This window comes from Fibrobacter sp. UWT2 (genome assembly GCF_900142545.1).
In the GTDB taxonomy this organism is placed as follows: Bacteria; Fibrobacterota; Fibrobacteria; order Fibrobacterales; family Fibrobacteraceae; genus Fibrobacter.
The window spans coordinates 1-57,671 of the sequence record NZ_FRBF01000001.1 but is presented as its reverse complement, the minus strand read 5'-3'; the positions used below and the strand labels follow the sequence as shown (position 1 = coordinate 57,671).

The window sequence follows — 57,671 nt, the reverse complement described above, 5'->3', positions numbered from 1 at the left end:
CGAAACTCTCGACTGGGGCAAGACCTATCCGGGTCCGGAAATTCCGCCTGAAGTCGTGAAGAACACGCTCGCCAAGTACGAAGAAATCTTCGTGCGCCTCACCGGCAAGCAGCCTGAATTGTAATTTCTATAGCGCGATGGTTTTAAGCCATTCACGCATTTCATAGACATCAACATTCGCCCGCAAAGACTTGTGGGCGATTCTTGCACCCGGAGCTGTCGCCATCTTTTTCGGATTAAGCGACATTCCCACACGGCCGAGATCTAGGCGGTCGGCGTCGTAGCAGGTGTTGATGGTCGGATCATCAGTCTGATGTTCCTTGGTGTGGTAAAAGCAGGCGTGATACAGTTTGTCGAACTGTTCCTGCGTAATATCGAGAAGCCCTTTTTCGAAGCATTCTTTAGCGAAGGCGGCACTGCGTTCACCATGTTCGCCATCGTAGCCGTCATCTTCGCGCTTGCAGTCGTGAAAGAGAGCGAACAGTCGCACGACAGTCACGTCGGCACCTGTAATGGGCGCGAGAAGCAAGCCGTTGAATTCCACCTGCCGCCAATGAGCAAGTCCATGAATCGTCGAATCTACGATTCGATTACTATAGACAAACTCTTGTAAGGCGGCAAAGTCGATCATTTCCCGTAATGCTCCTTTAGGTCCATCAGGCATTGGAGCGCCTGGATCGGAGTCATTTCTTCGGGTTTCAAGCGGCGGATTTCTTCTTTAAGGAGCTGCGTGGATTCGTCGGGAGGTGCGAACAAGTCGACCTGCGGCTTTTCCATGAGTTTCTTGTGAGTAGCACCATCGCTCGGGTCAATCTTCTGCTTTTCGAGGCGCAAGAGAATCTTGCGGGCACGGCGAAGCACATTGTTCGGGAGGCCCGCCATTTCAGCCACGTGAATACCGTAGCTGGAGTCGCAGGCTCCTTCGAGAATTTTGTGCAAGAAGATGAGCTTGTCGCCCTTTTCCTGAACGCCCACCTGGAAGTTTCCGGCGTGTTCAAGGCTTTCTACAAGGCCCGTGAGTTCGTGGTAGTGCGTTGCAAACAGCGTGATGGCGGCGCGGGCCGGTTCATCATGCAGAGTTTCCACAATCGCCCACGCAATCGAGAGGCCGTCAAAGGTACTGGTCCCACGACCGATTTCGTCAAGAAGCACCAAGCTGTGCGAAGTCGCATTGCGCAAGATGTTCGCGGTCTCGATCATTTCGACCATGAACGTCGAAAGACCACGGCTCAGGCGGTCGCTTGCACCCACGCGTGTAAAGATGCGGTCCACCACGCCGATGCGGGCACTTTCCGCCGGCACGAAGCAGCCGATTTGCGCCATGAGCACAATGAGTCCCGTCTGGCGCAGGTAAGTTGATTTACCGGCCATGTTCGGGCCCGTAATGAGCATGAGGCGCGTGGCTTCGGGCGAAAGATTCACATCGTTCGGGATAAAGTCCAAGTCAGAATTGACTGCGACAATCACCGGATGGAAACCGCCCTTGATTTCGATGCCCGAGCCTTCAAAGACTTCGGGGCAAACGTAATTGTACTTGCGTGCGGCACGGGCAAAGCTGTAGAGCGTATCTACATGGGCAATCGCATTCGCGATTTCCTGAAGTTCGGCACGCCAGCTGTTCACGCGTTCGCGAAGTTCGCAGAAAATCTTGTATTCCAGCGCGTGAATGTTGACTTCGGCATTACTGATGATGGATTCGCATTCCTTCATCTCGGGCGTAATGTAGCGTTCGCCATTTACCGTCGTCTGCTTGCGGATATATTCATCGGGAATCGGGCTCGTGGCTTTGGCCATCTGCGCCTTGGTAATTTCGATGTAGTAACCGAAAACGCGGTTGTAGCCAACTTTCAAGCTCGGGATTCCGAGGCGTTCACGTTCACGGACTTCGAGCGAGGCAATCCATTCGCGGCGTTCCTTGATGTCTTCGTTCATGGCATCAAGTTCCGCGTTTGCACCCGCGCGAATCATGCCGCCCTCGCGAACGGTCAGCGGCAAGTCATCGTTAAATTGCGAAAGGAGCTCTTCGCCACGGCCACGGGCGGCAATGAGGGCCGCTCGCATCGGTTCAAAAATCGGCGAATTCAATCCTTCAAGCACGTCAGCTACCTTAGAAGCCTGCGAAAGCGATCGGCCCATGCCCGCCAAATCGCGGGCATTCGCGCGGCCAGAGCCTACACGGCCCATCAGGCGTTCCATATCGAGAATCGAAGTCAGCGATTCCTTCAGTTCGTCGAGAGCGACCGGGTTGTTGACGAGTTCCTCGACAGCTTCTTCGCGTTCCTTGATGCGTTCCACCGAAATCAGCGGGTGGCTCACCCACTCCTTCAGATTGCGCCCGCCCATCGCGGTCACCGTAAAGTCGAGCACGTAGCAAAGCGTGCTGCTGATGTCGTCGGCATTCAACGGACGCACCAGTTCCAGGTTACGCAGCGTGCTCGGGTCAAGCGTCATGTAGTCGTCGAGATTCAGAATCTCGAGCGTCGTAAAGTGCGAAAGTTCGGACTTCTTCTGGTCCATCAGGTACTGGAGAAGCGCTCCCGTCACCTGCGTTTCAACCACTCGCCCATCCAAGCCAAGACCATCCAAAGCCTCAACCTTAAAGTGCGTAAACAGCACATCCTTCGCGGAATCTTCACCGAACAGGAATGCAGGAAGTTCTGTCACCAGAATGTTTTCGGAGCGGATCAAGTCCATCACTCCGCTTGGAATCGAAGTTCCTTCGGGCACCACGACTTCCTTGGGCATACGGCGGCAGAATTCACATTCGAAAGCCTGCACCGAGCTCTTGCACGCGGCCAAGTAACCGGTCGTCACGTCGGCAATCGCAAACGAGACCGAATCCTTTTCGGGAATGAACGCGCAAAGGTAATTCGCCTCTTTCGCATTCAGGTTCGACTCGTCCATCGCGGTGCCGGCACTGATGATTTCCACAATGTCGCGCTTGACGATACCCTTTGCAAGTTTCGGGTCTTCCACCTGTTCGCAAATGGCGATGCGGTAGCCCGCCGCCACCATCTTGGGCACGTAACGGTCTGCGGCATGGTGCGGGAACCCGCACAGGGGCGTTGCTCCCGAGGCGCCGTTATTGCGGCTCGTGAGCGTGAGTCCTAAAATCTTCGAGGCAATTACGGCATCGTCTTCGAATAGTTCGAAGAAGTCGCCCATTCTAAAAAACAAGATGCAGCCGGGATTCTGTTTCTTGATCTCGTAATACTGCTGCATTAACGGGGTTACAGCCATTAGGCATCTCCCATCGACAATTCAACCTGGTCCGGATTTTCTTCGGGCTGCACCGGTTCTTCGGGGCTCACCGATTCGGGTTTCGCATACTGCGGCACCAAGGCGCCCGCTTCCAGAAGTTCACTGAATTCGCGGAGTCGCGGCAAGTCTTCGGGAATGCGATTGATGCCGAAATACTTCATGAATTCCTGCGTGGTCACGTAGGTATAGGGGTTACCCACCGTATCGGCACGGGAACCGAGTGCAATAAAGCCCTTGTCGAGCAGGTTACGGATCGGGCCATCCACCGACGACACGCCACGCACCTGTTCAATCGCCGCCTTGGTAATCGGCTGCTGGTAAGCAATCACCGCCAAGGTTTCAAGCGCAGCCTGGCTCAAACGGCGAGCATTTGCTTCGGGGAACAGCTTGCGCACCCAAGGGTAATACTTGGCGCGGGTCCTAAAGCGGTAACCGCCCGCCTGTTCCACAATTTCGAACGGGGAATTAATCTTGTTCAGCGAATCGTTCGCCGCAATCAAAGCATCGGACACCAAGCGCGCATCCAAAAAATCGCCCAGAATTTCACGCAGTTTCTTAAGCGTCACAATGTCAGGAGACGCAAACACGAGCGCCTGGATAATGCGGGCCAAATCCTCTTGGCTCTCGACTTTCGGGAGTTCCGCCGATTCTTCGGCCAAATCGTCCAAATTCTGATTTTCTTCCATACGCTTACCAAGATACAAATTTTAGACTAGAACACGACCAAGTCGTTCTTGTGAATCAGTTCGTCGGGAACGTTCTTGCCCAAGAGTTCATGAACCTGGGCGGTCTTCTTGCGGAGAACAAGCTTTAACGTTTCGCTGTCGAACTTTGCGACACCGCGTGCCACGGCTTCGCCGTCTTGACTCAAGACTTCAATCAGGTCGCCCTTGTCAAAGTGTTTCTTGACGGCGCACACGCCCACGGGGAGCAGGCTGGAATGCTTTTCGCGCAGAGCCTTCACGCCGCCTTCGTCGACCACCACGGCACCGCGCGGAGTCGTTACGAAGCTGAGCCAGCGCTGACGGCTATTGAGCTTTTTCTTGGAGCCCACAAAGAGCGTGCCTTCGGCATTTTCAAAAATCACCTGGTGCGGCAACACCTTCATGCCGCTCGCGAGGAATGCGTTGCAACCACTCTTGGTCACGTTGCGAATCGCTTCGAGCTTACTACGCATTCCGCCGGTACTCACGGCGGAGCCCGTTTCACCGGGCTTACCCGCGAGCGCAAGCACTGCAGGCGTAATTTCAGGCACAAAGCGGAGGAGTCGCGCATTCGGATTCTTCTTCGGATTGTCATCGAAAAGTCCGTCTTCGTCCGTGAAAATCAAAAGCAAGTCGGCATCAAGGAAGAGTGCCACGTCGCTCGAAAGCTTGTCGTTATCGCCCACCTTGATTTCGGCAACGGCAAGCGAGTCATTTTCGTTGATAATCGGAACAATCTTACGGGCAAGCATCGCCTTGATGGTGTTCTGCAAATTCTTGTAGCGGTTGCGGTCGCGAAAGTCTTCGGCAGACAAAAGAATCTGGCCCACGGAAAGCTGCATCCAGCGGAACATTTCGCGGTAGGCGTACATGAGGTCAATCTGGCCCACGGCAGCACAAGCCTGCTTTTCGGCAAGCACCGTCGGCTTTTCCTTGTAACCGAGCTGGCTCATGCCTGTTCCCACGGCACCGCTAGTCACAATCACAACTTCCTTACCGGCTTCCATCAGGCGAGCCACGGAATCGGCAAGCTTCTGGATGTAGCGAGTACGAACACCGCCCTTTTCGGAGTCGACCAAAATACGCGAGCCGATCTTTACGACAATGCGACGGGATTCATCGAGAATATTCTTTCTTAATTCACTCATAGATTACCTACACACCAAAAGCCTGATAGCATCGAGGCGGAGTTGCGGGTTCGAAATTACTTTTTTCCATTCCTGGGCATTCTTGCGGAGCTGTTGCAGCTGGGTATTGTTACCCGCCTTGCCACGCATGCTAAGCAAATGGTTCATACGCTGGTATTCCTGCTCGGCGCGGGCTTCGACTGCGGCAGCGGCCACTTCGGCAATTTCTTTTGCCTTGGCAGACACAATGCGGCGAGCGATGGCGAGGCCTTCTTTACCGAAATACTTGAGCGTCATGTTCACAGCGGCATTGCCCTGCGGAACAGGCACATCCTTGAAGCTTGCGGCCTTCAGTTCCGGAACCTTTTCGGTCAAGTCTTCGCCAGTCGGGTTCACGAGCACGCTAATGTAGCGCGGGCCCGCAAGGTCAGACACGCCCCATTCTTCGGCCACCGAGAAGTCCACCGCGAAATTGTACTGCATCACTAGGCCGCGCATTCCGGAATTCTGCCAGATGTTACAAGCCACGGCGCCGTTATCAAGCGAAGTTTCAAAGTCTATCACGCCCTGAGAAAGCGGGTGTTCCAAGCTCACAAAGTCCACTTCGTCGTGCACCATGGCCACGTTGCGGTCAAAGGTCACGGTCAAGCTAGAGGTATCGCAGAAGCGAGCATCTTCGTCACCACCGCCCGAGCTTTCTTCGAAGTTTCCGACAGCCTGCGTCACGCGGCCACCGCCACCGGCGCCCGCCATGCCAACGCTTTCGGGCATGCCAGGAATCGAGCCCGATTCCACCTGTGTGCCTTGGCTGATAATGTAGCAGCCCTTGATCTTGCTCTTTTCGATTTCAAGACCACGGTCCATCAACGACGAGAACACGAGCGTTTCCAAATCCTTGTCGGCGTCAATCTTCAAGATAGCGTCGGTGATTTCTTTTGCCTTCGCCGGGTTGCGGGAGTTGAATTCCAGCAAGCGGTCGCGGCCCTTTTCAATATTCTTGCGCATGGTGTCGCAGTCTTTCTTGACCTTCGGAATCACCGTGTCTACAAAGTTCTGGAGCAATGCCTGCGGTTCAGCCAAAGCGGCAATCAATTCGTCGGTGTACTTGAGGAACAGTTCGCCACCGCTCATCATCGGAGTACCGAAGGCGTTCAAGCCGTTGTGGTACCAGCGGAACATGACTTCCTGACCAGAGCCCATCACATACGGCACGTGAATAATGATGTTTTCGGTCTGACCGATACGGTCCAAGCGGCCAATACGCTGTTCCACCAAGGCGGCATCGAGCGGCAGGTCGAACAGAATCAAATGATGAGCAAACTGGAAGTTGCGGCCTTCGGAACCGATTTCAGAGGCAATCAACAAGTTCGCACCGTTTTCTCTGCTGAAGTTTGCGGCGGCCTTGTCGCGGGCCATAATCGTCATGTTCTCATGGAACATCGAGAACGCGCCCTCGCCCATGTATTCATTCAAGAGCGTTTCAAGCGCCTGCACCACCTGAATCGATTCGCAAATCAGGAGCACCTTGTCGTTAGCATGTTCCTTCAAGAATCCCTTGAGCCACACGTAGCGTTCGTCGAGTGCCCAGGCGTCGGAATAGCTCGTGCAAAGCAAGCCGTTTTCCTGAATGTCGGTGGACATGTCCAAATCGTTTTCGGCAGCCACGTTCACCATGTCGCGGTAATTCTTGTTCGGTTCGAGCGGAATTTCATCGAGCACGCGCTTCGGGAATCCGCCCACGCCCTTTCGGGTATTGCGGAACACCACCGAGCCTGTACCCACGGCATCTACAATGCGGCGGATCCATTCGTCGGCAGGCATACTCTTTGCGCTTTCCTGTTCAAGCCACGGGCGGATAATCGACTTCTTCGGTACGCATTCGTTCAAGTCGTCCCAGCTCATGGTCTGGCCGGGGTCCGTCGGCAACTTCGAAAGTTCGTTCACCAGCTTGCGGTAAGCGTCCTGGTCCTTGATAAAGCTGTTGTAGTCCGCAAAGCGCACGGGGTCGAGCATCTTGAGGCGGTTGAACTGCGATTCCGGATGGAACTGCAGCGGCGTACCCGTCAAAAGGAGCACACCCTTCGAGCGCTGAATCACGGCGTTAGCGAGCAAGTACTCGTGGCTCGTGAATCCGTCTTCGCAAACTAGGTGGTGCGCTTCGTCGATAATCACCATGTCCCAAGTCGTCTTGAGCAAGTCTTCAATCAATGCAGGCTGCTTGATCAAGAAGTCAATCGAGCAGATAATATCGTTTGCAATCGTGAACGGATTCGGGCGGTCATCGTCATCGTTCACGAACAGGCCCTTGATGTAACCTTCGTCCACCAGCGTGAACAAGTGGTTAAAGCGGCGCTTCATTTCCACAAGCCACTGGTGCTTCAGCGTTTCGGGCACAATAATCAGAGTACGGGTCAGGCGACCGCGGGCCTTGAGTGCATGCCAAATCATGCCAGCTTCAATCGTCTTACCGAGACCCACTTCGTCGGACAGCATCAAGCGCGGGAGCGTCGAACTGTCGCAAGCGCGCTGGCACAAATAATACTGGTGCGGAATCATCGAGGTACGCGGGCCAATCATGCCACGCACCGGCGAAGAAATCCACTTGCAAGAAAGTTCCATGGCCGATTCACGGCGACCGAACTGCACGCTATTCGACACGCGGTTTTCCATGAGGGCCTTGAACAAGTCCGCAGGACGCGCAATCGAAATCTTGCCGCTCAGTTCAGATTCCTTCATCTGTCTGCCGGCGCGGCCCGTATACACTAACAAGCCGTCCACCTCTTTCACCGATTCCACGGTAAAAGACATACCCTTTTCGCTCTTGGCGGTATCACCCACCGAAAGTTCAAAGCGGTCCACAGGGGCACCCATGGAACGGTAGCAACGGACATCACTTACAGCGGGGAAAGAAATCTTAACAATACGGTCTTGCACCTCGGTGACTATACCAAGCCCGAGAGTAGGTTCCGATTGACTTACATAGCGTTGGCCAATCTTGAAATTCATCATACCTCCAAAATGTAGCTTTTTTTCTAAATTATGGCTCATCATGATTTGGTACTACATAGATGAAACCGTAACAGACGGTGAACGACGCAAAGGTCCCTTTAATATCGACGAAATCAGGGACTTTGTAAAAGACGGCGTCATCAAAGACGAAACTTTAGTGTGGCATTCGGGCATGGAAGCCTGGGTCGCCTGGAAAGATACCGAAGAATCCAAGGAAGTCCCGCTTTCCGAAGAAGAACAGATCAAGGCTGCCCTCGAAGCAATCATCGCCGAACACAACAAGGGCAAGCATTACGCCGGATTCTTTGTCCGTGCCATAGCCTACTTTATCGACAACGTTATTTTGTCTGCAACAGGCGTCTTGATTCTGATGATCATGAGCGCCGTTCAGGCAATAGACTTGAACGTCCTTGGCGATGCCATGAACGCCTACATTAGCGATCCCACCTCCGAAGAGGCCTTGAACAATGTGATTGACGTTCCCGGCACACACCTGTTCCTGATTATCTGGGGCATCGTGCAAGCCATTTACTTTATCGCGTTTACCGCCATCAAGTCGGCGACGCCCGGCAAAATGCTCGTGAAGATTCATGTCGAAGTCGCCCACGGTGAACCCATGAGCTGGGTAAGTGCCGCGCTCCGCTTTATCGCAAGCCTGATTACGCAATGCACGCTCATGTTCTACGGCCTTGGCTACCTGATTGTCTTTATCGACCCCAAGCGCCGCGCCCTCCACGACCACATCGCCCGCACACGAGTTGTGCACGATATGATTAGACGAGAGACGAAAGAAAAAGAATAATTAAAACCCGGTACTTTTACTATCTTATAAATGCAAAAAATTTAAGTCTAATTTTACTATGTACCAGTTTATTGTACCTCAGGTTAAAAAGCCGCTCGACGGCGAAGTTGAAATTTCCGGCGCCAAGAACGCAGTCCTTGCCGTAATGGCAGCAGCCCTCTTGGCCGACGGCGTCTCCGAAATCACGAACGTTCCGCACCTCAAAGACATGAAGACTATGTCCGATGTGCTGCGCGTGATCGGTTGCCACATCGGTGGCGAAGCCCACACCTTAAGAATCGACACCCGTGGTGCCGACCATCTGGAAGCCCCTTACGAACTCGTGAAGACCATGCGCGCAAGCTTCTATGTGCTCGGTCCTCTGGTAGCTCGCTTTGGCCGCTGCCGCGTGTCTCTCCCGGGCGGTTGCGCATGGGGTCCGCGCCCTGTGGACTTGCACCTGAAAGGCCTCGAAGCCTTGGGCGCCAAGATTACCGTGACTCACGGCTACGTAGAAGCCACTTGCGACGGACGCCTCCCCGGCGGTACATTCCATTTTCCGATTTCGAGCGTGGGCGCCACGGTGAACGTGCTCATGGCCGCAACGCTTGCCAAGGGCACGAGCGTGTTGCAGAATGCTGCCCTCGAACCTGAAATCGATAACCTCGTCGATTACCTCATCGGCATGGGCGCCAAGATTCAAGGACGCGGCACGCGCACCCTTACGGTGCAGGGCGTAGAAGCTCTACGCCCGGGTAATGGCGTCACCATTCCCGACCGTATCGAAGCAGGCACCTACCTTTGTGGTGCCGCCATTACGCGTGGCCGCGTCAAGGTCACCAAGATTATTCCCGAACACATCGCATCGACGCTCGATGCCTTCCGCGACATGAACTGCAAGGTATCTGTCGGCCCCGACTGGGCCGAAGTCGATGCCCGCAATGTGGAACTCAAGCCGATTACGATTCAGACGCTCCCGTTCCCGGGCTACCCCACCGACATGCAGGCGCCCCTCATGGCAACGCTCCTCTCGGTTCCGGGCAACAGCGTGATTCAAGACACCGTCTATAACGACCGCTTTAAGCATGTGGCCGAAATGGAACGCTTGGGTGCAAACATTACGCTCAGCGGCAACACCGCCACCATCAAGGGCGGGCTCCCGCTCGAAGGTGCCGACGTCATGGGCTCCGACCTGCGTGCAAGCGCAGCCCTCGTGCTCGCCGCGTTAATCGCCGAAGGCGAAACCAAGATCAGCCGCATTTACCACCTCGACCGCGGTTACGAAGACTTCGAAGCTAAAATGGCAAAGCTCGGCGCCGAAGTCAAGCGAGTCATCATTGACGCGGACGAACCATAGAAGAAGTAGACGGTAGACAGTAGGAAGTAGACAGTTATAAAGAAAACTCCGGCGAAGCAATCGTCGGAGTTTTCTTTTTAAAGATTTTTCGAACTATTACAGTGCGGCTTCCGTAGATTCAGCGGTTGCGCTGGCAGTCGGTTCCGCGGGTTTCTCTTCCGCAGGCTTTACGCGAGAAGTCGGGGCAACCGGTTCACGCACCACAGGCACGCAACGTTCTACAGGTTCACCTGCAGACTTCTTGTCTTCTTTTTCCAAGATTTCCTGCAACATTTCGGCAGCCTGTTCAAATTCGGCAGACTTTTCGCAAGACTTGGTCGAAAGAATCTTCTGCAGGTACTGCTTCTGCATGTTGATGTCGCATTCTTCGCCATAAAGGCCAGAAAGCTTGAACAATGCGGGGCAGGTCTTCTGGCCGTCGGGGAAGGCTTCCGACATGCGGGCAAAGACCTTTTTCGCCTTGTCAATCTGGTTGACATCAATCAAGCAAAGAGCCATCCAGTAAAGCGAATTCTCGGCGAGTTCGCCTTCTTTCATCTGTTCATAAACCTGTTTGAAGCCGCTGTAGGCCAGCTTGAATTCACCGCGATGGTAATCGGAGCGGGCCGTATTGAACATCGCTTCGGCTTCCACGAGCTTTTCAGCTTCGCGTTCCAGGCTATCCATGGAGACCGGTGCAGCAGGCGCACCGCTCACGACCACCTTCTTCGCCAAGATCTTGTCGGACTTGCCGAGCAACATATCCAAGCGGTAGATGATTTCTTCTTGCCTAGAATCGTTACGTTCGGATTCGTCGGCCACGCGACGCGAAAGCATAGTGATTTCGGCTTGCATGCGCTTTTGCGCAAGCGCAGCCGCATCCAGCTCGGCACGCAGAGAATCGTTTTGAGCCTGAAGCTGAGCCGACACAGAATCAAGGTTTGCCTGAACTTCGGCGCCGACAGCCTTCATTTCCTGTGTACGGAGCACCGTCATCTGGCTGCAACCCGTCAGGGCTGCGACCATAAGCAAGGGAAATACGATGTTCAATTTTTTGTTTTTCATATAACAAGTTCTTTTTTGTTATCCGCAAAATTCCTTGCCTGCAGTATCAGGCAAGACGATGACGAAATTTAAAGAATCTTATTCCTTGATGTTCACGCGGAAGTTGGCGCGACGGTTCTGGGAGTAGGCTTCTTCGGTTGCACCTTCAACCTTCGGAGCTTCCTTACCGTAGCTGACCGATTCCATGCGCTTGGCGTCAATGCCGTAAGCAACGAGGAATTCCTTCACCTTCATGGCACGCTTTGCACCGAGAGTGAAGTTGTAATCTTCAGTACCGCGAGCATCGGTGTGACCTTCGATCGTGATCGTGAAGCGTTCTTCCTTAATCAGGAGTTCACCCACCTGAGCCAAGAGTTCCTTAGCCTTTTCGGTGAGTTCAGAACGGTCAAAGTCAAAGTACACGTCTTCGCTCATGATCTGGTTGATCAAGGCTTCGAGACGAGCGCGTTCGGCTTCGAGGCGGGCACGTTCGGCAGCCAGGCGTTCAGCTTCGAGGCGAGCCTGTTCAGCAGCCAGGGAATCTGCATTGGGTTCAGCAGCCGGAGCGACAGCGGCAGGAGCCGGTTCTGCTTCCGGTTCGGTCTGGGGCTGCTGCTTCTTGGCGCAAGCGACAAGGCAGAGGGCTGCGGCAGATGCCACTACAGCGAGTTTAACGAAGTTCTTCATTTTTTACCTTCCTTTTTTGGTTGTTTAAAATCGTCATAGAAGAACGACCACGTCGGCGAAGTGTTTTCACCAGAGTTGGTGATTCGCGTAACGTTGGAACCGTCCTTTCTCATAATGTAAATCTGGTACGAACCGCTACGGTTGCTCGCAAAGGCAATCAGTTTGCCATCGGGCGACCAAGTCGGGTGTTCGTTGTTACCGGCGTTGCTCGTGAGCTGCACGATGTCAGAGCCATCAAGTGCGCAGGTGTAAATGTTCATGTGGCCAGCATCCATCGAGGTGTAGGCAATGCGATCTCCTTCAGGAGACCAGGCAGCGCGTTCATTGTAGCGGCCCATAAAGGTCACGCGGCGCAAATCGGAACCATCCTTGCCCATCGCAAAAATCTGCGGGCCACCGCCACGGTCACTCGTAAAGAGCACTTCAGAAGCATACGGGCTCCAAGCCGGGCTCGTCTGGTTAGACTTCAGGTAAGCAAACTTCTTAGCCTTGCCCGTAGAAGGATCACCGATATACAAATCCGTCTTGCCGTCCACCGTGCTCGAGAACAGGAGTTCTCCGGTCTTCGGGTTCACAGCAGGGCTATAAGTCTGTTCCAACTGCGGGAACACCGACTTTTCCACGCCACCAAAAGTCTTGGAATAGAGCTTCGGACGGTGCGTCTTGAAATTCACATAATAAAGACCTGCATTACCCTTCATCCACACAGGCATCATGCTAATAGTCGTATCACGGGTAATCTGGCTGCGATGGAAACCATCATAGTCAGACACCACCACCTGCTTGACGCCATCCATCTTGGACACATAAGCAAGCTTGGTAGAAGCGACACCGCGTTCACCCCACAGGCGGTAAATCACCTGGTCAAAGAACTGATGCAAGGCACGGCGCATATCCTTCTGTTCCACCGTGTAAGCTTCACCGAGCAACACATCCTTGGTCTGCGATGCATACAAGAAACATTCCACCTTCAGCATCTTGCCGACAGGCGTTACCTTGCCCGTAATATAGTGCTTGGCATGGGCCTTACTGAATTTCGGCAAGTCAAACTTGTCCGAGGAAATCACGTCAAAGCGACCCGAAAGGTTGGCATCGCGAGTCACAATCAAATGCGGCTTTTCTTCGATCCAGTCAATGGACTTCTTTTCTGCAAAGGGAACAACGCCAATGGGCATCGTCTTGAAGACAGAAATACCCACGTCTACGGCAATCGTATCGATGGTCGCATGCGATGTCACCGGCAGCAAGGCCAGCGCAAAGGCCGCAACGCTTACAAGAAATCTCATTTTTTCCATTCTAATCCACTCGTTTATTCAATATAATACAATTTTTCGCTACCCCAGACCACAGCACCGTTAATTTGGCGTGAAATTGAAGTGCAACACCAGCGACGGAGCTCTAAAGTTAGGCGGGAGCTCAGGCACCTTCGAAATTTGCACCGCACGCACAGACAAGTGGTCCCAGGTCTTGTTGCCGGAACTGCGCTTGAGGGTAATCGCCGTAATGCCGCCAAAACGGTCCACCGTAAACTGCACTGTCGTCTTTACGTCGCGACGCACGTTCAGGTTCGAGGGCGGATTAAAATTGCTCATAATAATTTGTTTTAAACGTTCCAGATAAACTTGCATCAGCGGGTCCATATCCACGGAACCCACCGGGTTCAAGCTGGGCGCTTCAACAGCAGTCGGCAAATCCAAATCGTCAACTTCAAAGTCATCCTGCGGTTCCGGCTCAGGTTCCGGTTCCGGCTTCGGTTCTTCCACCGGCTCCGGTTCGGGCGGTTTATCCTCCACCTTGGGCTCAGGCGGCAACTGCTGGTCAACCTTCGGTTTAGGTTCCGGCTTGGGCTTGGGTTCCAGCGGTTTCGGTTCGGGCGGTTTGGGTTCCATCGGCTTGGGGCGCGGCGGCTGCGGACGCGGCTGAACAGCCTGTTGGACCTGCACCATTTCGAACACAGGAATGGGTTCGGGTTCGTGCTTGAAATTCACAAAATGGAACGCAATGCAAATGCCCGCAATGAGCAAATGGAAAACCACCGCACACACGATGATTTTCACCATCATTCCGTCATCGTTAGACGAAAAATATTGGATGTTTCTCTCTGCGCTCACCTATTTCTTCCCTGGTCTTTCCTTGGGATTCATCGTCAAGAAACCGAGTTTTGTCACTCCGAGCTTTTGCACCTGAGTCACCACCTTCATCACCAGGCCGTAGTTCACAGACTCGTCGGCATTGATGACCACCGCCATCTCGCCATTCCAGAGCGACTTGAACACGTTGTTGAAACTCGCGAAATCCACCATCATGTCGGCGATATAGAGTTCCTCGTTTTTAGTGATCGAGACCTTCAAAAGCTTTTCTTGTTCCATGGTCGGTGCTTCTGCCTTAGGCAGGTCCACCTTGACACCCTGGCTCATGAGAGGCGCAGAAATGATGAACACGATAAGGATGGCGAACACGATATCGATCATGTTCGTCAGGTTCATCTCCTGCTTAAGTTCTTTTCCGCGACTGCGCTTCACTATGCCTCCTAGCCGGCCACTTCTTCAAGGGCGAGCAAGTCACCGCGCTTAAAGAGACTGAGCACCTGGGAGCCAAAGTTGAAGTACGAAATTTCGTTCTGACCGTTGCGGGCAGTGAAGTAGTTATAGCCGGCAGATGCGGGAATTGCAACCACAAGGCCTGCAACCGTAGTAATCAAAGCCATAGCGATACCCGGAGCAACCACAGTCAGGTCTGCCGAACCATGCTGACCGATCTGGAAGAAGGCCACCATGATTCCCCACACCGTACCCAAAAGTCCGAAGAACGGAGAGAGGTTGGAGCATGTGGCCAAGAAGCCCAAGTAGCGGTCTTCGGTCAGGCGCAGGCCTTCGATCGAACGCTGGATGGTATCTTCCAGAAGCGATGCACGGTGCTGGATAGAGTCGTAACTCACAAAGTTACTGAACTTGGAAGCTTCCTTCAGCACTTCAGAAGTGAGGCTCTTCAGTGCGCTGTCGTCTTCGTTTTCGCAAAGGCTCTGCAGTTCCACGAACTGACGTACATTCACGAACTTGCGGAAGAACACCACGTTCGCACGCTGATTCTTCATGTTCACGATGTACTTTACGATGATAATGCCCCACGAACCGAGCGACATGACCGCCAAAATGCCCAAAATTACAATCGTCGCAATGTCGGACTGCGTAAGCATCTGGAGTAAAGGTACCGAATTGTTCAAAATCACCTCCCGTTAGCCGGAAAAAGACTCGTATCTTGTTGTTTGACAACAATATAGCAAACACCGGCCACAAAATTTTTGTGACTTTGGTAAAATTTGCAACAATATCGTAAGAAATAAAAGTTTACAAAATTGAGGCTTTTGCAGAAAAGCCCCAAAACATACGTTAAGGGGCAATTAGGCTTACTTCAGCGACACGATCTTGCTCATGCCATTCATGCGGACAATGTAGCTACCAGGGGTCTGTAAGGTAATGCTTGTCGTTGCATCGGCTAGCGACTTAGCCGTAACTAGGTGACCAAGGCTATCAAATATGCGAACAACGCCACCCTGCGCGTTTGTCAACGTGAGAGTCATACCGTTTACCGCGAGGTTGAACGTAGGCCGTACAGCATTCCAGACAACATCCGTTCCCTTCGAAGACGAAGACGCATCCTGTTTTGCAGAGGAACTACTATTCTCCTTCGACGAGGAAGATGATTCAGACTTTGCAGAAGACGAAGTCTCGGCCTTGCTCGAAGAGGACTCATCAGAAGAACTAGATGCAATCACAGAACTGCTACTCGGCATCTGTGACGAACTCGATGCAACGCTTGAGGAACTTTCAACGACAATACTTGCAAAATGCGCATAGTAGTTTATATCTGAAGAAACTGCCGCAACAAGAGGTGTCCATCCATCAAAGACATAATCGGCATTGCCACTAGACGGTTTCTGTCCCCTGTATTCAGGTATTTTCCCGTAAGCGAGATTTTCCATCTGTAAAACTTCCGATCCGTTCATAAAAGATATCTTGTATAAAATCGGCTCATATTTTGCATTTAGTACGGACAAACCATTTGGAATAATTTTTGTACCTGTAGTACCCACAAACTGGTCACCATTGTACCATCCAATAAACTCGTAGCCTGTTTTAGAAAGCGCACTCGGCAACGAAATTTCTGTAGTCTTGTCATAAATAGCATAACTTGTGCGAATATCGCCATCTTGATTGAATACCAAAATTTCGGGAGGCGATTTTTTTGACACGTAGAAGGCATACACAGAGAACTCATTAAGGATTACAGTATTTTCATCTATAATATCATTTCCCACAGCCCAATAGCCGAATTTCAAGTCTTCATCGGCATCGCTTGGATTCGGCGATTCAGGCATATGGATAATTTTTCCAGTATAATCCGTAAAGCTTTCACCGACTATGTAATCTTTGACATTTATCACCTTGGACGAATCCCTGAATGTAATTTTTCGTATTGCACGATTATCCAAATCTGCGTGAATCGGATAATTTTCACCACGCTGACTCCAATAACCATTATTCTTGATTTTGCCGTTACATGTATTCAAACGCCACGCAAATTCCTCAGTTTGCATTTCAGCTGCCGATACGCCAAATCCAAGCGAATCATCCTCTACCAATAAAGCATCTTTATCAAAGAAAGAACACATCGCGACGGTGTCCTTGTCAGCACGCCGTGTAGAGCCTGCTGTCAGTCGACCGTTATTGACAATGGAATCAGACAACGAAATACTACCTGCCATGGCTCTTGCCGAAGTCGTAGTCCCAAACAAAGGATAAACATGTCCTACACCGCCATCCACCGCGACAGTTCCTTTATTGATGTTTCCTCCCATTTTAAAACGTGATGACGAAATCACACTTACCGTTATGCCGGCAACATAACACTTTGCAGCAGTTGAACTCGTTGCATGCGCGACCACACGTCCTTCATTCAACGAAAGCAGCGTACTTGCAGTCCCACCAATTCCGCCAGCGCAAATCTGACCACCTTTAGCATTTGCCGTAATTGTTCCTTTATTAATACACCTTTCTGCATGACCGCCATAACCAGCAATACCGCCTACATGCGGAGAAGCAATCGATGTGGTTATGTTTCCATAATTTCTACAATTTTTTGCTGTTCCATAATTACCTATTATGCCCCCAACATTTGCTATTGAAGAAGAATCCGTAGACTCAACTAAAATTTCTCCATAGTTTTCACAATTTGTAGCAACGGCATTAGAACCACCTGTTGCACCAAGAATACCGCCAACGTCAGATTCGTCGCCCGCAGTAATTTTCCCTCTATTGGCGGAATTTTTAACATTAACTGTAGGAGCATTCTTATTTATGCAAGAGATAAAACCCGCCGTATAGCTCCCGAGTCCAGAAATATTGCCATCATTTATGCTATGGTCAATAGTAACTTTTCCGTATGTAACCCCAACAAAACCGCCTACTTTGGGGCCAACAATGTTTCCCGTATTTCGGCTATAATCAATGTAAGTTAAATGGCTCGATACATAACCAACAAAGCCCCCTACATATTCCTTCCCGCTCACTTTACCTGCATTTTCAGAAGCAGTAATGCTCTGCTTTGTGTAAAAGGCGCCTCCCACAAATCCACCGGAACTGTGAGGCGAATAAACATAACCTTTATTTATGCAATACTCAAAAGAAACCTCAATCGTATCAGAATCCTTATCTAAACGGGACTGGCCGACAAATCCCCCCGCATAAGCCAACGATGACGCAGTCATCTTAACAGTTCCTTCGTTCGTAGATTTTGAAAACGACAGGTTTCCTTCATTTTTGCCCACAAAACCAGCAACATTATTAGATGCTCCCAAAATATTCCCCCGATTTAGACACCCAACAAAATCAGCAGCGGCCCTAACAGTCACTCGTGTCACATACCCACCCAAGATATAAGGATAACTGCCCAACTTCATATTAATATCGTTGGTATCGTTTTCAAAATAGGCATACGCGGAGTCGATTCCGATAAATCCCCCCACATACCCCCTTACGTCAGTGCTATCCACACTTCCTGAAACACGACTATTCAAAATCCTTACGGAATCCAACACCAGCGCAGCGACACCACCAGCAACTTGTTTTGTAGAATATACAATATATTCGTTATATTTTTTTGCTTTTCCTACAAAGTAAACATCGCCCCTAAAGCCGTCAATATAAGCCTTGCTCTTGATAATGGCGGCAAGACCTCCTGCATATGTGGTATCCGAAACAGTTCCCGCAACAGAAACATTAATAACGGAATCTCCAGAGAACATACTAGACAGTAGGCCTGCTCTAGATGTTACTCCAAAATAACTTTGAACCAATGCATTTTGAAGATTTAGATTTTTAATAACCGCGCCAGGTCCAATAAACCCGAAGAAACCTGCATACTTTGCATTTGAATAAACTCCCGAAATCGTATGCCCATCACCGTCAAACACACCCTTGTAACTAACACTATCTGCATCTCCAATCGGCGTCCATTTGACTGAATTCGCCCCCACAGCAGTGTCCACAATGGCAATATCTCTTTTCAAGACTGCGTTATAACCGGTATTACCCTTATTTATCTGCGTCGCAAACCACGCTAGGTTTTCGGCTGACTCGATTTCATAGAATGTCTTGCCATCTTTTTCGATAATCGAGGGCTTTTTTACACCACCATCCCAATCTGCATATAGCATGGTTGGTAAAGAAAGCCCTGCCAGCAGGCAGAGGATGATTGCCTTGAAAGTCGAGAAACGACTCGGACGGGAGGGGCAGATCTGGGCGGTCATAGGCGGCTCCTTGGAAAGATTATTCCTAAATATATATTATCGCAGTCGGCTTTGCAAAGAAAACGATACATTTTACGAGTTTTAGCGTGTTTCCAGCCAGAAATCCCCATCTATTGACAGCATCCCACTTTTTGCGTATATTTATAGTGAACAAATGTATAAACAGGGTGTTTTATGCAGAACGAAAACGTGATTTTGCCGTTACAGTCCGATTTTGACCAAATCAAAAGAACTGATGCCGACGGGCGCATTTTCTGGAGCGCGAGGGAACTATCTTCCGCCCTGGGCTATAGCACCTACCAAAAATTCAGCCGTATTCTGGATAAATCGACGACGTCGGCACAGGCAAAAGGCATGAACTTGGAAAACCATTTTAACCGGGTGGTTGAAATGGTCAAGCTCGGGTCTGGGGCTTTCCGCGAGGTGGAAAACGTCCATCTTTCCCGCGAAGCATGTCTTTTAGTCGCTGGAAATGCCGACCGCAAAAAGCCTCAAGTGCAAGTTGCCTTGGCCTATTTTTCTCAGGGCGAAAAACCGCTCCCAACCGCCGCAAACGCCGATTTTTCAAGCATTCTGCTATATAAGACGAGTCAAGGGGAATCGCGTATCGAGGTGATTTTCAACAGCGACACATTCTGGATGCCTCAAAAACGCATGGCGGAATTGTATGGGGTTGATGTAAGAACCGTAAACTACCATCTTAAAGAAATTTATGAATCGGGAGAACTTACCGAAACGGCAACTATCCGAAAAATTGGGATAGTTCAAAACGAAGGTGAACGTGAGGTAACCCGCCCGCAAATGCTGTATAATCTCGACGCCATTATCGCCGTCGGCTACCGAGTGAACAGTTACCAGGCGACCCAGTTCCGCATCTGGGCAACAACGGTGCTGAAAGAAATGATCGTGAAGGGGTTCGTGCTTGACGACGAACGCCTCAAGCAGGGGACGCACTTTGGTAAGGATTACTTCGACGACTTGCTGGAACGGATTCGTGAAATCCGGGCGTCGGAACGCAGGTACTACCAAAAGATTACCGACATCTATGCGGAATGCAGCGCCGACTACGACCCCAAAGCCGAAACGACGCAGCAGTTCTTCAAGATTGTCCAGAACATGATGCACTGGGCGGTCACACACCAGACTGCCGCCGAAATCATCTACTCCAGGGCAGATGCCGAAAGGCCGCACATGGGTTTAACCACGTGGAAAAGGGCGCCCGACGGACGCGTGCAAAGATCCGATACGATTGTCGCAAAGAACTATCTCTCCGACAAGGAGGTCACTGCTCTGAATCGAATCTCGACCGCATTCCTGGACTTAGCCGAAAGCCAGGCAGAACGCCACATCATCATGAGCATGAGTGACTGGCGGCAGCAACTGGAGGAATTTCTCGGACTTTACAAGTACGACATTCTCCAGAACGCCGGAACCGTATCCGCAGAAGACGCAAAGCAAAAAGCCTTTGCGGAATATGACAAGTTCAAACTTGTTCAGGATCGCGAATTTCTTTCTGATTTCGACAAAGTGGTCAAGAAACTTGAAATAGAAAAGCCCCAAAACAAACGTTAAGGGGCAATTAGGCTTACTTCAGCGTCACACTCTTGCTTATCCCGTTCACTCGGACAATGTAACTGCCGGGAGTCTGCAAGGTAATGCTTGTCGTTGCATCGGCTAGCGACCTAGCCGTAACCAGGTGACCAAGGCTATCGAATATGCGAACAACGCCACCCTGCGTGTTTGTCAGCGTGAGAGTCATACCGTTTACCGCGAGGTTGAACGTAGGCCGTACAGCATTCCTGACAAAACCCGTTCCCTTCGAGGACGAGGACGAACCTTGCTTTGCAGAAGAACTGCTCGATTTCGCCTGAGAACTGCTGGACTGAGCCACAGACGAGCTGGACTTCACTGAAGAGCTAGAAGGAGCGACAGAGCTGCTCGACTTCACCTGAGAACTACTGGACTGAGCCACAGACGAGCTGGACTTCACTGAAGAACTAGAAGGTGCGACAGAGCTGCTCGATTTCGCCTGAGAACTGCTGGACGGAGCCACAGACGACGAAGACTTCGCTTGGCTCGAAGACGACACAACCGAGCTGCTTGAAGAACTTCCCGTGTAAACAGGGATTTCAGCAAATGTTGGAGTTTCACCTGTTGCAAGCGCTTCCAAAGCACCCACAAGGTAAGCAAGAGGAGCATTCCAGTTGATAGCCACTTCATTAGTCGCATAGCTACAGCTATTGTCATAATAAGCCGTCGCCGGATAAGTCCTGGAATAACTACAGCTAGAGCCAACATCGCTATTGTCCTTATTCTGCGGACCACCCACCAGCATACCGGGCACAGGAGCCTTGATTCTGTCAGCCTGGGAAATTCTGTGGTGCGGATTTTGTGGAGAATTAGAACCGAATCCGGTGACAAAGCTCATACCAAGCGGGTTTTCGCCCAATAGATAGTCCACCACATTAACAGCAGCATTGTAATACCTTTCATCTTCTGTCATATAGTATGCATGAAGCAGCCACACGCCCTGATTGGCAGCGACGGCGTTCGAGCCCCACACATAATCATCCGAAGTCATAGGAACCATAAAGCCCTTACTTGCATTTTCAACAAGTTTGTCCGCTGTAGCAATCAATTTTTCGTAAGCACTTGCACCATACTTGTCCTTATAAACGGACTTGTCGTAATTGGCGAGACCATAGACATTCTGCCATGAAGGAACATCTCCCGAAACCCCAACCGTTTTGTAATCAGGATTTCCTGTCACAACATAAAGTTCCGTCGAAGCAAATTGATATTCGTCAGAAGCGTCCGCATCTTCGTAAGCACCCGTTTCCACTCCTATGGGATTCGCATAATAAAGCGCTTCCGGGTTGAATCCGGCCCAAGCATACGCCCTTTCCGCAGCAGACAGACATTTTTCTGCAAACACTGCATCAAACTTTTTGTAAACGCGATAAGCCTTCGCCATGACCGCTGCAAAATCGTAAGTAGCAGTTACACTCTTACCTATTGCATACCGCTTACCCGTATCATCAACCGGCATAACCGTCTTGGGGAACGCAAGTCCCGAAACCTTATGATAAACGCCTCCATCAGGAGCCTGCATCGTGAGCATCCAATCCAAATTGTACTTTATTTCAGCAAGCAAATCGGGCAGATTTCCTTCTTCCGGAATATTCCACTTGAGAGACTTGAAGTAGTTGGGATAATGTTCGTACAAAGCGAGCAACGTGTAAGTGGTTATACCCGAATTGACGATATACTTTCCATAATCGCCGGCATCGTACCATCCCTTGCCACTGTTAAACACGCGATCATCCCCTGTAGAAGTATGCGCACGGACAGCCGTATCCAAGTGGCCCGCACTACGCTTGTAGACTCCCGCATACACCGAATCCAAATCCATGGACGCTCGTTGATAGTAGAAGAATTTGAGAGACGCCTTTAATATATCCTCATAAGGGGCATCAGTCACAACAAGATCCTTATAGATGGTATCCGCGCCCTGCCGCACAATATAAGAACCAACCTTGTCTAAACCAGTAAATTCTACGGGACGCACTCGAACACCACCCGCCGCAAAGAAGGAAGATTCACCAGGAATAGCGGAATAAGCAACCTTGCCATCCTGATCTAAAAACTGAACCACATTATCGTTTCCAAATCGCAGGAGGAATTCCTTGAAGCCATTTTTCCTATAAGCAACCTGGTTCGCATAAACCTCTCCCGGGCACTGAATTTCACGTTCTTCAACCTTGACATTTCGAATGGCAAATCCGCCATAACGCGCACCACCATTGATATAGAAGGTGGCCGAAGTGGTGGAGCCGCAATAATCATAAGTATCCGATTCAAAATCTCCATCCAAAGAGAAAAGGTGTTCAAAGTATACCGTATTCGGCGTCGTTGACTGCATAACGCCCACATAGACAGAGTCCCATGTTGCATCATCAAAAAGATACCCGTTCCCGACAATCTTATAGGAATGTCCCTTCGTCAAGGTTATTGTATGACGAGCTTGCAATGCATAGGCCTTATTGCTTTCATAAGAAGACCAGAACTTGAGCACCTCATAGCCGTCGTCATCTATTTCAAACTCCACTGCACCCGCCGTTCCCGCATTAACGGTCCAGCAGTTGCTTAAATAATTATATGTATGTCCGCCATCAGAAAAGTTTCCACAACCTTCCAACGCATCCCCCACCCAGTCAGGGTCATGAATTACTTCCGCATAATTAAAGCTAGAGGAGCTACTCTTTGCACTAGAACTGGAAACAGCTGAAACAGAACTGGAACTTACGTAATAGGCGAAGCTATAAGGTTCTGCGTTCGGATCTGTAAAGTAAGCCATATAGCGAACATCTCGTGTTGCAGGGGCAACAACCGGATTCCAGCCAGCAAACTCGTAATCCTTGCTTACGGGAGTTTCTCCCTTATATACGGGAAGTTCACCATAGGAAACGGAATCGTTCTGCAAAACATCCAATCCGTTCATAAAATCGATGGCATAGCGACTGTACTCAAATTTTGCAACAAGAACCACCGGAGTCGAAAACGAGCGACTTTTCCCTATCGTTCCCACAGCGGTTTCACCATCATACCAACCTAAAAGCTTGCGTCCCGGAGCATCGTCCGAGGGCATTGTGATCGAGGTACTCTTGCCCGAAAGAACATACCTTAAAACCGTATCGCCTTCTACAACGAATTGGACTAGCCCAGGTTCTGAGGATATCTCCGAGAACACAGCGTAAAGCGAATCATCGCCCGTCATGACGTCATCCGTCTTAAAGGCTTTCCCTTTAGATACCCAATAATCAAATTTCAATTCGTCATCAACAACGGTCGGATCCGGTTCACTTATGGGACTTGCCAAATGGCCTGTATAATCCGTGTAGGATGTACCGATATAATAAGTCTTTACGCGAATAGTTTTCGAGGAATCCAGAAAAGACACCTTATATATGGGACGATTCTTGTCATCTGCAAAGACCGGGTAGCCGGAACCATTCCAGCTCCAAAATTTCTGATTCAAAGTTTTTCCGTTACAGGTATTCAAAAGCCATGCAAAATCCAAGTTTTGCATTTCCGATGTGGTTTTGGTGTTTGTGCCCATGGAATCAATTCCAAGGCGACTTCTATCCATGTACGAGCATGTATTGACCGACGCTCCCGCCACATTCTTGCCACTAGCCATGATGGAATCCGCAGTGCTGTACGCTCCCGCAAAATATGCATTTTTTCTTGAATCACGATACAAGGCAGCAACATTAGAATCGTTACTGGCCCAACGAACAATCACATTGCCCCTATTGATGTTAGCGCCCGCCACCAACGTGTATTGAGATATTCCCGCCGCAAGGGCACTGTACGACTCTTTTCCAACAATTTCTATACGTCCCTCGTTGATGCAGTAATCAACGGTATCCGGAAAATAGCCAACAATGCCACTAGCAAAATAATGTTTTCCGGAGGTATCTGCCGAAGGCTGGACGTAAATATTTCCGTAATTATTGCTTCGATTCACGCTCCAAGTCCTGTAGCCAACTAAACCGCCAAAATAACCCGTCTTAGTCGCCAAGCCGGACTCGTCAATATAGTCGATATTGCCATGGTTTTCCGAATCAAGAATTTTCGTATAATACCCATAACCAACAATACCGCCATAATAGCCATTCCCGCTACAATAAGCGCCCGCTGGCGACGTATAGATAAAAATGTCGCCATAATTTTTCACATTGGTCATAACCGTAGACGAATCGGAATTATACGACAGGATTCCACCGATGTCGCATCCCCCCTTTGTCACAAGTGACAAATGCCCGCGATTCACCACATTCGTCAATTGATGGACATAGTTACCATGATCGGACTCGCTTATGTTAAATATTTTGCCAACAATACCGCCCACATTTGTCATACCCGTAAGATTGCCTTCGTTTACCGCATTCTTCAGGTTCAAAACAGAGGTATAACTATTGCTATAGGAATAGCTTCCTCCCCTAAACACACCAACGATTCCTGCGACTAAGCCACCAACAATATCTACCTTGTTGACAACACCATCAATAGTGAATCTTCCTGTGGCATTTGTTACAAACCCACTATTGGTCTGAATAGACGAAAGAATGCCGGAACCAATTTGCCCTTCGTTTACGCAATCCTTAATAAGATAAACTCCCACAGAATCCGTCTTTCCAATAAAGCCCGCACTACGTCCTGCATAGACATTCCCCTTATTCACACTCCTCGTTATAGAAACATTATTTCTGCCCCAGCCAACAAAGCCTCCGCCAACCCCCGAATTTTTTTTATTTTTAGACACTTTGCCTTCGTTTACGCAATTGTCTATTTCCAGAACACCCTCGTTCACGGCAACAAAGCCGCCCACAACAAGTCCTTCTTTGGACTCATACCCCGAAACCACATATCCCCTATTTACAGAATTCTTTATGGAGGTCAAGGAACTATTCTTCGCTATACCATAAATAAATCCTCCAGACGACCCTGCGGAATCAGTCAACACATCGCCATTGTTCACGCAACTATCAATGGATACCTTACCATAAACCATTCCAATAAAGCCACCATTGTCGCGTCCACTCACGCTACCGTCGTTTACAGAGTTCTTAATTGTCGTTGATGAACCCTGTGCGGCAATTCCTATAAGACCGCCAGCAGAGTAAGCTCCCTCAATGGTGCCATTGTTACGCACATTGCCAATATAAGATGTACCAAGAATAGCACCAGCGATACCCGCCGCATAATTAGTATCTCTTACAAAGCCGTTGAATTCACAATTCAAAAGAGAATCACCTGCAAAGCGGGCCACAATTCCACCAGAAAAGGAGGTACTGCTGCCCATAGTGGAGCTTGTGATGGAAACATTTTCCAGGGTCAAATTTTTGATGACACTCCCCTTTGCCACCGCACCGAAAAGCCCTGCATAGAGTTGGCTTTCAGCAATGTATATGCCAGAAATCTTGTGACCATCGCCGTCAAAAACACCTGCATATTTGGAATCCGCTGTTCCTATGGGAATCCACTCCGTAGTCAAAGCAGAAACAGGAGTTTCCCAAATGACAATATCGTCCTTGAGGATTGCGTTGTATTCCACGTTGCCCTTGTTCACCTGCATCGCAAACCAGGCTAAATGCTCCGGAGAAGAAAGCTCGTAAAAAGTCTTGCCGTCTATATCGCGAGACGTAGGCTTAAGCAAGTCGCCTTCCCAGTTGGCAAAAACCAGGGGGCATACGAATAAAAGGGCTGCAATTAGTTTTTTGAGCATAGAGTCCTCGTTGTGCTATCGAGATAAATATAGCTTAAAACGGCTAGAAAGTAAAGAAAAAAAAACAATTACGTAAGGAATGTGAGCTAGAGCAAATAATCAAGGTAGTTTACGGTTCTACAGCAATCAGTCACCAAAAGTAGCGGACTTTATACAACGAACAGACATTCCGCCGGAATTCTTGCCACCGGCAAAAAATCCTTCATCCTTGACGTAGTTAATGTTAATCTTGATGGATTCCGTGGTAGAGCCTCCGTTGGACGAGCCCGTCCAAAAGCTAGCCTCCATTTGGATACCACCAAATTTTCCATCATCAGTCATAAAACCTCCAGGAAGGGCCTTGAAACCAAAGGAATCCAAGCCATTTCCCCTGTAATATTCCGAAGAAAACCAACCGGAACTGGACTTCAGATGCAGACCGGCGTTTTTGACGCTCGGGAAAGTTCCGCTTTTATCCAAGGTGTTCCCAGAAACATTTTGCATCAAATTAACCCATTCAAAATAAATTGGCAGATGCCAGCCCGTGGGGCATGCCTTCATTGCATTTTCCCATGTATACAGGCGACCATACCTCGTACAATTTTCAGGATCCCTGTCATAGCACACACCCTTGATTTCGTCACCTGAATAATTCAGGTTTTCGGCCATCCACACATCGCCGCCAATTTTCACAGTCTTATAGAATTTGCCATCACGAGTATCAATGAGGTCGTCCTTTCCCGGCTGATCGAAAAAGGAGTCGGAACTGTCGGAACCTGTTTCGTTGCTTGAGGAGCTTTTTACAACCTCGCTACTGGAGGAAATAGTAACAGATTCGCTACAGGAAGAAATCACCGCAGGCTCGCTGCTGGAGGAAACTATCTCAGATTCGCTACTGGAGGAAACAGTAACAGATTCACTACTGGAAGAAATTACCACAGGCTCGCTGCTGGAGGAAACTATCTCAGATTCGCTACTGGAAGAAATAGAAACCAGATTACTGCTTGAGGAGAGTTTTTCCACTGTTTTGGAAGAACTGGATATCGATTCGTCGCTAGAGGAGATTGCGATTGCAGCGCTACTACTGGAAGCTATTACTCCATCTAGATCATCCTCGGCAATCCACCTGTCAGAAACGCAAATGAAATCCTTGCCTTCATCCACGACAAAAATCACTTCCCCCTTACGGTCTTTGACGCATTTGCCCAATTCAAAGATGGAGCCAACCTCTTCCAGTTTTTTTGACGAAGGCCCCGGTTCGCTGGAATTAGCAGAAGAATCATCGCCACAAGCCCAAAAAGCCGATGCAACAAGTAGAGCAGGGAAAATAAAGTGTTTCTTCATCTTTAGTCCTTTACGCAACGAACAGAGAAGCCGCGTTTCTTTTCGTTATAGCTGTCCGTTTCCAGAATCATGTTTCTTGAACGGAAGTCGAATGCGACGTAGCTTGCGGTAGTCGCGGGCTTCAGATCGCCTTCGTCGGCGGTCCAGAAGTTGGCAAAATAACTAACATCATCAAAAGTATGAGTACTAAAGGCAGCTACACTTGAGCTTGCATACACGCCATAGTAGGCCCCCGCAGGAATCACAGAGAAACCATACTCGTCAGTAGATCCGCCAGTCACAGCATCCGAAGAAGTGGTATTCCAGCCATAAGCAGACTTCAACACCTGGAGAGCATAGGCAGGAGACGTCGCGGTGGACATTTCCTTCACATAGTCAGCGAGAACGCCCCATTCAGCAAGGGTTGGAATGTGCCAGCCATCAGGACAAGCGCCACGATGCTTCTTGTCGACAACACCTGCGTCAGCAACAGAACTAGTGTGATACTTGGTATCAATATTCAATGCGGCAGCCCAAGTGTACAGACGGCCTGCAACATCGCAGTTCTCATCTTTACGCTCATAACAGTAGGTGTAAAGTTCTGCAAGGTCCGGATTGGAACGATCATAAAAGTTCAGGTTTTCGGCCATCCAAGTTTGATTGCCGATAGTCGTGGTCTTGTATTCCTTGCCATCACGATCGTCCTTTAAGGTGCCATACTTGTAATCGGCGTTGAAGTAATGGCTCTTGGGATAATCATAAACCCCAGCTAGAGTCCAATTTCCACTGTGGCAAATGTAATCTGTAGTTGTATAGGGTTTCGCACGGATTTCGCCTTCACGCGACTTTGTGCAGGCGTATTGCATAGAAATTTCACTAGCATGGATTTTTCTGTATATTGAACCATCGCAAGTAAGAGTATCTCCCAGGAACTTGCTGCTGGGAGCGGTATTGCGTTCAATGTATCCATCGCTCTTTTCCAAGCAAGAAGACATGCCGTATGCCTTAGCCATAAAGTGATAGACATACTTTTCAAAATCAGGAACATCCCCAATTTTTTCAAGATTTTCGCGAATCTTGGCTAAATCTGCACTATAAGCCCAGTCGGCCATGCCAATAATCACGGCCTTGTAGTTTTCGTCATCGCCCTCATCCCACTTGCCATCAGCTTCAAGACCGTTGGCGACATTAGCGATCAACTTGGAAACATCGGCGTCTGTGTTGTTTGCCAGCACAAGGAGCGAAACAGCAAGTAGCTTGGCGTCATCTTCGCCAGAACCAAAGACGGTCAAGTCTTCAAAGGAATGATTTACCTTGGGCATAAAGAAGGCTTCCATCACTTCCTGCTCAGCCTTGGCCTTGGCTGCAATCACGTTCTTGTACTGTCCAGACTGGGTAAAAAGATTGATGGTGCGACGCACCGCCAAATGGGTCAGCACATTGATGTTAGCCCCATCCTTTTCGCCAAGATCAACCAAAGCGCGAAGAGCTAGCTGACTGTCCGAAGACTTGTTGGTCACTTCATTCAGATAGAATCCGGATGCTTGCAAAAGTGCATATCTGGATTTCAAAGAAACCTTTGCCGAAGTATAGGCGCCCTTGTCATTGATGACCTCCCACTCAAAAGAAGTTCCCGTAGCATCCAGTTCGTCATCCAATTCAGAAACTTTGACTGCAGTTCCACTTGCATAGGGTCCCTTTTCGACAACACCGGTAAAAACCTTTTTGGAAATAGCAATGTTCTCAATTTCTTCATTGTCCCTAGGAACACTGGAGCTGGACTCCGCAACAGAAGAGGAGGACTTGCCCGACGAAGAAGATTCGGTTTTGCCTCCGGAATCGTCCTTGGGATTGGAATTCCCCCCCTTCGAAGAAGAAGATCCTTCGCTCTTTGAGTTCGAGGATTCATCCTTGGAACCACCATTCACAGACGAAGAAGATTCTACCTTCTGGAAACTAGAAGAAGATTCTACCTTCTGGGAACTGGAAGAAGGTTCTTCCGTCTCATGCCACTTGGAATTTTCACAAACATAGTAAACATCGTCGTCTTCAACGAAAACCACATGACCATCGCGCTTGCTATCGCACTTGCCAAGATCGTAAATGGATTCTACAGCCTCCACCCAGGAAGTTGAAGAATCTCCCTTGTCGTCAGAAGGATTTGAACTAGTCAAATCGCTGGAAGATTCATCGCCACAGGCAACAAACATCAAGGAGGCAAAGCCCAAAGCCAATAGAGACTTTTTCTTTAAAATCATAAAATAATCCAGATTATCAAGGATGTTGCCGGTACGCAGCTGGATGCCGAACTCGTCAAGTATTTCTTGACAATCCCCAAAGAAAGACTCTTTCAGTGCACTCCCGAACAGGTGAAATACTGAGAGCCGCAACTTTGGGAACGGTAAAAGGCATCTAGTTCGAGCAGGCGCCGTACTTGCCGATCTTGTGAATTTTGATGCTATTGACGGACGTAGTAACGCAGTTCCCTTCCAACGAAACAGGACACGAAACGCCAGCCTCGTCGTTGGAATACTTGAAGTGGATGGCCAGAACACTAGACAGCGCTCCATTAAAAGTCGGATAACTGATTTTTTGATCAATAGCCCAACTGGGTTGATGGAAAGTTTTCGTGTTAAATGCAAGATCCACCGTTTTGACGGTACCACTCGGCAAGGTCGCATACCAGGAGCTTCTTCCGTCACCAAAGCTCTTCAAAGTAAACGCAACCTTCTTCGTTGCAGAATAGGTGACACACATTCCTTCCCAATCGGACATATTTACGGAGGTTCCCGACGGGGACATATTGAAACCGATGGCGGCATAGGGATACGGAACGGCTTCCATATATTCCCCATTATACTCCCAGTCGTATACGAGGTCGATTTCTGCCGTGTACGCGCCCATCTCGGATCCCGTGTATACGGTGGAATATCCTCTATCAGCACTATCATCAAAACTGAACCACCAGCCCGAACTATCCTTCGTTTCCTTGTTGTCGTCAAAGAAGGTATATTCGTCAACGGTGTTGAAGAAGGTTCGAACGCGGTCACCGTAGGTGGATGTGTACATGATACCGTCTTCGAAGGTTACAACCTTTTCCTTTGGTCCGGAGCTGCTAGAAGACTCTGGCGTGGAGGTTTCCGAAGGATCTGCCTTGGTAGAGCTGGAAGAACCGAGGTTATCGACTTCATCGCCATCTTCTTCGTCATCATCGGCAATATCAAGCGCGGCCCCCAAAGCCGACCATTTCCAAGTCAAGGATTCAGGATCCATGGAACACGTATAAATCTGTTTTTTGGACTTGTCATAGGCATAGGTCTTTTGGGGATTTGCGATGGCCCAGCTTTGCGAGCATTCGTCCATATCCTCTATTTTGCTAACGGCAGGCGCCCACGTGTATGTCGTCATTCCCATACCCAAATCAATAGAAGCGCAAATATAATCGGATTTTTCTCCGGTCACTTTGACCGTTTCGCCAGAATTAGATTCAGCACAGGGGGACTGGAAAAGTTCAACCAGGCTTTTCACGGATTTAGAAGAGCTTTCGCTGGAGCCACTGCTGCTTGCAGGCTTGGCGACTTCGTTAGTTGCTTCACAAACTGCATTTTGAGCATCGTAAATTTCATCCAAAGTGCCTACCAAGCCAACGGTCTGATTAACCGTGCACTTACCGGCTTCGTAGGTCGCACTAAATCCCTCTACCGTTCCCGAGGCTTCGCAAACAGCCTTAGCAGTAACGTCATCCCCCATTTGAGAATAATCGGTAATTGTGGATTGCGAAACCATATTTCCATCCGCGCCAAACACATAGACGGTAGTCGTCGCAGTTCCATTTGCAGCCGTTTTTACAGTAACGGAGTTTCCCGTCTTGGTAACGGAGCACAAATCGTTCGTCGCGTCAGGGCCACTGCTGCTGGAATCACTCCCGCAGCCAAAAAGCCCTATACTAGCGGCACAAATTAAAGAAAAGACGCCGCTTTGTTTTTTTGTTTACAAAAGTTTGCAATATTATTCATGGGATTCCCCTATATTGATTAGCCCAAAAATAATTCCTGCAATCCTAAAAGTCAAGCAAAATGTTTGACGATATGCGTTTCATCACAATTGTACCTTAAAAAAGATCCAGCTCTGTCTGTAAGCTCTTGGGGTGAAAGCTTTTACGATGTTCAGGGGTCATGCCGAGACGGCGGATTGCGTCAAGGTGAGCCTTGGTTCCGTAACCGGCATGCTTGTCAAAACCGTAGCCGGGGAATTTCTTTTCCAGGTCGTCCATGTAGCGGTCACGGAAGACTTTCGCCAAAATCGAGGCCGCCGAGATACTTGCGATACGGCCATCACCCTTGACTACCGGAATTTGCAATTCTTCGGGGATTCCGTGAATCTTGAGGTTGCCGTCGACAGCAATTAAAGTGGTTAGTGGTTGGTGGCTAGTGGTTAGGGACGCAAAGGAGCCTTTCTGGAAAATCGGAATTTGGGGGACAGATTCGTGCAAACCGGGCATACCGAGAGCCTGCAAGGCTCGGCGCATCGCCAAAAAGTCCGCTTCCAGAATGTTCATGCGGTCAATTTCTTCGACCGAGGCGCTTGCCACGGCAAAGCAGGCGCAAGCATCTTGCACGTCCTGGTACATGGCTTCGCGCTTCGGGCGCGTGAGCTTTTTGGAATCGTTGAGTGTCAGGAGTGCGTCGGGCGCCTTAAGGACAGCGGCACACGCCACCACAGGGCCTGCCAAAGGGCCGCGACCCACTTCGTCAATGCCCACGACCACGGCATTCTCCCCCATCTGGGATGCAGCGAATTTGCGCATGGCAACTTCGCCATCGACAGGGAATTCAATTCCTTCGAGAAATGCCGGGACTTTGAATTTCATGAGTTACACGCCTATTTGAGCGGCATATTCCTTAATCGTCTTCCAGTAAAGGGCGTGTTCCTGCACCAGCACACGAGCAGCGAGCGTTTCAGGCGTATCGCCATCTTCAACTGGCACGCGGGTCTGCGCCAAGATTCGACCCTGGTCGATTTCTTCGCTCACCAGGTGAACCGTCGGGCCCGACTCCTTTTCGTTGGCGGCGATTACGGCCTCATGCACGTGAATTCCCCAGAAGCCCTTGCCACCGTACTTGGGCAAAAGCGACGGGTGAATGTTCAAGATGCGGTCCGGGAGCCTTTTAATGAGGCTTACCGGCAAGGCCTTCATGTAGCCAGCCAAAATCAGCAAATCGATATCGTAACGATCGATCACTTCTAAAAGTGCGGCTTCATAGGCAGCCGTATCGGGGTGGGTCTTACCAGAAATGTGGTAAACAGGAATCCCGTAAGATTCAGCATGACCGACAGCCCCGCAACCACCATTGTTAGTAATCAGGAATTTGCACTGGGCTTCGAGGTCGCCCTCGCCTATACGGTCAATTATTGCTTTAAAGTTGCTTCCACCACCGGAAGCCATGACGCCGATTTTAAACATGGCGCCAAAGATAGAAAAATAATCAAGGATTGTTTGAGACTAGCAGATATTCATCAGGACCAATCCAACTGCCCAGAAGGCAAGCAGATAGTTCACGATGAAGTGCCAAAAGATGTGCGTCCTTTCAGAACTCGTCAAAGCATGTCTCTTAACCATGCCCCTAATTTAGATATAACATAACTAAAATTAAAGAGACGGAAATCACACTGCGATTCCCGTCACACTTACAGACCGCTCGCGCCCAATCTTACTAAGTACGTACCCAAAGCGCTCGCTCTCGCAACCACGCCTCGTTAATACGAGGCGTTTGTCGCTCACAAACTTAAGAAAACCTTACAAAGATTACTTTGTTTTTTCTTCGATTTTCACGACCGGTTCGTCGAGCATTTTTTCGGCGATAACTTCCGGCGTTTCTTCGGCCACGGCAGCGTTCGATTCTTCGGGCATCCACGGCTTATCGAGGCTCTTTTCCCAAGAAACGGTAGGCGCCTGCGGCATTTCGTGCGAGGTATCCACAATCGGAAGGCCCAAGAGTTCGCGGGCACGATTAAGGGCAGCATCAATGTTTCCGAGGGCGTTTTCTTCGCCGAGCTGCTTGAGCACGCCGGCGCGAGTCAAGGCCACCACCGGCTGGGCATGCACGCCCGAGAGCAACAGCTGAGTGCCTTCGCGGTTGCAACGGTTGAGCAAGTCTTCGATCATCTGGATACCGGCGGCATCGATGCTAGACACGCTACGCATGCGCAGAATAAGAATCTTCGGCTTGTCGGAGATGCGGGCCATGGTATCCTTAAACTTGTCGACCGCACCAAAGAAGAGCGAACCGGCAAGTTCGTACACGGCAACGCCCTTCGGCACCTGGCGGCTAAGCTCGTTATGAGCAGCTTCTTCGTCGTCTTCTTTAAGGGCTTCAGTCACCGTTTCCACTTCGGCAACATCGCTCATGCGCTTAATGAAGAGCACTGCGGCCAAAAGCACGCCCACTTCGATTGCAACCGTCAGGTCGATAATCACGGTCAAGAAAAAGGCCACAAGCATCACAGCAACATCGCTCTTCGGGGCCTTGAACATCTTGATAAAGCTGCGATAGCCGCACATATTGAATGCCACCTGGAAAAGCACGGCGGCAAGCGCTGCCATCGGGATCATTTCGGCGTACTTACCGAGCACAAGCATAATGAGGAGCAAAACAACCGCGTGTACCAAGCCAGAAATCGGGCTCACGGCACCGTTACGGATGTTGGTTGCCGTACGGGCAATGGCACCGGTCGCCGGAATACCACCAAACATCGGGGAAAGCACGTTAGCGACACCCTGGCCGAAAAGTTCGGTATTCGAACGGTGCTTGGTCGAGGTCATACCGTCGGCCACCACGGCAGACAAAAGGGATTCAATAGCACCCAAAATGGCAATGGTCAAAGCCGGCTGGAACACCTTCTGCATCATTTCAAGGCTAATGTTTGGCAAATGCGGAACCGGGAAACCGCTCGGAATGTGGTTTTTCATGCCAATGGTCACCACGCCGTGGCCCGTAATCGGGTCATCCCAGCCCAAAACCTTCACCATGACGGTCGCCACAATAATGGCAATCAGGGAACCCGGAACTTTCGTCGTAATCTTCGGCCACAGAATGCAAACGGCCAAAGCCACAAGGCCCACAATCACGGCATAAATATTAACAGTATCAAGCGAAGAGGCGTAAAGCTTGATTTTGCCCACGGCATCGGCCGGGTCTTTGGAAAGGAAACGCAGGCCAAAGAAGTTCGGCACCTGGCCAAGAGCAATAATAATAGCGATACCGGCGGTAAAGCCTACGGTCACCGGATACGGGATAAACTTGATAATCGCGCCAAATTTGGCCAAGCCAAAGATAATCAGCAAGATACCGGCCAAAAGGGTGGCCGAAGCAAGACCGTCGTAACCGTACTGGCTCACGATGCCGTAGACAATCACAATGAATGCACCCGTCGGGCCGCCAATCTGGAAGCGGGAACCGCCCAAGAGCGAAATGGTAAAGCCCGCGATAATGGCCGTGTAAAGGCCCTGTTCCGGACCCACACCCGAAGCGATAGCAAACGCAATGGCAAGCGGCAAGGCCAAAATGCCCACAATCAGGCCCGACATGAGGTCGCTTACGAAGTTCTTCTTGTCGTAGCCCCTGCGGATCGTGCGAAACAGTTCGGGAGTAACGGTCGTCTTGACTCCAGCAAGGAAATTCTTGACGGAATCTTTGGCGTTTATATTGGACATGGGGGTTCTCCAATCTTAGGAACGCGGCCAAATTTAGGAAAATTTACACCCTTTGTTAAGGGTAAAAAAAAGCAACCAAATAATTTTCTATCTTTACGCCCGAAAATTCAACCTAAACCCCCAAGAGACTATGCTTTTCAATTTCGACATGATCCAGGGCGTCTACGCCCGCATTCCTGCCCGCGTTGAAGCTGCACGCAAGCAGCTGGGCCGTCCGCTCACCCTCGCCGAAAAGATTATCTACAGCCACCTGATCGATGGCGCCGAGAACAGGACTTATGAACGCGGCAAGGATTTTGCCGAATTCCACCCCGACCGCGTGGCCATGCAGGACGCAACCGCCCAGATGGCCCTTTTGCAGTTCACCACCGCCGGTAAGGCCCGCGTGGCAGTGCCGAGCTCCGTGCACTGCGACCACCTGATTATCGCCCGCGAAGGTGTCGAAAAGGACTTGCCCCGCGCCAAAGAAGAAAGCAAGGAAGTTTACGATTTCCTCCAGTCCGTGTCTGCCAAATACGGCATTGACTGCTGGCTCCCGGGCGCAGGCATCATCCACCAGGTGGTGCTCGAAAACTACGCCTTCCCGGGCGGAATGATGATCGGTACTGACTCCCACACCGTGAACGCTGGCGGTCTCGGCATGCTCGCGATTGGCGTGGGCGGTGCAGACGCCGTGGACGCCATGGTCGGCCTCCCGTGGGAACTCAAGTACCCGAAGATGATCGGCGTGAAGCTCACCGGCAAGCTCCAAGGTTTCGCTACCGCGAAGGACATCATCCTTAAGCTCGCAGGCATCTTGACCGTGAAGGGCGGCACCAATGCCATTATCGAATACTTCGGCGAAGGCGCACGCAGCCTCTCCGCAACAGGCAAGGCAACGATTGCGAACATGGGTGCCGAAGTGGGCGCAACATGCTCCACCTTCAGCTACGACGACTCCATGAGCCGTTACCTCAAGGTGACCGGCCGCGCCGACGTTGCCGCCGCCGCCGACAAGATTGCAGAACACCTCAAGGCCGACCCCGAAGTCGAAGCAAATCCGGAAAAGTATTTTGACCGCGTCGTGGAAATCAACCTGAGCGAACTCGTGCCGCACTTCAACGGCCCGTTCAGCCCGGACCGAGCTTTCGCCGTGACCGATATGGCAGAAAGCCTCAAGGCCACCGAAACCAAGCCGGAATCTACGCCGGTCGTAAGCGCCGCCCTCATCGGTAGCTGCACGAACTCCAGCTACGAAGATTTGTTCATGGCAGCCAACATGATCAAGCAGGCCCTCGCGAAGGGTCTCAGCCCGAAGTGCCCGCTCCTCATCAACCCGGGTTCTGAACAAGTGCGTTACACCGCCGAACGCGACGGCCTCATCGACTTGTTCAAGCAGTTCGGCGCCACCATCATGACTAACGCCTGCGGTCCTTGCATTGGCCGTTGGGACCGTGCCGGTGCCGACAAGAAGGAACTCAACACCATCGTCCACAGCTTCAACCGCAACTTCGCCAAGCGCGCCGACGGCAACCCGAACACGCACGCATTCGTGGCTAGCCCGCTCATGGCCGTGATTGCAGCGCTCAGCGGCGACATCCGCTTCAACCCGATGACCGACACTCTCGTGAACAATGAGGGTAAGGCCGTAAAGCTCGACCCGCCGGAACAGTGCGAACTCCCGCCGAAGGGCTTCGAAGTCAAGGACGCAGGCTACCAGGCTCCGGCAGAAGACGGTTCCAAGATTACCGTTTCCATCAACCCCGAAAGCAAGCGCCTCCAGGCTCTCGCTCCGTTCGCGGCTTGGGACGGCAAGGACATCGCCGGTGCCCCGCTCCTCATCAAGGCCAAGGGCAAGTGCACCACCGACCACATCTCCATGGCCGGTCCGTGGCTCAACTACCGCGGTCACCTCGAAAACATTTCGAACAACATGCTCATCGGCGCCGTGAACGCCTTCAACGGCGAAACGAACAAGGTTCTCTGCCAGTGCGGCAGCTACAAGGAAGTCCCCGAACTTGCCAAGATTTACAAGGCCAAGGGTACGGGCTCCATCGTGATCGGAGACGAAAACTACGGCGAAGGCTCCAGCCGCGAACATGCCGCCATGGAACCGCGCTTCCTCGGTGTGAAGGCCGTGATCGTGAAGAGCTTCGCCCGCATCCACGAAACGAACCTCAAGAAGCAGGGCATGCTCGCCCTCACCTTCAAGAACGCTGCCGACTACGACAAGATCCAGGAACAGGACGTATTCGACATCGTGGGCCTCACCAAGTTCGCTCCGGGTTCCGAGTTCACCCTCGTTGCTCACCACAAGGATGGCTCTGTCGACAACATCGCCCTGAGCCACACCTACAACGAACAGCAGTGGGCATGGTTCAAGGCTGGTTCCGCCCTCAACCTGATTCGTGCGAACAACAAATAAGAGCTTTATTCCGGCACCTAGCTCAAAAAACAACAAAAAAAGCTCACTTTTTGGATATTTGACAAAAACGTGACACTTTTACAAGATTTGTTTATATATATTGAGACTATGGTGCCGGTGTAGCACCCCAAAGTTTTTAAAAAGGATAATTATGCTTTCTTACGCTGAAGCCTACAAAATTGCAGCCGACGTCCACAAGAACCAGATGGACAAGGCCGGCGGCCCCTACATTGATTTTCTGCAGAATGTCGCAGATTACCTCAAAAACAAGGGTGAATCCGAAGAGGTTCAGACACTCGCCATTTTGCAGGACCTGATTACCGATACGACCAAGAAAACCCCTGAAGAAGTGATCGCCATGGGCGTTCCGGCCGACATGGTCGAAAAGATCCAGAAGATGACTTACCACAAGAACCAGGGCTGGATCGACGAATACAGCTGCAAGCTTATGGCCGAAGGTGTCCCCGCCGAAGAAGCAAACTACGAAGCCCGCGAAAAGGAATTCGTGAAGTTCATGGGCACCCTCAAGAACGACCCGCTGATGGCCAAGGCCAAAAGCGCCATTTTGAACGTGCTTCTGGAAGACAAGTACATCAAGCGTCAAGAACGCCGCGAACTCAAGACTAAGTTCCGCCTCAAGAAGTACCAGGCTGCAATCGAAGCCCTCGGCGTGTAATTTACAGTGTCATCCAGGCCCTTCGACACGCTCAGGGTAAACTCCGTCGAAGGATCTCAATCCATTAAGCCAAGCCCCGTCCATTCGGGGCTTTTTTTTATCCGCTCATCAAAATTTTTTATTGCTTTCAATGTAGCCGAAAAAGCCGTATTTTGCTATTTTTACGCGCGTAATTTAAGAGTCCCCGTAAACCATGCGGGGCAAAACAAAAAGGAACACAACCATGGCAAATAAAGTCTATAACTTTAGCGCAGGACCGTCTGTCCTGCCCGAACAGGCACTCAAGGAAGCATCTGCTGCATGCATCGACTTCGAAAACAGCGGCATCAGCATTCTCTCCATGAGTCACCGTTCAAAGCCGATTGAAAACATGTTCGCCCAGACGGAACAGTACCTCCGTGAATTGATGGGCATCCCTGAAGACTACGACATCGTTTTCCTCGGTGGTGGTTGCTCCCTTCTGTTCTGCATGCTCCCGATGAACTTCCTCGACCAGGACGCTACGGCAGACTACGCTCTGACCGGTGTCTGGGCAAACAAGGCTTACAAGGAAGCTAAGCAGTTCGGTAACGCTCTCGCCGCTTGCGACACCAAGTCTGAAACTTACAGCCGCATCGACAAGAACCTGAAGCTTTCCGACAACGCTAGCTACCTCCACGTGACTGCCAACAACACCATCTACGGTACCGAATGGCACAACTTCCCGAAGCCGAAGTCTGGCTTCCTCATGGCTGACGTGAGCTCCGACTTCCTCGCCCGTAAGATCAACGTGTCCGACTTCGGCGTTGTGTACGGTGGCGCCCAGAAGAACATCAGCTGCGCTGGCGTGACTGTTACCATCATCAAGAAGGGCCTCCTCGGCAAGGTGAACCGCACCATCCCGACCATGCTCAACTTCCAGACTCACATTGACGCTGCCAACATGTTCAACACACCTCCGGTATTCGCCGTGTACGTGATGAACCGCACCCTCAAGTGGCTCAAGGAATTCGGTGGCGTGGACGCTATCGAAAAGGTGAACCGCTCCAAGGCCGCTCTCCTTTACAGCGCCCTCGACAACTCCAAGGTGTTCGTCGGTACCGCTGCTAAGGAAGACCGCTCCATCATGAACGTTCCGTTCGTGTTCAACAAGGACGTGGTTGCCGCTGACAAGGCTGACGATCTCGCCAAGGAATTCCTCGAATTCGCTAAGGCTCGCGGTCTGCAGCAGCTCAAGGGTCACCGCTCCGTGGGTGGCTTCCGCGCATCCATCTACAACGCTATGCCGGTCGAAGGCGTTCAGGCTCTCGTTGACTGCCTCGGCGACTTCGAAAAGAAGGTTCTCGGTTAATTAATCCGAACCCTCTCGAAACAATTCAAAAAGCCTCGGTGAAAACCGAGGCTTTTTCGTTTATAAAATCGATTAAGATAGCTTCCCCACTTCGAGGGTCGCAATGACGTTATTGGTCTTCGCTCTTCTTGAACTTGTTCACCACGTCAGGTACAATGTCCATGACCTTGGAGACAAGCGAACTGTCCTTGCTGATGGGCATCACGCGCACATCGTCACCCTTAATCACGAGGAATGCGACCGGTTCCACCGAGGCGCCACCGCCAGAGGCAGAAGTATCACCCTTGGACTGGTGACCACCAAAACCGAAGCCCACCGACACGCGGCTCACGGGCACAACGGTAGATTCACCGGCCTGAATGGGGTTACCGATAACCGTTTCCGCCTTAGTGATGAAACGGAGCTTTTCCAAAAGAGTTTCTGCAAGTTTTTCAATAGCCATGTCTTTAATATAACAAATAAAAGTTAAAAACGCGCCTCAAAAATGCGGTCGCTGGCGGTAAAGAACGTGCGTTCCAAGTCCGGCCAAGACATATAGCCCCAGACAACAGCGACTCGCCCACCAGACAAACGACTTGCGATTCCGTAAGAGCCTTCGCCCGCTTCAAAGTAAACGCAGTCATTTGCGGGAACAATTTCGTTCGGAGTCACCTGCTTAAGGCCCGACACCCACTTTTCAAACGCATCCGATTCTACCTGGTCCCAGCTGCGGGCCACATTCCAGCGCAAGTTACCGTCGCGGTAGCTTTGCACCAGCACCGGGAAGCTCGCCTTGACGCCCAAGAAGAATCGGGTTTCGATCGAGGCGCGCCCCTGTTCGCGGTGTTCAAAAGGCAAGCTCAAGAACGCCTGTGGGAATCCGCCATGGTAGCCCGGGAACTTGCGCACGTAATCTTCGAGGTCGGCGCGCTCGTAACGGCGGTAACTGTCATGCCTAAAGATAAAGATGCGCTTGTCGGCGCGGAAACTCTGTTCCAAGAAATTGCCCCTCAGAATTGGGATGCTGCCTTGGAAGTGTCCGCTGTTCATGTAATAATCCAGCGCGTACACATCGCTTTTGAATTCAAGCACCGTCACACCGAGCGTATCGCCGAGCATAATGGCGTAGCGGTATTCGTAGCGGCGTTCCAGCGAAGGAATTTCGGCATTTTTCGAAGAATCGGCCTTGAACGATGCCGGACTCAGACGCTTGTAGGCAATCGAGGAATAATCAATCGGTTTTTCCACTTTCTTTTGGCAGCCCGCCACAAGCGCGACCACACTTGCGACTAGAGCCATCTTAAAGAATCGAGAAGAAAAACGCATAGCCACAATTTAGTAAAAATCATTCCGCGTAGCTGCAATATTCCCGCAGGGGGCATTTGCGGCAACGGTCGGTAGAAAGTCGGCAAATAAAGCCGTCAGTTCCGTCTTCCAAGTAGAACTGCAGGCTATGTGCGGCCACGTAGGCGGTCAAGGCGTCAACCTTCGACTTTTTCACCTCGACATTATCGGACTGTTCCATCAAATGCTGTACAAGTGCCACATACATGTCCGTCGCAAGCTTTTGCTTTTGAGCGGGCTCCAAGTCCGCAAAGCCGTCGCTTGCAGGCCCTAGAATCGAGAGGTAGCGGCGAGCGCCCATGGTCAGCGGCAAGGGCGGCCATTTAGGCGAAGGCGCACAGTCGAGCGAAAGCCCCACCGGAGCGGGCGCGAGCAAGCGGTAAATCGCGGCGCAAACTTTCGGGCGCGGGTTTCCCTTGCCCATAAAGTAAATCTCGCCTAAATCGCGCCAGATTTCTTCGGGCGTGCGGGACCAGAGCCATTCCTGCAAATTTCCATGCCGGCGAACAAACAGACCGACACTCCAGAAAATTCCCGCCACATTTTCGAACATGGACCAGGTGCGGCAACCGAATGCAGATTCTACGCAAGCTTCAATATCCTGCGCCTTCGGCACCGGCAGCGTCCAGAGTTTTTCGCCAGGGAACTTTTCGTTCAGCGCCTGCAAAAGCGTCACAAATTCCGGGAAGCTGACATCTTGAAAAAGCGCCGTTCCTAAAAGCGTCCAGGCGATGCGTTCGTTCGCACCCTTTTCTTGCTTTGCGACCGTAAGGACCGGGTCATCAATTCGAGCAAACAACCGCACGAATTCCGCCGTCGCCTTGAACAACGCGGGCTCATCGTGAATAAATCGCTTGACCGAAACCATCGGCAAAACCTAAAATATTAGAGGGCCTCGCCCACCTTCACGGCAGTTCCTACGCGGCTCTGGAAGAGTCCCGGATTCCTTTCGCGGATTTTCTTGTCGACCACGAGGATCACGGTGCTGCCCATTTCGAAGCGGCCAAGTTCGCCACCCTTTTCCACGGTGATTTTCTGAGCGGGTTTCCAGTCGTAGCGCTTGCAGTTGCGCGGAAGCTTGCCCGCATTCACCAAGAGTTCGTCCGTGTAGGCGACACCGATGCGGCCCACGTTCGTGGCACCGACCTTGACCACCAGCATTTCAGAACCATCGTCCAAGCGGATATGGCTCGTGAGGCGTTCGTTGATGCAGAACAGGCCTTCCACGCGTTCCACGCTGCCGACATTCACCGGCCAGAGTGTACCCGGGCAGTAGCTTGCGCCCACCACTTCGCCCTTCACGGGGCTATGAATGCGGTGGTAGTTGAACGGAGCAAGGTAAATCGTCGCGAAGGCGCCACCTTCAAAGCGGGCAGCCATTTCTTCGTCGCGGAGCAGGTCCTTGAGCGTATAAGTCTTGCCCTTCGCCTGAATCAATTCCTGCTTATCGTCAAAAGTTGCCGTCTGCGAAAGCACGCCATCCACCGGCGACACAATTTCGGAATCAGCAATCGGGCGCATACCCGGCTTGAGCCTACGGATAAAAAGTTCGCCAATGTTGGCGTAATGATCAATCGGGAATTCCGATTCTTCCATATTCAGCTTGTAGTAACTCGCAAAAGCATTACGCATTGCCTTCGAAATCACAGGCAACTTGAGGCGAGTCAAAGCACCGAAGGCACGGCTAGCGGCATTCTTCGGCAACAACTTCATAAAGACATAAAAAGCAGTATTCATACGGGCTAAAAGTAGAAAAATCCAACTTGTTGGTCATTGACCGCCCCTGATTCATTATTAATAGCAAACAAACTGCACACTTGCACACTAGTTGTATTTTTTGTATATTGTGTCTGGAACGATTTTGACACTCAGCTGTCAAAAAAATTGTTTATCTTTGTACCGACTTAAATTTTAACGAGAGTTTCTAATTACTATGGCAGCAGCAAAGTATACCGAAGACAGCATTAGAACACTGGAATGGAACGAACATATCCGCGAACGTCCGGGTATGTACATCGGCAAGCTCGGCGACGGCAACAGCCCCGACGACGGCATTTACGTGCTGGTCAAGGAAATTATCGACAACTCCATCGACGAATTCGTGATGGGTGCCGGCAAGCAGATTATCATTGACATCGAAGACCACAGCGCCCGCGTACGTGACTATGGCCGCGGCATTCCGCTGGGCAAGGTCATTGACTGCGTATCGAAGATTAACACCGGTGGTAAGTACGACTCCGAAGCCTTCCAGAAGTCTGTGGGCTTGAACGGTGTGGGTACCAAGGCGGTGAACGCACTTTCGACCAAGTTTATCGTCAGGAGTTTCCGCGACGGCCGCGTCAAGGAAGCCGAATTCAGCAAGGGCAAGCTTGTCCGCGAAGAACGCGAAAAGAATACGACAGAAAAGAACGGTACCGAAATCTATTTCGAACCGGATGCCAGCATTTTCAAGAATTTCCGTTTCTTGCCGGGCTATATGGAAGAAAAGGTATGGAACTACGCCTACCTGAACAACGGCCTTTCGCTGGTGATGAACGGCAAGACCTACAACAGCCCGAACGGCCTTCTGGACCTGTTGCAGAACCACGTGGACGATTCTATCCGCTACCCGGTGGCCCATTTTAAGGCAAACGACATCGAAGTCGCCTTTACACACGGCAACCAGTACGGCGAACACTACTACAGCTTTGTGAACGGTCAGCATACCACGCAGGGCGGTACGCACCAGCAGGCCTTCCGCGAAGGTATTGTGAAGGGTGCCCGAGACCACTTCAAGAAGGACTTGGACCCGGCCGACGTACGTAACTGCATTATCGGCGCCATCTCCGTACGCATTCAGGAACCGGTTTTCGAATCGCAGACCAAGACCAAGCTCGGCTCGACGACAGTTGCTCCGGGTGGCGCCCAGCTGCGTACCTGGATTGTAGACTACGTGGCCTCGCAGCTCGACAACTACCTGCACAAGAATCCGGAAACTGAAAAGGCACTTTTAAACCGCATTACGCAGAACGAACGCGAGCGCAAGGAAATCGCGGGCATCAAGAAGCTCGCGAACGACCGCGCGAAAAAGGCGAACCTGCACAACCGCAAGCTCCGCGACTGCAAGATTCATCTGACCGATGCAAAGAACGCGCTCAACCGCGAAACCATGATCTTCATTACCGAAGGTGACTCTGCTTCGGGTTCCATTACCAAGGCTCGTAACGTGCAGACGCAGGCCGTGTTCAGCTTGCGCGGTAAACCGCTCAACAGCTTTGGCATGACCAAGAAGGTGGTGTACGAAAACGAAGAATTCAACCTGCTGCAGCACGCTCTCGATATCGAAAACGGTCTCGAGAACCTCCGCTACGACAAGGTGATTATCGCGACCGATGCCGATGTGGACGGTATGCACATTCGTCTGCTCCTGATGACCTTCTTCTTGCAGTTCTTCCCCGAACTCGTGGAACAGAAACACCTGTTCATTCTGCAGACGCCGCTTTTCCGCGTGCGTAACAAGCAGGTGACCAAGTACTGCTACGACGAAACGGAACGCGACAGAGCTGCCAAGGAAATCGGCAAGACCGGTCTCGAAATCACTCGATTCAAAGGTCTAGGCGAAATTTCTCCGGAAGAATTCGGCCAGTTCATCGGCGAAGACATGCGCCTTGAAACGGTGGTGCTTCCGCCCGATGCCTCGTTCGGCAAGATGCTCGCCTACTATATGGGCAACAACACGCCGCAGCGTCAGGACCACATCGTGCAGAACCTCCGCGCCGAAGCCGTGGAAGAGCTGTAGCCCTACAACTTGTCATTCCCGCGCAGGCGGGAATCAGCTTTTCTACTTAAGCAAAAAAAAGCGAGCCTTTACAGGTTCGCCTTTTTGTTATAAATGATGCCAATGCCGGATTAAGTCCGGCATGACAAAATGGGTTACACCACCTTAAAAGCCTGTGTACGCGGCACGGCCTTGATGTTCTTGGTCTTGCCCTTGCCGGGCTGAATCATGAGCACCTTTTCCATACGGGTGCCATCCATTTTGAGCACGCGGAAGGTGTAGCCCTTGATGGTGACTTCGGCACCAGGAGACGGAATAATGCCGAGCGTAGCCTGAATCAGGCCCGAAAGCGTTTCCACATGGGAATTTTCGGGGGCTTCAAGTTCCACGCCAAGCTTGTATTCCAAATCGGAAAGCGTCATGATCGGGTCGAGAATGAAACGACCGTCCTTGAGGCGCTGCACGTCTTCATCTTCGTCCACGTCATCTTCGTCCTTGATTTCGCCCACGATTTCTTCGAGAATGTCTTCGAGCGTAACAAGACCTGCGGTTCCGCCATATTCATCGACCACGATAGCGAGCTGGTTACCCGTCTTGCGCAGTTCGGTGAGCATGTCGTCAATCTTCTTGTGGTAAGGCACGAATACCGGCGGCATCACGAGCTTCATGATATCAAACGGTTCGTCACGGTGTTCGGTGTACCATTCCAAAAAGTCGCGATTCGAAAGGATACCCACGATGTTATCGACGGTTTCCTTGTACACCGGCAAACGGGAATGACGTTCCGTATTCAACACCTTTACCAGTTCTTCGAGCGGAGTGCCGACTTCGACCGCGCACATATCCACACGAGGCGTCATGATTTCACGCACCGGAGTTTCCACGAAATCGAAGATATTCAAAATCATCTGGCGTTCTTCTTGTTCCAGGCCTTCGGCGTCAGGATCCGCCTCGTCCGAAAGGTCGGCCTGCGCCTGCACGGCGTCGCGGCGTTCTTCAGGCAAGAAGCTGAGCTTGGAGTCGTAGCCCAAGCCCTTCAGAATCTTGACGAACAGCAAGTGACAAATCTTTGCCGGCAGTGCAAACGGGAGGCGAATGAACTTGAACAGCGGAATCAGCACCACAGCAAAAGTGTCCGGCTTCAAGTTTCCGAGCAGGTTCGCCAAGAACACTGTAATGGTGTAAATGCCGATGCATGCGACCACCAGATAAGCGGCAAAAGCCAGGAACCAGTAATCTTGCACCCAGTTCCAAGGAATCATCTGGAACAGATAAAAGCCCAAAACGCCCGCACCCACGTTACAAAAGATGCGGCCGATCGAAATCGTTTCGTTAAAGCCCGGCAGTTCCACCAACGAGGCAACCACCTCTTCGCGACCTTCGCGGTCACGGGCATCGCGCTTGGCGTAAATGCCACTGAAAGCCGCCTTGATCAGCGAAAACGAGAACGAAACGAATACAAAAATGATAAGGAACGCTATGGCCCAACTTTCAGGATTTTCCATCAGTCTTTCTCCTTGTAGGGGTCCAGACCCAGGAACTCACATTCACGAGCACGCATTACCTTGCGGTCAGCAGCCTTGATATGGTCGTAGCCGGAAAGGTGCAAAAGTCCATGGACGATCACACGCTTGAGTTCGGCATAGAAGGTATTGCCATATTCAGGAGCTTGGCGACGTACCTGCTCACGGGCGATGTAGATTTCGCCGAGCATCGCTTCGTCTTCGGGGATTTCAACGCCCAGTTCGTTCTTCCATTCAAAGGAAAGAACGTCCGTCACCTTGTCAAGACCGCGGTAGTCGCGGTTCATGACACGAACGAACTCGTCGGTGCAGAGCACGATATTCACGTCTTTTTCCTTGCCTTCTTCGGCAAGGAGCTTGCGAGCCATCTTTTCAAACTTGTCCTTATACGGAAAAGCCTCGATGTCCCCCTCGCAAAGGAACTCGATATTATACTTCTTCTTTCGACTAGCAGGGTCTGGCATTAAATGTTATACCACTTCTTGAGGACGTCAATGATAGCTTCGGCCTGAGCCTTGCCCGTGATCTTGAACTTGCCCTGGGGCTTGAAATTGCCCGCCATCTTGCGGTAGCGGCGCAACGACACCTTGGGTTCCGTAAATTCACCGGACTTCGGGTCACGTTCCTGGTAAAAGAACATCACGGTCGGCCATGCACCCTTCGAAAGGATTTCCTTGCCGATTTCCTTGATGACTTCTTCACCGGTATCTTCATCGCTATAGGCAACGGTCAGTTCTTCAACTTCCATATTTAGTCCTGTAGTTATAGGTTTTGACCTTCTTCCAAAAAACTTTGAAAAAAGTCACAGTTTTGTTACCCCGAGTATACATTTCTGCTCGGGACTGTAAAAAAATACATATATTTACGAACGAATGTAACTATAAAGCGAGGCTTTATGTCCTTTTCACGTTTTTTTAAGCTACAAACCGCCCTTTTGGCCATATTTGTAGGGGCGTCTTTCGCCGCAAAATCGCAAACGGGTAAAGTTCACTATGCCGTAGGCGAAGTTTTCGTGCACCGTGGTGGCTCCGAAATGGTCATCAAGAGCAATGATCCCGACAAGAATAAGCTCAAAAAAGCAAAAAGTGTCAAGGAACGTGACGACATCATCACCCAGCAGGAATCCGAAGTAACAATCGGGCTTCCGGACGGAAGTTCCTTCAACGTTCAGGAAAACACCGTTGTTTCCATTACCAAGCTCTCCTTTGAAGACGGCGAAAACAACTTCGTCACCGAAGTCAAGAGGGGAAGCATGAAGTTCGACGTGCAAAAGCAGGCGAACGGCAAGAGCAAATTCAAATTCAAGACTGGAACCGCAACCGCAGCAATCCGCGGTACTGACGGCTTCGTCGGAACATCGAAAAGTTGCTCCGTGGCATCCCTCTCAACAGGAAGCCTTGAGTTTGCCGACAACGACAACGAACAAGCAACCCGTTCCATCTCGGGTGGCCAGACTATTATTTACTGCAAAAAGGATTTCCTCGTGATGGACCTGAAATCTTCGGGTAATCAGGATCTTTTCAAGGCCATCGATTCCGTTTTGACAGACACCACCTTATCGGCAGACGCTATCCGCAAGGCTACCGAAGAAGCAGACAAGAAGATTTCCGAAAAGCAGAACGCCCTGAAGGCCAAAATTCAGTGTAATGTCACTCCCCTCCCCGATGTGGTTCATTCCGCAGAACAGACCATTGTCGCCACCTGTACCGAAGGCACCCATATCCGTATCTTTGACGAACCAGTTCTTTCTGACGGTAGCGAAATCCAGTTGGTAGTCAAGTGGGCGGCCAGCACGGTCGGTCCCAAGAAATTCCCGTTAACCTGTTTCTACGGCAATGATTCCACCAACACCATTCAGTGCGGCTTGGTGACAACCTATTACGCAGGCAACCAAGAAGGAGATGAATCGAGCAGACCTGTTCCCCTGACAATCACCTCAAATACGCCCGTCGAAGTCTGCGACCCCGCCATGGCAACCATTGAAGGCGTATTCGATCCTTCGGACAGTAACGCCACCCTCACCGTCAAGCTCGGCAAATACACTTCGAATAACCTGGTACCCCTGAGCGCAAACGGAAAATTCTCCCATTCCATTTCTGTATCCGACAAGGCCGGCAACTGGAACGAGAATGCAATCGTCATAAACTATGAATCCGAAAACGGCGACCAATCGGCAACGGTTCCTCTCAAGGTGAACAAGAGTTGCAAGACAGTCAATCTGTTGCCGCCGACCTTGGCCATGACCGCCAACAAGTGCAAGGTATGGTTGGAACTTGGTCAAACCACTGGGGACAGGGCCATTTACACCCTTTCTGTTGATGGGCAGCCCCAAAAGAACGTCTACATCGATAGCGACCGCCAGTTTAACGACAAGCTCTCCCGTGGAACCCACAACTACACCTTCCACGTAGAGGACTTGGCTGGCAACCATGTCGAAATCAACAAGAAACTTGAATGCTACCCGCCCATCAGGAACGCAAAGATTGTCATTGACGGTGGCGATGGTCTGGAACACGTGCCCGTGCCGCCCCCGCCGCCCAAAGGCGTCAACAGCAAGATTCACAGACAGCTGAGTTTCACTATTGCGGGTCTTCCGCAGAACGATCCGGACTATATCAGGGAAATCAAGATTGCCTATCTGGGCAAGACTATTATTATCCGCGGTTCGGATATGCTTTCTAACAGAATCGACCAGCAGATTGAACTAAAACGCGGAACAACCATCGTCAAAATCACGGTCAAGCTGAAGAGCGGCGAAATTCTTACGCAAACTAAGCCATACAAGGTCTAATAATGAAAAACATTTCTCTTTTTTCGATTATCGCCCTGACCACCGCACTGGCTTACGCCCAAGAACCAGCAGCCCCAGTTCAAGGCACACCGATTAACGGTTCCGTTCGTGGTTTTATCAAGGCAGAGCAGTCTCCCTACCTGGTAACGGAAGACCTTACCGTCGAAGACGGCCAAGTGCTGGTGATTGTCCCCGGCGTCAAGTTGCAGTTTGCCCCGGGCACTGGTCTCTACGTCAAAGGCCAGTTGGTCGTAGCCGGCGAGGCAGAATTTGTTTCTGCATCGGCCACGCCTCAAAACGGCGACTGGAAAGGCATCTTCCTTTCGGGTTCGGAATCTTCTGAAATCCGGAACGCCACCATTAGTGGAGCTGCCAACGGTATCGTAGCAGAAAACACCTCCGTCAGCATTCTTTCTAGCAAAATCGAAAAGACTTCTGGCCGCGGCGTCTATGCCAAGAATTCCAAGGTATCCATTAGCGGAAGCCAATTCGAAAAGAACGACGGTGCTGCAGTCCATATCGACAGCTACAGTGACGCCACGATTAGTGACGTGAAGTTTGACGGCAACAAGGTCGCCTTGTACAATTCGGAACTCGCCATCACCAACGTAGCATCGTCGAATTTCCAGAACAACACCTACGCTATTTTGGACATGGGCAACAGCTACTTGTCTCTTGACAACTCTACCGTTAGCAAAAACAAGGTGGGTGCTAGCGCAGGCGACGTTCTCGACAAGAACGTGATTGAAAGCATTGGCGAAAACGAAACCAACTTCAACAAGGACTTTAGCGGTGTCGCCCAGACATTGCCTACAAATCCCGAAATTCCGGGCATTGAAAGCCGCCCTGTAGACGCCAATGACAACATTGGCGCTCTGCTTGCAAAAAAAGCTGAAGACGAAGAAAAGGCTGATTCTACTCAGAAGTCCTGGAACGTCATTGGTAGCGTCATGTTCGGCAACCATTACCACCATGTGTTGATGCGCAAGAACGACAGGGAATCCCCCGTCGAGATTTCCGGCGACACGATCCAGCCTGGCGACCATTACAAGAATACGTTCCAGGTTCCCGGTTTTGGAACTGAAGCAAGCATTTACTTGTTGATGCAGTCTCCCGACGGAAAGTCCATTGAACTTAGCGCCGATTACACCGGAGACAAATGGAATCAGTTCTCGCCGAATCCGGTAACGTTGACTTACACTGACAACTACAACCAGCTGATCTTAGGCGACTTTACCAGGATCGGTGGCGAAACCTATATGGCGGGATTGCCCATTTTCGGTGCAAGCTACACCCTTTCGCTCCTGAAGAACAACGTGAACCAGCCCCTGCTGGAACTGAACGGATTCTTTGGTGAAAACCGCAAGCCTTACCAGATCGGCGACCGTCACCCCGACATTTACAAGAACTACATCGAAGACGGCGAAGCTCAGGCACAGCGCCTTGCCTACGGCGGATCCATCAAGTGGGCTCCGCTCCGCCGCTTTGACGCTACCTTCGGCGCCATTTATGCCGACGATGAAATTCACGACCCGCTCCTGCGCGATGGCGGAAGCAGGGCTTCTATTACAAGCGAACCCTTGCAGAAGTCCTTTACCTTGTACGCCGATGGAAACTGGCTGTTCTACCCCGGCGACATCGAATTGAACGGACAAATTGCCGTCGGCCGCGCCGATACCGCAGACGTCTACAGGGAACGTGCCATTAACGAAGTCTTCACCAAAGCGGGGCTGAATACCGCTTCTATGGGCAAGCTTCGCCAGCTCATGGTCAGCGAAAGCAGAATCAATTCCCTTTCGGCTGAAGAACTGGACGAAATCTTTGGCGGCAACACCACCCTGAACCGCAGCGAAATGCGTGATTCCTTGCGTACCTTGGTTCGTGAAGCCAAGCAGCTCAAGAAGGATTACGAAAGCGACCGCGACGACGACCGCGTTATGGGCCTCAACTGGGGCAGCCAGAATTTCGCCATCGGAGCCTCGCTTTACTGGAACATTTACAAGACAACAATTTCTGGCCACTTGAAGTATATTGGCGAAGACTTCTACAGTGCCGGTTCTGCAGACCAGCTGGCAAATACTCGTGAATTCGGCGGCGAAATCGAGCAGATTATTACAAACTTCTGGACACTGAACTTCGGTTACTTACTCAATATCGAAAACGCCGCCAACGGCGAAATGACCAACATCTTCGGTCTTGGAGAAGGAACCCACTGGGGTCTCTTTAACGACGAAGATTCTCCGTGGTTCGAAGAACATGAACTGGATTACGGCAGAACCAAGTACATTCAGAACTGGACTTTGAACAACAGCTTTAAAATTGGCAAGCACGTAGATGTCAACGTCGGATACAACCTGGAATACCGTACGCAATACCGTCCCTACCAGCTCCACGGAGACTACATCCTGGAAGACGGAATCTATAGGGATGGTTGGTTTGCCGCACGCAAGGACAAGGCTACGACCGAAATTATCGATGACTACAAAGACACAACGTTAGTCGATTCCGCTCGTTGGGCTGAATATAACAGCTTGTCCTCAGAAGATTATCTCGCCTCCAAGTTCCAAGAAAGAATCTACAAGAACACCTGGAACCTGGGTCTTTCTGTTCAAGCATTTAAAACCGTATTCAAGGCTGCCGGCCGCTGGACGCTCCGTACCGATGATTCCAAATTCTACAAGGACGACAATATCAAGGATATGGACCTTTCCAATGCCACTTGGGCCAAACTGGGTTACTACTTTGGCGGCGCCAACTACTTTGAACAGGCCTACCCGCTGTCTGCGACAACGACTCTGAAGCAGGTGCAAAACCAATTCGGTTTCATTCCGCGATTCAAGAACTACAAGCGCAACGACATGACCGAACGCGAATTCACCATCAACGACAATCTTGAAATATCCTTCTTGAAAAGGTTCCTGATTTTGGGTCTTTCGGGCGAATTCCGTCACATGGACATTGAATGGGAAGACAACGGCACCGACGTTGACGAATCCGAAACCGATGTTCTGGGCAGCGTAAGCCTTCGCGTAAACCACACCAAGCGTTTAAGCACAGAATGGTACACCGGAGCAGCCTTCTTCTATCGTCCAGACAATATCAGCGACGAATACAAGGATGTTTACGGCGGCATTCGCGTAAATTACGTATTCTAACGCGCCTTTGGCGCAGTAAACAGTTAGCAGTAGGCAGTAGACAGAGCTTTAGTAGAGAGTCGCTTTTACAGGAAGCGGCTCTTTATTTTTTAAATTTGGAATAATGTTCACCTACCGTTACAGAGAACTAAGCGTTGCGCTTGCCAAGAAAGGCAAGTACCGCGAGGCTTTGGCCAAGGAACTCCGCCTGCACCCCGAAGAAATCTTCAATTTGCAGGTAGAGCGTTTTTCGTTGGATAGCCGTCGCAAAGGAGACCCTAAGTGGTCTTACAACGTTATTTTTGACTTGAAGCGCGAAGTCCGCGCCATCGGAAATCACGCCAAGGGACTTGTAGCGGCTACGCGTGACAAAGAAACTCTTGAAAGCGACCCGCAGAAAAACAGCGTCGCGATGCCCGGCCATGCGGATGTGATTGGCGCAGGTCCGAGTGGACTTTGGGCGGCATTGCATTTGCTGCGGAAAGGTTTTGCAGTCGATTTGTACGAACAAGGCAAATGCGTGGAAGAACGCTTCCGCGATATTCGCCGATTCTTTGTCGACCGGAATTTTAACGCCTACAGTAACGTGCTTTTTGGCGAAGGCGGTGCGGGGGCCTTTAGCGATGGAAAGCTCAATACCCGCACCCGGAACCTGTTCGTGGAACAGGTTCTACACGACATGGTCGACTTTGGAGTCGACGAGTCTGTCGTGACCTTCGCCAAGCCGCATATCGGCACGGACCGTTTGGTTTTATTGCTGCGAGAACTGCGCGCCGAAATTGCAAAGCTTGGCGGCAAGATTCACTTTAGCACCGCACTTGAAGACATCGAAATTAAAGATGGCCGCATTGCGGCGATCCAGCTGCGAGACGTTTCAACGCCCAATTCTCAGGCAAATTGGCAACCCTGCGAAGCCTTGGTGCTCGCCGTCGGGCATTCTGCCCGGAGCATTTACGAAATGCTCCACGCCCGTGGCGTCGCACTCGAAAGTAAGGCTTTTGCCATGGGCGTGCGCGTCGAGCACCCGCAAGCGCTTATCAACATGCGCCAACTCGGCTTGAATGTAGATACCAAGCTCACGGGTTCCGCCGAATATTTCCTCGCCACCCCGACACTGAACAAATCAAGCAGCGCCTACAGTTTCTGCATGTGTCCGGGTGGCGTTCTGGTGCCCTGCGCCTCGGAACCTGGGACCCTTGCCACCAACGGTATGAGTTACAGCCGTCGCAACGGTCCCTTTGCCAATGGCGCCATCGCCGTGCCCATTGCCGCAAGCGACAAGCTCTTCGGCGGGCTTGAATTCCAGCGCAAAATCGAAAGCGACGCCTACGCGGTCGGCGGCAAAAGCTATGCCGCTCCGGCCCAAACCATCAAGGCGTTCCTCGCCCACCGCGAAGACAAATCGCTCCCAAAATCCACCTACCCCTGCGGACTTGTACAAAGCAATCTGTGGGACTGGATGGACAAAACCATTTGCAAAAGCCTCGCCGAAGGATTCCAGAATTTTGACAAGAAGATTCCCGGATTCATCGAAGAAGGCCTGATCGTCGCCCCCGAAACCCGCACCAGCAGCCCACTGCGCATGAGTCGCAATAACGAGACGCTTGAAAGCGTGAATACCAAAGGCCTGTTTGTGCTCGGCGAAGGTGCCGGATATTCCGGCGGTATCGTCACCAGCGCTGCCGACGGCGTACGACTCGCCCATTATGCAAGAAAGGAACAATAAAATTCCTAACCCCTGTTTACTAACCACTGTCTACTTCTAACTTCCTACCGACTACTGCCTATGATTACCCGAGTCATTGACCGCAATTTTGCCAACATGCGCCTCGATCGTTTTTTGCGCAAGGCATTCCCCGACGAATCGCTGTCGGTCTTTTTCGCCGTCATCCGCAAGAAGAAAGTCCGCGTGAATGGCGTCGTGGGTAAAGCAAATCAAATGTTGCAGGAAGGCGACACCGTCTGCATTTACGAGAACTTTAAAAGCGTCGATGCGGATTCCCAAGGCGCCACCAACGTCATCCAATTCCCCGCAAGCCAAAGCGAAGAAGCAAAATCTAACACCGGTTTTGCAAAAGCAAAATCCACCTGGGGCAAGGCAACCTCGCCGTCGGAAAAGCAAAGCGGCTGGGGTGCAAGCGAACTCGACATTGTGATTCAAACCGAAGACTACGTAGTCATCAACAAGCCCTCGGGACTTGCAAGCCAACCCGGTTCGGGAACCAAACCCGGTGAGAGCCTTGTAGAATACTTGTGGGAATGGGGACGCCGCGAAGGGCTTGACTTCAAACCCACCATCGCCCACCGCCTTGACCAGGAAACTTCGGGCATGATTATTGCGGCCCTCCACGGCGACACCCTCCGTGAACTCACGCGCATGATCCGCGAACACGAAGTCGACAAATTCTACTTCGCCCTCGTCAAAGGGAACCTCAAAAAAGACAAAGGCACCATCAACGAAACACTCACCCGCACCGATGCCGCCAAGGGAAGTAAAATGAAGGTCGGCGAAACCGGCAAGGACGCCCAAAAGGCAGTCACCCACTACCGCGTCAAGCAGCATTACGAAGGCTACGACCTCGTAAAAATCAAGCTTGAAACAGGCCGCATGCACCAAATTCGCGCCCACTTCGCAAGCATCGGGCACCCGCTCCTCGGCGACACCCGCTATGGCGATTTCGCCCTCAACCGCGAAGTCAAAAAGCAGCTCGGACTACACCGCCTTTTCTTGCACAGTTGCCGCCTGGAATTCACCTGGCACGGCGATAAAATCGTACTCGATTGCCCGCTCCCTAAGGAACTGCAATCGGTGATAAACCAGCTAAAGCCCCTGCATCGCGGCTTTTCCCGGTAAAAGCCTAACCATATTTTCTACATTTACCTGCGAAAATTTAAGCAGGCACGTATTTTGCAGCGACCCCATAAAACCGCGGCATTATTCGTGTCATAAAGGATAATACGATGAAAGTTTCTTTGAATTGGCTCAGACGTCATGTGGATCTTCCGGAAAATGCGGAAGAAGTTGCAAAGGCATTGACCTCCATCGGCTTGGAAGTCGAAGGTACCGAAGAACCGGGCAAGGTTTATGAAAAGCTCGTTGTGGCAAAGGTTCTTACCTGCGAACCCCATCCGGATAGCGACCACTTGCACATTACGACCGTCAATAACGGCAAAGAAACCATCCAGGTTGTTTGCGGCGCCCCGAACGTGGCCGCCGGCCAGACCGTGGTGCTCGCCCCGATTGGTGCAGAACTTCCGCTCCCCGACGGCACCATGCTCAAGATGAAGAAGTCCAAGATTCGCGGCGTCGAAAGTTTCGGTATGATTTGCGCCGAAGACGAAATCGGCCTCAGCGACGACCACGCCGGTATCATGGTTCTCGATGACAGCATTCCTGCAGGCACCCCATTCGTGAGCCTCGGCCTCTACGACGTCTGCTTTGAACTGAACGTGACCCCGAACCGTCCGGACGCCCTCAGCCACCGTGGCGTGGCCCGCGAACTCGCCGCCAAGTTCGGCCGTCCGCTCAAGCCGCTCGCTTACGAACTCAAGGAAGATTCCGAAGCCGCTAGCTCTGCTATCAGCCTCGAAGTGGTTCCGGGTTGCGGTTGCTCCCGTTACGTGGGTCGCGTCATCAAGGACGTAAAGGTCGAAAAGTCTCCGGCTTGGCTCGCCAAGCTTTTGCATGCCGTGGGCATGAACAGCATCAACAACGTGGTCGACATCACGAACTTCATTCTGATGGACGTGGGCCAGCCGCTCCACAGTTTCGACATGGACCAGTTGCACGGCAACAAGATTAAGGTCCGCCGCGCCGCCAAGGGCGAAAAGATTGAAACCATCGACCACACCGCTCATGAACTTTTGGAAAGCGACCTCGTGATTTGCGATGGTGACCGTCCGGCTTGCGTAGCCGGCGTGATGGGCGGCGTTGAATCCGAAATTGTCGATGCCACCAAGAATGTGTTCCTCGAAAGCGCCTGGTTCAACCCGACCATCGTCCGCAAGCAGGCCAAGCGCCTCTGCATCTCGACGGATTCCAGCTACCGCTTCGAACGCGAAATTGACTTTACTACCCAAGACGAATACAGCCGCTACGCCTGCGCCATGATTCAGGAAGTCGCGGGTGGCCGCATTCTCAAGGGCTCCGTCGAATACACCGGCGACGACCACAAGAAGAATTTGAACGAAGTCACGCTCCGTACGGCACGCGCCGAAAAGGTCATCGGCATGAAGATTGCCGCAGCAGACATCGAAAAGTACCTCACGGGTATCGCCCTCGAAGTCGTGAAGAAGGATGCCGAATCTATCACCTTCAAGATTCCGGGCTACCGCCCCGACCTCGAACGCGAAGTCGACCTCATTGAAGAAGTCGCCCGCCTTATCGGTTTCGACAACATCCCGTACACGCTGCCGAGCTTCAAGATGCAGCCGAACGAACTTCCGCCGATTGAAGTCCTGAACCGTAAGATCCGCAAGACCTTGTCTGCAATGGGTCTGCACGAATGCTTGAGCCTCCGCTTTACGAGCAAGGCCCGCACCGAAGCTCTGTTCGGCGCCGAAAATGATGACCGCCGCAGCAAGCCCGCAGCGCTCCTCAACCCTCTTTCCGATGAACTCGGCGTGGTTCCGACCAGCCTCCTTCCGAACTTGCTCAAGAGCGTTGCCGAAAACGAAAAGAACCGCCCCGGTTCCGTTCGTCTGTTCGAAGTTGCCAAGGGCCAGTTCAAGCGCGACCGCAAGGATGTACGCGATCCGGGCTTCGACGAATCGAACTTGGTCGCCCTCACGATTGCAGGCTCCTTCGACGTGAACCCGCTCAACGACAAGCCCGCACAGATTGACTTTGCCGCCTTCAAGGGCCTGGTGCAGAGCTTCCTCAAGCGCGTGGGCCTCGTGGTAGAATTCCGCGTTCCGGCTAAGGCAGAACTCTTCCTGCACCCGGGCAAGCAAGTCGAAGTCCTCGCCGACGGCATGGTGCTCGGCACCATGGGTGAACTCCACCCGACCGCCATGGCCGCCTTCGATATCGGCTACACCACCTACGTGATGGAACTCGACATGGACAAGATGGAACACGCCACCCACAAGAAGATCGTGTTCGAACCGTTCAGCCGCCAGGTACCGTCTAGCCGCGACATTTCTATCGAAGTCGAAAAGACCATGACTCACGAGCAGATTCTTGCCCGCATCAAGGGTCTGAACCCGAAGAACCTCGCGAAGATTACGCTCAAGAGCATCTACGAAGGCGACAAGATCGAAGCCGGCAAGAAGAACATGGTCTACAGCCTCACCTACCAGGCCATGGACCGCACCCTTACCGACGACGAAGTCAACAAGGCACACAACAAGCTGCGTGACAAGCTCGTCGCAAACGGCGACATCGTGCTCCGCTAATCGCACTTCCTATCAAAAATTAAACCGCTGAGGCAATCACCTCGGCGGTTTCTTTTTATGGAAGGGGGAAGCCTCCCCCTGCGCTACAGCCCCGCCCCACCCCTCATTGTCATGCCCGCCTCCGAGCGGGCATCTCCTTTGCCCGCCCTAACCGGGTCTTCCGCGCACCCCTTCGCCTGAACCGACCCCAAAAAGTTGGACAGGTTAAAGTTAGGATAAAATTGAGTTATGGGTCCGGTATTGAACCGGGCTCATTCCGTTTAAACGCAGTT

At 51.2% G+C, this 57,671-nt stretch carries 39 protein-coding genes (1 of these 39 running past the window's edge); 13 read left to right on the top strand and 26 right to left on the bottom strand.

Translation table 11 applies throughout. The features are described from left to right. On the top strand, positions 1-124 hold the end of the coding sequence (locus tag BUA40_RS00200) for a phosphoribosylaminoimidazolesuccinocarboxamide synthase (protein WP_072797108.1). It extends 761 nt beyond the left edge of the window; the window shows 124 of its 885 coding nt (coding positions 762-885); the start codon falls outside the window, past its left edge; it ends in the stop codon at positions 122-124. A 3-nt stretch (positions 125-127) separates the two neighbouring features. On the opposite strand, the gene BUA40_RS00195 is transcribed toward BUA40_RS00200, so the two are convergent. Genes BUA40_RS00195 through rapA form a run of 5 tightly spaced genes read right to left on the bottom strand, consistent with a single transcriptional unit; the run spans position 128 to position 8,101 of the window. Further along, a complete protein-coding gene (locus tag BUA40_RS00195) occupies positions 128-631 on the bottom strand; it encodes an HD domain-containing protein (RefSeq protein WP_072797106.1) in 504 nt (167 codons plus the stop codon). After that, positions 628-3,240, bottom strand: coding sequence for a DNA mismatch repair protein MutS (gene mutS / locus BUA40_RS00190; protein WP_072797104.1), 2,613 nt, complete (start codon positions 3,238-3,240; stop codon positions 628-630). The genes BUA40_RS00195 and mutS overlap by 4 nt, the downstream gene beginning before the upstream one ends. Further along, a complete protein-coding gene (gene scpB / locus BUA40_RS00185; protein WP_072797100.1) occupies positions 3,240-3,947 on the bottom strand; it encodes an SMC-Scp complex subunit ScpB in 708 nt (235 codons plus the stop codon). The genes mutS and scpB overlap by 1 nt, the downstream gene beginning before the upstream one ends. 26 nt (positions 3,948-3,973) lie before the next feature. Next, entirely contained in the window at positions 3,974-5,113 is a 1,140-nt protein-coding gene (proB, locus tag BUA40_RS00180) for a glutamate 5-kinase (RefSeq protein ID WP_072797097.1), read from the bottom strand. A 3-nt stretch (positions 5,114-5,116) separates the two neighbouring features. After that, complete coding sequence (gene rapA, locus BUA40_RS00175) at positions 5,117-8,101, bottom strand: RNA polymerase-associated protein RapA (RefSeq protein ID WP_072797093.1); 2,985 nt, start codon at positions 8,099-8,101, stop codon at positions 5,117-5,119. 40 nt (positions 8,102-8,141) lie between these two features. Between rapA and BUA40_RS00170 the strand changes: the two genes are divergently transcribed. Beyond that, complete coding sequence (locus BUA40_RS00170) at positions 8,142-8,903, top strand: RDD family protein (protein WP_072797091.1); 762 nt, start codon at positions 8,142-8,144, stop codon at positions 8,901-8,903. 58 nt (positions 8,904-8,961) lie between these two features. After that, a complete protein-coding gene (gene murA / locus BUA40_RS00165; RefSeq protein ID WP_072797089.1) occupies positions 8,962-10,239 on the top strand; it encodes a UDP-N-acetylglucosamine 1-carboxyvinyltransferase in 1,278 nt (425 codons plus the stop codon). 96 nt (positions 10,240-10,335) lie between these two features. On the opposite strand, the gene BUA40_RS00160 is transcribed toward murA, so the two are convergent. From BUA40_RS00160 to BUA40_RS00130, 7 genes are all read right to left on the bottom strand, one after another. Next, entirely contained in the window at positions 10,336-11,283 is a 948-nt protein-coding gene (locus BUA40_RS00160) for a tetratricopeptide repeat protein (RefSeq protein ID WP_072797087.1), read from the bottom strand. A gap of 78 nt (positions 11,284-11,361) precedes the next feature. Continuing rightward, the gene (locus BUA40_RS00155; protein ID WP_072797085.1) at positions 11,362-11,949 is read right to left on the bottom strand and encodes an OmpA family protein; all 588 of its coding nucleotides are present in this window, start codon (positions 11,947-11,949) and stop codon (positions 11,362-11,364) included. Continuing rightward, the gene (locus tag BUA40_RS00150; protein ID WP_255369130.1) at positions 11,946-13,235 is read right to left on the bottom strand and encodes a translocation protein TolB; all 1,290 of its coding nucleotides are present in this window, start codon (positions 13,233-13,235) and stop codon (positions 11,946-11,948) included. The genes BUA40_RS00155 and BUA40_RS00150 overlap by 4 nt, the downstream gene beginning before the upstream one ends. Before the next feature lie 69 nt (positions 13,236-13,304). Continuing rightward, complete coding sequence (locus tag BUA40_RS00145) at positions 13,305-14,060, bottom strand: energy transducer TonB (protein ID WP_255369129.1); 756 nt, start codon at positions 14,058-14,060, stop codon at positions 13,305-13,307. Then, positions 14,061-14,471, bottom strand: a complete 411-nt coding sequence (locus BUA40_RS00140) for an ExbD/TolR family protein (protein ID WP_072797081.1) — start codon at positions 14,469-14,471, stop codon at positions 14,061-14,063. It abuts the gene before it with no gap. Positions 14,472-14,479: 8 nt separating this feature from the next. Then, on the bottom strand, positions 14,480-15,172 hold the full coding sequence (locus BUA40_RS00135; protein ID WP_143149635.1) for a MotA/TolQ/ExbB proton channel family protein: 693 nt from the start codon (positions 15,170-15,172) through the stop codon (positions 14,480-14,482). A gap of 183 nt (positions 15,173-15,355) precedes the next feature. Continuing rightward, positions 15,356-18,757, bottom strand: coding sequence for an InlB B-repeat-containing protein (locus tag BUA40_RS00130; RefSeq protein WP_072797077.1), 3,402 nt, complete (start codon positions 18,755-18,757; stop codon positions 15,356-15,358). Between the two features lie 174 nt (positions 18,758-18,931). Here BUA40_RS00130 and rhuM point away from each other — a divergent pair, with 174 nt between their 5' ends. Then, positions 18,932-20,329, top strand: a complete 1,398-nt coding sequence (gene rhuM, locus BUA40_RS00125) for a RhuM family protein (RefSeq protein WP_072797075.1) — start codon at positions 18,932-18,934, stop codon at positions 20,327-20,329. A 13-nt stretch (positions 20,330-20,342) separates the two neighbouring features. Here rhuM and BUA40_RS00120 read toward each other — a convergent pair whose 3' ends face one another. The 7 genes from BUA40_RS00120 to BUA40_RS00090 all read right to left on the bottom strand — a co-directional run bounded on the left by BUA40_RS00120 (position 20,343) and on the right by BUA40_RS00090 (position 35,064). Then, positions 20,343-26,048 carry a glycoside hydrolase family 9 protein gene (locus tag BUA40_RS00120; protein WP_072797073.1) on the bottom strand — a complete coding sequence of 1,902 codons (5,706 nt, stop codon included), beginning with the start codon at positions 26,046-26,048 and terminating at the stop codon, positions 20,343-20,345. 126 nt (positions 26,049-26,174) lie between these two features. Further along, complete coding sequence (locus tag BUA40_RS00115) at positions 26,175-27,371, bottom strand: FISUMP domain-containing protein (protein WP_072797071.1); 1,197 nt, start codon at positions 27,369-27,371, stop codon at positions 26,175-26,177. Positions 27,372-27,373: 2 nt separating this feature from the next. Further along, complete coding sequence (locus BUA40_RS00110) at positions 27,374-29,608, bottom strand: fibrobacter succinogenes major paralogous domain-containing protein (RefSeq protein WP_143149634.1); 2,235 nt, start codon at positions 29,606-29,608, stop codon at positions 27,374-27,376. 154 nt (positions 29,609-29,762) lie between these two features. Then, positions 29,763-31,136, bottom strand: a complete 1,374-nt coding sequence (locus BUA40_RS14295) for a hypothetical protein (protein ID WP_072797067.1) — start codon at positions 31,134-31,136, stop codon at positions 29,763-29,765. 325 nt (positions 31,137-31,461) lie between these two features. Further along, positions 31,462-32,220, bottom strand: a complete 759-nt coding sequence (locus tag BUA40_RS00100; protein WP_072797064.1) for a ribonuclease HII — start codon at positions 32,218-32,220, stop codon at positions 31,462-31,464. Between the two features lie 3 nt (positions 32,221-32,223). Continuing rightward, the gene (purN, locus tag BUA40_RS00095; protein ID WP_072797062.1) at positions 32,224-32,814 is read right to left on the bottom strand and encodes a phosphoribosylglycinamide formyltransferase; all 591 of its coding nucleotides are present in this window, start codon (positions 32,812-32,814) and stop codon (positions 32,224-32,226) included. Between the two features lie 342 nt (positions 32,815-33,156). After that, entirely contained in the window at positions 33,157-35,064 is a 1,908-nt protein-coding gene (locus BUA40_RS00090; RefSeq protein WP_072797059.1) for a SulP family inorganic anion transporter, read from the bottom strand. A gap of 130 nt (positions 35,065-35,194) precedes the next feature. Between BUA40_RS00090 and BUA40_RS00085 the strand changes: the two genes are divergently transcribed. The 3 genes from BUA40_RS00085 (at position 35,195) to serC (ending at position 39,474) form a co-directional block, all read left to right on the top strand. After that, a complete protein-coding gene (locus BUA40_RS00085) occupies positions 35,195-37,468 on the top strand; it encodes an aconitate hydratase (protein WP_072797057.1) in 2,274 nt (757 codons plus the stop codon). A gap of 151 nt (positions 37,469-37,619) precedes the next feature. Further along, positions 37,620-38,144, top strand: coding sequence for a hypothetical protein (locus BUA40_RS00080; RefSeq protein WP_072797055.1), 525 nt, complete (start codon positions 37,620-37,622; stop codon positions 38,142-38,144). Positions 38,145-38,367: 223 nt separating this feature from the next. Beyond that, positions 38,368-39,474 (top strand): 3-phosphoserine/phosphohydroxythreonine transaminase, encoded by a 1,107-nt coding sequence (gene serC / locus BUA40_RS00075; protein ID WP_072797053.1) that lies wholly within the window; start codon positions 38,368-38,370, stop codon positions 39,472-39,474. Between the two features lie 109 nt (positions 39,475-39,583). Here the strand turns inward: serC and BUA40_RS00070 are convergent, their stop codons facing one another. Genes BUA40_RS00070 through asd form a run of 4 tightly spaced genes read right to left on the bottom strand, consistent with a single transcriptional unit; the run spans position 39,584 to position 42,534 of the window. After that, positions 39,584-39,916, bottom strand: a complete 333-nt coding sequence (locus BUA40_RS00070; RefSeq protein WP_072797051.1) for a GerW family sporulation protein — start codon at positions 39,914-39,916, stop codon at positions 39,584-39,586. A 23-nt stretch (positions 39,917-39,939) separates the two neighbouring features. Beyond that, positions 39,940-40,779: a hypothetical protein gene (locus BUA40_RS00065; protein ID WP_072797049.1), complete on the bottom strand. Its 840-nt coding sequence runs from the start codon at positions 40,777-40,779 to the stop codon at positions 39,940-39,942. 19 nt (positions 40,780-40,798) lie between these two features. Next, positions 40,799-41,665, bottom strand: coding sequence for a hypothetical protein (locus BUA40_RS00060; RefSeq protein ID WP_072797451.1), 867 nt, complete (start codon positions 41,663-41,665; stop codon positions 40,799-40,801). Between the two features lie 17 nt (positions 41,666-41,682). Next, positions 41,683-42,534: an archaetidylserine decarboxylase gene (gene asd, locus BUA40_RS00055; RefSeq protein ID WP_072797047.1), complete on the bottom strand. Its 852-nt coding sequence runs from the start codon at positions 42,532-42,534 to the stop codon at positions 41,683-41,685. A 196-nt stretch (positions 42,535-42,730) separates the two neighbouring features. On the opposite strand from asd, the gene BUA40_RS00050 reads away from it, so the two are divergent. Continuing rightward, on the top strand, positions 42,731-44,575 hold the full coding sequence (locus BUA40_RS00050) for a DNA topoisomerase IV subunit B (protein ID WP_072797045.1): 1,845 nt from the start codon (positions 42,731-42,733) through the stop codon (positions 44,573-44,575). A 134-nt stretch (positions 44,576-44,709) separates the two neighbouring features. Here BUA40_RS00050 and BUA40_RS00045 read toward each other — a convergent pair whose 3' ends face one another. Genes BUA40_RS00045 through BUA40_RS00035 form a run of 3 tightly spaced genes read right to left on the bottom strand, consistent with a single transcriptional unit; the run spans position 44,710 to position 46,825 of the window. Then, positions 44,710-46,059, bottom strand: coding sequence for a hemolysin family protein (locus BUA40_RS00045; RefSeq protein WP_072797043.1), 1,350 nt, complete (start codon positions 46,057-46,059; stop codon positions 44,710-44,712). Then, positions 46,059-46,541, bottom strand: coding sequence for an rRNA maturation RNase YbeY (ybeY, locus tag BUA40_RS00040; RefSeq protein WP_072797041.1), 483 nt, complete (start codon positions 46,539-46,541; stop codon positions 46,059-46,061). The genes BUA40_RS00045 and ybeY overlap by 1 nt, the downstream gene beginning before the upstream one ends. Further along, positions 46,541-46,825, bottom strand: coding sequence for a hypothetical protein (locus BUA40_RS00035; RefSeq protein WP_072797039.1), 285 nt, complete (start codon positions 46,823-46,825; stop codon positions 46,541-46,543). The genes ybeY and BUA40_RS00035 overlap by 1 nt, the downstream gene beginning before the upstream one ends. 147 nt (positions 46,826-46,972) lie before the next feature. Between BUA40_RS00035 and BUA40_RS00030 the strand changes: the two genes are divergently transcribed. The 5 genes from BUA40_RS00030 to pheT all read left to right on the top strand — a co-directional run bounded on the left by BUA40_RS00030 (position 46,973) and on the right by pheT (position 57,399). Next, a complete protein-coding gene (locus BUA40_RS00030) occupies positions 46,973-48,868 on the top strand; it encodes a FecR domain-containing protein (RefSeq protein ID WP_072797037.1) in 1,896 nt (631 codons plus the stop codon). A gap of 2 nt (positions 48,869-48,870) precedes the next feature. After that, positions 48,871-52,023: a right-handed parallel beta-helix repeat-containing protein gene (locus BUA40_RS00020; protein WP_083585199.1), complete on the top strand. Its 3,153-nt coding sequence runs from the start codon at positions 48,871-48,873 to the stop codon at positions 52,021-52,023. A 103-nt stretch (positions 52,024-52,126) separates the two neighbouring features. Then, positions 52,127-53,728: an NAD(P)/FAD-dependent oxidoreductase gene (locus BUA40_RS00015; protein ID WP_072797036.1), complete on the top strand. Its 1,602-nt coding sequence runs from the start codon at positions 52,127-52,129 to the stop codon at positions 53,726-53,728. A 60-nt stretch (positions 53,729-53,788) separates the two neighbouring features. Beyond that, positions 53,789-54,856, top strand: coding sequence for an RluA family pseudouridine synthase (locus BUA40_RS00010; protein ID WP_072797034.1), 1,068 nt, complete (start codon positions 53,789-53,791; stop codon positions 54,854-54,856). A 107-nt stretch (positions 54,857-54,963) separates the two neighbouring features. Next, positions 54,964-57,399: a phenylalanine--tRNA ligase subunit beta gene (pheT, locus tag BUA40_RS00005; RefSeq protein ID WP_072797031.1), complete on the top strand. Its 2,436-nt coding sequence runs from the start codon at positions 54,964-54,966 to the stop codon at positions 57,397-57,399. Positions 57,400-57,671: the final 272 nt, after the last annotated feature.

Coding starts and splice junctions, on each gene's coding strand:
- BUA40_RS00195 (WP_072797106.1), bottom strand. CDS start 631: ATGATCGACTTTGCCGCCTTACAAGAGTTTGTCTATAGTAATCGAATC.
- mutS (WP_072797104.1), bottom strand. CDS start 3,240: ATGGCTGTAACCCCGTTAATGCAGCAGTATTACGAGATCAAGAAACAG.
- scpB (WP_072797100.1), bottom strand. CDS start 3,947: ATGGAAGAAAATCAGAATTTGGACGATTTGGCCGAAGAATCGGCGGAA.
- proB (WP_072797097.1), bottom strand. CDS start 5,113: ATGAGTGAATTAAGAAAGAATATTCTCGATGAATCCCGTCGCATTGTC.
- rapA (WP_072797093.1), bottom strand. CDS start 8,101: ATGATGAATTTCAAGATTGGCCAACGCTATGTAAGTCAATCGGAACCT.
- BUA40_RS00170 (WP_072797091.1), top strand. CDS start 8,142: ATGATTTGGTACTACATAGATGAAACCGTAACAGACGGTGAACGACGC.
- murA (WP_072797089.1), top strand. CDS start 8,962: ATGTACCAGTTTATTGTACCTCAGGTTAAAAAGCCGCTCGACGGCGAA.
- BUA40_RS00160 (WP_072797087.1), bottom strand. CDS start 11,283: ATGAAAAACAAAAAATTGAACATCGTATTTCCCTTGCTTATGGTCGCA.
- BUA40_RS00155 (WP_072797085.1), bottom strand. CDS start 11,949: ATGAAGAACTTCGTTAAACTCGCTGTAGTGGCATCTGCCGCAGCCCTC.
- BUA40_RS00150 (WP_255369130.1), bottom strand. CDS start 13,235: ATGAGATTTCTTGTAAGCGTTGCGGCCTTTGCGCTGGCCTTGCTGCCG.
- BUA40_RS00130 (WP_072797077.1), bottom strand. CDS start 18,757: ATGACCGCCCAGATCTGCCCCTCCCGTCCGAGTCGTTTCTCGACTTTC.
- rhuM (WP_072797075.1), top strand. CDS start 18,932: ATGCAGAACGAAAACGTGATTTTGCCGTTACAGTCCGATTTTGACCAA.
- BUA40_RS00120 (WP_072797073.1), bottom strand. CDS start 26,048: ATGCTCAAAAAACTAATTGCAGCCCTTTTATTCGTATGCCCCCTGGTT.
- BUA40_RS00115 (WP_072797071.1), bottom strand. CDS start 27,371: ATGAAGAAACACTTTATTTTCCCTGCTCTACTTGTTGCATCGGCTTTT.
- BUA40_RS00110 (WP_143149634.1), bottom strand. CDS start 29,608: ATGATTTTAAAGAAAAAGTCTCTATTGGCTTTGGGCTTTGCCTCCTTG.
- BUA40_RS14295 (WP_072797067.1), bottom strand. CDS start 31,136: ATGGTTTCGCAATCCACAATTACCGATTATTCTCAAATGGGGGATGAC.
- BUA40_RS00100 (WP_072797064.1), bottom strand. CDS start 32,220: ATGAAATTCAAAGTCCCGGCATTTCTCGAAGGAATTGAATTCCCTGTC.
- purN (WP_072797062.1), bottom strand. CDS start 32,814: ATGTTTAAAATCGGCGTCATGGCTTCCGGTGGTGGAAGCAACTTTAAA.
- BUA40_RS00090 (WP_072797059.1), bottom strand. CDS start 35,064: ATGTCCAATATAAACGCCAAAGATTCCGTCAAGAATTTCCTTGCTGGA.
- BUA40_RS00085 (WP_072797057.1), top strand. CDS start 35,195: ATGCTTTTCAATTTCGACATGATCCAGGGCGTCTACGCCCGCATTCCT.
- BUA40_RS00080 (WP_072797055.1), top strand. CDS start 37,620: ATGCTTTCTTACGCTGAAGCCTACAAAATTGCAGCCGACGTCCACAAG.
- serC (WP_072797053.1), top strand. CDS start 38,368: ATGGCAAATAAAGTCTATAACTTTAGCGCAGGACCGTCTGTCCTGCCC.
- BUA40_RS00070 (WP_072797051.1), bottom strand. CDS start 39,916: ATGGCTATTGAAAAACTTGCAGAAACTCTTTTGGAAAAGCTCCGTTTC.
- BUA40_RS00065 (WP_072797049.1), bottom strand. CDS start 40,779: ATGCGTTTTTCTTCTCGATTCTTTAAGATGGCTCTAGTCGCAAGTGTG.
- BUA40_RS00060 (WP_072797451.1), bottom strand. CDS start 41,665: ATGGTTTCGGTCAAGCGATTTATTCACGATGAGCCCGCGTTGTTCAAG.
- asd (WP_072797047.1), bottom strand. CDS start 42,534: ATGAATACTGCTTTTTATGTCTTTATGAAGTTGTTGCCGAAGAATGCC.
- BUA40_RS00050 (WP_072797045.1), top strand. CDS start 42,731: ATGGCAGCAGCAAAGTATACCGAAGACAGCATTAGAACACTGGAATGG.
- BUA40_RS00045 (WP_072797043.1), bottom strand. CDS start 46,059: ATGGAAAATCCTGAAAGTTGGGCCATAGCGTTCCTTATCATTTTTGTA.
- ybeY (WP_072797041.1), bottom strand. CDS start 46,541: ATGCCAGACCCTGCTAGTCGAAAGAAGAAGTATAATATCGAGTTCCTT.
- BUA40_RS00035 (WP_072797039.1), bottom strand. CDS start 46,825: ATGGAAGTTGAAGAACTGACCGTTGCCTATAGCGATGAAGATACCGGT.
- BUA40_RS00030 (WP_072797037.1), top strand. CDS start 46,973: ATGTCCTTTTCACGTTTTTTTAAGCTACAAACCGCCCTTTTGGCCATA.
- BUA40_RS00020 (WP_083585199.1), top strand. CDS start 48,871: ATGAAAAACATTTCTCTTTTTTCGATTATCGCCCTGACCACCGCACTG.
- BUA40_RS00015 (WP_072797036.1), top strand. CDS start 52,127: ATGTTCACCTACCGTTACAGAGAACTAAGCGTTGCGCTTGCCAAGAAA.
- BUA40_RS00010 (WP_072797034.1), top strand. CDS start 53,789: ATGATTACCCGAGTCATTGACCGCAATTTTGCCAACATGCGCCTCGAT.
- pheT (WP_072797031.1), top strand. CDS start 54,964: ATGAAAGTTTCTTTGAATTGGCTCAGACGTCATGTGGATCTTCCGGAA.